This is a genomic window from Streptomyces sp. NPDC037290 (genome assembly GCF_055603245.1).
Genome location: NZ_JBVJVZ010000017.1, coordinates 95,431 through 137,534 on the forward strand (window position 1 = coordinate 95,431; position 42,104 = coordinate 137,534).

Here is a 42,104-nt window from a genome sequence, read left to right on the forward strand (position 1 = left end):
CCGCTAGGAAACAGGACGTGTGGCGAGGGGCCGCCCCCCTCCTTAACCCCGCCCCCCCTCCCCCCCCCTGCCCCCCCCCGGGGCGCCCCCCCGCCCCGGGCCCTGGTACCCGGCCAGGTTCCAGGAGTTGCCGCCGGAACTCGCGCCGTCGCGGATGCCGGCGTCCCGGGCGTCGGCGTCGGGGGCCGTCGGCTGCGGGGGGATCGTCGGGGAGACACCTGCCGGACCGGCGATGCCCGTGGCCGGCCCGACGGTGCCCGTGGCCGCACCGGCGCCGTCGCCCTTGCGCCCGGACGGGCCGCCGGTCGCCTCCGCCGCCCCGAACTCGCCGAGCGCGGCGCGCGCCTGCGAGATGTGGATCGCCTCCATGGTGCGGTCGTGCCGCATCTCCGCCCGGCTCCAGGCGCGTTCGGCCAGCTCCCACATCGTGGTCAGGTGCACGGGGTTGGTGCCGGTGACCTCGGCGAGCGCGACGACCGCGCCCTTGGGCGCGAGCAGCCGGCCGCCCAGGTACCGCTCCCAGGACGTCTTGCTGTAGCCCGTGCGGTCGGCGAGTGCCGCGACGCTCAGCCCGCTGCGGTCCACGAGCCGCCGCACCTGGCTGGTGAACTCCTTGATCTGCGGGTCCAGATCGTCGGGCAGGTCCTTCCAGCGAGGCATCGGTTCCCCCCTTGCTCTCCCCCTGCTGTCCCCGTGCTGGCTACCCACAAGGATGCGCTGCCTAAGGATTCCAGTTCCCGCAGTGGGGGCGCGCGGGAGCATGGAGGGCGCGCGCGACCGTAGCGGAACGGTCACTTCCGTGCCACAGCGCAAGGACAGCCGTTGAACAGGCGGTTCACAGGCGGAAGGCTGAACGACGACGGCGGCTCGTCCCTCCTCGGGGGAGGGGACGAGCCGCCGTCGCCCACGGCACCTACTGGTTGAGGGTGAAGTGCAGGGTGTCCTTGAGGAAGGGGATCCGCAGCCACGGGTCGGGCTGGGCCATCATCGCCAGCAGGACGATCGCGAGGCCGAGCACGCCGTAGGTGGCGATGTCCGTGAAACGGGAGCGTACGGCGAGCATGCCGACGCTGGGCAGTATCCAGCGCATGACCGCGCCGGCCAGCAGGGCGGCGCCGATCAGCAGGGTGCCGTAGCGGAACACGTCGAGCGCGGTCAGCAGCAGACCGAGCGCGACCGCTCCGAGCACCACCAGCATGGGCCACTGCCGAGCCGGCGCCGGGGCACCGCCGGGCGCGGCCCGGCCGCCGCCCTCGGGCCGCGCGGTGTCCCTGGTGATCCGCGGGAAGCGACGCGTGACGCGCCGCGGCCGCCCCTGCGCATCCGGGGCACTGATCGCGTCGCGCACGGTCGGCTCACCGCCGTGCGCCCGCTCAGCCGGCACTGCGCTCCGCCGCCTCGACCACGTTGACCAGCAGCTGCGCCCGGGTCATCGGGCCCACACCGCCGGGGTTCGGGGAGATCCAGCCGGCCACCTCGACGACGTCCGGGTGCACATCGCCGACGATCTTGCCCTCGGCGTTGCGGGAGACACCGACGTCCAGCACGGCGACACCCGGCTTGACGTCCTCGGCGCGGATCAGGTGCGGGGAGCCGGCCGCCGCGATGATGATGTCGGCCCGCTTCAGGTGGGCGGACAGATCGCGGGTGCCGGTGTGGCACTGGGTCACGGTGGCGTTCTCGCTGCGCCGGGTGAGCAGCAGCGGCATCGGCCGGCCGATGGTGACACCGCGGCCGACGACCACGACCTCGGCGCCCTTGATCTCCACGCCGTGCGCGCGCAGCAGGGAGAGGATGCCGTTGGGGGTGCAGGGCAGCGGCGCGGGCTCGTTCAGGACCAGCCGGCCGAGGTTCATCGGGTGCAGCCCGTCGGCGTCCTTGGCCGGATCCATCAGCTCCAGGATGCGGTTCTCGTCGATGCCCTTGGGCAGCGGCAGCTGGACGATGTAGCCGGTGCAGGCCGGGTCCTCGTTCAGCTCCCGTACGACCGCCTCGATCTCCTCCTGGGTCGCCGTGGCCGGCAGCTCGCGCTGGATCGAGGCGATGCCGACCTGCGCGCAGTCGCGGTGCTTGCCGGCGACGTACTTCTGGCTGCCGGGGTCGTCCCCGACCAGGATCGTGCCGAGGCCGGGCGTGATGCCCTTCTCCTTCAGCGCCGCCACGCGGGCGGTCAGATCGGACTTGATCGCGGCTGCGGTGGCCTTGCCATCGAGAATCTGGGCGGTCATGCCCCCATCCTCGCGGATGACCCGGCCCCTGTTCCAATCCGGGGGTGGCCGGGGGCCGTACCGCCTTGTCGGCAGATGATCGACGATGTTGCACTTGCACAACACCTCGGGTATCCGGCTGGACAAGGCACTATCCGGTCAAGAACGATAAGCAGCACAGTGCAGCGGGCAGCTCATCGGGGGGACGGACCGCATCTGTAGAACCCTCCTCCGTGCAGTGCCGCGCCTCGTCCCCAGCACTCGAGCAACGGAGGAAACACCGCCATGAGCTTTGGCGACCCGAACAACCCCTACGGCCCCCCGCAGGGCCAGCAGCCCGGTTACGGCTACCCGGCGGCGCCGCCGGTCCAGCAGCCGTACGGCGCCGGCGCCCCGATGACCGCCATGCCGGGCAACGTCAGCGCGGCCCGGGTGATGCTCTGGGTGATCGTCGGCCTGCAGGCCCTCGGTGTGATCGGATTCGCCGTCAGCGCGGTCCGCGTGAACAACATGAAGAACGACAGCGCCCTGCAGGACGACAGCAGCTTCCAGCGGCTCGCCGACTACTCGACCGGCATGCTGTGGGGAATCGTGGTGTTCGCACTCGCATGGGGTGTGTTCGCGGCCGTGCTGGCCACGAAGTTCAACACCGGCGGAAACGGCGTCCGCGTCACGACCCTGGTGTTCGGCATCATCACCGCGGTCCTCGGGCTGTACCCGTTCGTCATCGTGGGTCTGGTCCACCTGGTGCTCGGCATCCTGATCGCCTGCTTCGTCGGCGGCGCCAACGGCAAGGCCTGGTTCAACCGCGCCCGCTACTGAACCCGCCCGCGCGACGGAACAGTTCGCGCCATTTCAACGCCGAGGGCCGTGTCTCACCCGTCCAGGGGGAGGCACGGCCCTGGTGTCTCCCCCTAGGCTGGCTCGGGTAGCCGTACCCGGCCGGGGTGGCCGCAAGGCACGGGGAGCCGCACCTTGTACAGCATCATCGTCGTACTCCGCCGACCACGGAGGACCGGCAGGACCGCACCCACCGCACCCAGATCCGGCTCGCCCCCGGGGAGCGCCTCAGCTTCGGACGGGCGCCGGGCAACGACCTGAGGATCCCGCACGACGGGGTCTCGCGCCGGGCCGGCGAACTCGGTGCGCAGGGCGCCTTCTGGATACTGAGCAACCTGTCCGCGCGGCACACGTACGTCGTGGAGAACCCCGAGGGCGCCGGCGAGCACATCAAGGTCGGCCCGGGCAGACTCGACGCCCCCGTCCCGTTCGAGTTCTCGCGGATCGTGCTGCCCGCCGCCGGGGACCTGCTGACGATCGAGGTGTGGGCGCCGCGCCACGACTACCTGCCCGACGGCGCCGGTCCGGACGGCGACACCACCGCCCCTGCCTTCTCCGTCGACCGCACCAAGCGCTACTTCGCCGTCCTGGCCGCCCTGTGCGAACCGCGGCTGCGCGGCGACCCGCACGCCCCGCTGCCCACCGTCGACCAGGTCGTCGACCGGCTGCGCCCCGCCTGGCCGGCCGCCTCGCGCACCTCGGTGCAGTGGAACATCGACTACCTGGCGGTCAAACTGCGGCTCAAGCCCGGCCCGGAGACCGCGGACACGGGCCCCCGCCTCAACGGCAAGAAGGAGTCCCTGGTCTCCCTCGCGCTCCGCTTCGACCTCGTACGCGAGGACGACCTGGTCGTCCTGTCCCGGTCCGGGTCCGTCAGCCGGGCGGCCCGGTGACCGAGCCGTACGCCGTACCGGTGCCCAGGGGCTACCGGGTCGGCATCTGGGAGGTGCGCGAACCGATCGCGACGGGTGCCTTCGGCAGCGTGTACGCGGGCCGGCGGCTCGGCGACGGTGACGGTGACGGTGACGGTGACGGTGACGGTGACGGTGACGACAGCCTGCCGCGCACGGCCGCCCTGAAGTTCCTGCCCACCGGCACCGGAACCCCGCGCCAGCTGACCCACCTGCGCGAACTCATCGAGCGGGAGATCGAGTTGCACCGCCGGCTCAGACGGCCGCGGCTGATCCGGATGTACGAGACCGTCGTCGTGGACGACCCGGCCCGCCCCGCGCTCGACGGCGCCACCGTCCTCGTGCTGGAGCGCGCCGAGGGCTCCCTGTCCGCCCTGCTGGCCGCCTCGCCCCGCCCGGACGCCGGGCCCGCCCTGCTCGCGCAGATCTGCGAGGGGCTGGCCCAGCTGCACCGGGCCGGCTGGGTGCACGGGGATCTGAAACCGGCCAATGTGCTGCTGATGGCGGACGGTTCGGCACGGCTCGCCGACTTCAACATGGCCGCCGAACTGGAGGGCACGCACGCCTACACCCCGGCCTTCTCCACCCCCGACTACACCCCGCCCGAGCTGCTGTGGGCGGAGATCGGCGAACGCGGCCGGCGCATCCGCCCGTCCGCCGACGTCTGGGCCTTCGGGGTGCTCGCCCATCTCGTCCTCACCGACTCCTTCCCGCTGTCCGGCGCCACCCCGACGGCCCGCCGCGACGCGGCCGCCGCCTACGCCCGCGGCACCGACGAACTGCGCCTGTCGCCCGGACTCCCGGACGCCTGGCGGGAGATCGTGCGGGACTGCCTGGCCCGGACGCACGAGGCACGCATCGGCACCGAGGCGCTGCTGCGCCGCGTCGAGGCGGCCGCCGGCACGGGCCGCTCGCCGCGCCTGCCCCGGCTCCTCCCGCGCCGCACACGCCGGCGGGCGGTCATCGCGGGCGCCGCGGCCGCCACCGTCGCCGTGGCGGCCCTGGGCTACGGCATCAGCACCTGGACGGCTGCCGGCGGCACCGACGACACGGGCATGGCCGCCTACGGCGCCTCCGAACTCCGCACGGACCAGGGCGTGCCGGCGCGGTACCGGAAGCTCATCGTCGACTCCGCCCACGCCTGCCCCGAGTCCGACGTCACCCCCGCGCTCGTCGCGGCGATGCTGAAGGCCGAGAGCAATTTCGACCCCGACCTCGCCGACCCGGCCAGGCACGAGTTCGGCATCGCCCGCTGGACCCCTGCCGTCCTGCGCTGGTACATGCGCGACGACGGCGTCCCCGCCTCGGCGACGCCCACCCCGCCCCTCACGCCCTCCGTCTCCATCCCGGCCATGGGCCGCTACCTCTGCTTCATGTCGCCCCACCTGAAGTCCGGCCTGCCCGGCGACAAGCGGGTGCTGCTCGCCGCCGCCTACCGGACGTCGTACTCGAAAGTGAACGACACGGGCGGAGTTCCCCCGAAGTACCGCGACTACTGCGCCCGTGTCGCCCACTACCTCAAGGAGTACACGCCTCCCGGAAAGAAGTGACCCTGAGACGTCCGAGGTACCGGCGGACGGCCGCGGCTGGGACGGTGGAACCACCGAACCACTCGTTCACATGGGGGAACAGTGAACATCGCCAAGCCCGCCGCGCTGCTCGTCGCGGCCACCGCCCTGCTCGCCGGCTCCACGGTCGCGGCCACCGCCGCCGCGCCGGACGGCACCCGGGTCACCGGCGTCCAGCAGGTCGCCGACCAGGTCCTCGCCGGCCACCCGAAGCCCCTCTCCGCCTCCGCCGACAAGGTCCGGTACGACGGCCTGACCCTCACGAAGGCCCCGCGGGGCAAGGTCGCCGCCAAGGATCTGGACTGCGCCTACGGCCACCTGTGCATGATCGTCCGGGGCACCAGGTTCGACTTCTACAAGTGCCAGACGTGGACCGTCTCCAACTGGACCGGCGACGGCCCGTTCACCAACAACCAGACCCCGGGCACGGTCGCCAGGTTCTACAACCAGGACGGCAGCGTCCGCTGGACCTCGACGGCGTACGAGGCCGGCACCGCGACCTGGGACCCGATCTGGTCCCTGCGCCCCTGCTGACCCGGCTTAAGAGGCTCGACGGCCTCCGGCTCCCTCGGGGGAGGGCCGGAGGCCGTCGACGAACGCCGTCCAGGCGTGGCCGGGGGAAGAGGAGGACGGGGGCTGCTGCTGATCGACGCCGTGGCGCTGCGGTGGGACGTCGCACAGGGGACCGGTGGCACGACCGTGTGGTGCGAGTGCGCCGGGTGAGCCCGCGGTCATTGTTCGGCCACCAGAGCCTCGGCCGTCTCGGTCCGGGCGTACAGGATGCTGCGGCCGAGCCGGGTGGTGCGCAGCAGGCCCGCGTCGCGGAGTGCCGTGAGGTGCTGTGACGCGCCGCCGACCGTGAGCCCGGCGAGTGCGGCGAGCTGGGTGGTGGTCGCCGGTTCCCGGAGCAGGGTGAGCAGGCGCGCCTTGGGCCGGCCGACCACTCGGGTGAGCGCGTCCGAGGGAGCGGCCGGGCGTGACTCCCAGATGGTCGCGGTCCCGCGCGCCGGGTAGCGCAGGAGCGGCTGCCAGGGCGGCGTGGCGAGCAGCCACACACCGGGCCAGGCGAACGCGGACGGGCCGAGGACCAGGCCCCGTCCGCCCAGTTCGAAGGTGCCGGTGCGGTTGCTGCGCAGCCGCACCCCGAGTCTGCCGTCCTCCCAGCTCAGGCCCGGGTCCAGGTCGGCGAAGAGCCGGCGGCTGCCGCCGGTGGAGAGCAGCTGGGCCCGGTGCCGTACGTCGGCTTCGAGGACCGCGCGGATGCGCGGCCAGTACGGTGCCACCGCCAGCTCCCAGTACGCCTCGATGGTCGCCACCACCCGGTCGACGGCCGCGGCGGGATCCGGGTACCGGGGCAGACCCAGGGTGTCGAGGTCGGCGTGGATCCGTTCCACCGGGTGCGCGCGCAGCGCCGCGAGTTCGAGCCGGATGTCCGGGGCCGAGGTCAGCGGGGCCGGGGCGACGAACGCGGCGACCTTCGGCGTGAGCAGTTCGGTGACCGGCCGCAGGTCCAGCCGTGCCCGCGCCAGGCGGGGGCGTACCGCCGCGAGCCATGGGCCGTGCAGGGTGTGACCGTCGCGACCGTCGGTGTCGGAAAGGACACGCAGGCTCGCGATCGTCTCCCACAGCGGCGAGATCGCCAGCCGGGTCAGCGCGAGGTCCTCGGTGGTGAACTCCAGTTCAAGCACCCGTCGAGTTTAGGTATTTCTGAACTCATGGCGGGCGGGGCGGTCCGCCCGCCAGCCTCGGGCGCCATGACTCGCACACTCCTCGCACCCCCCGCCGCGAACCGGCGGCACCGCGGCGTCCTCGCCGACCGCGACTTCCGGCTCCTGTACACGGCGGACGCGGCCGGCCGGCTCGGCGCGCAGGTCAGTTTTCTGGCGCTCCCCGTCCTGGCGCAGACCGTGCTGCACACGGGGGCGGCCCAGGTCGGCGTGCTGTCCGCGCTCGGCACCGCGGCCTTCCTGATCGTCGGCCTGCCGGCGGGTGCGTGGGTGGACCGCGTGCCCAAGCGGACCGTGCTCGTCGCGGCCAACCTGAGCAGGGTCGCGCTGATGGGCTCGATACCCGTGGCCTGGGCCTGCGGCGTACTGGCTCTTCCGCAGCTGTACGTGGCCGTGTTCCTGACCGGGGTGGCGACGGTCTTCTTCGACGTCGCGCATCTGTCGTACGTGCCCTGTCTCGTCGGCGGGGACCGGCTCGTCGCCGCCAACTCCCGGCTCGCCGGGCTGAACCAGGCCGCCGACGTCTCCGGACGCGGCGTCGGCGGGCTGGTGGTGCAGTTGCTCGGGCCGGCGGCGGCCGTCGTCGTGGACGCGCTCGGTTTTCTGTGGTCGGCGTGGTGGATCGCGCGGATCCGGGCCGTCGAGCCGGGCCCGGCCCGGCGTACGGCCGGGCCGCGGCTCCGGGCGGAGACGGCGGCGGGGCTGCGCTTCGTGCTCGGCCATCCGGTGCTGCGCGCCCTCGCCGTCAAGGGGGCCGTGGCCAACCTGGCGATCCAGCTGTGCCAGGTGTCGTTCGTGGTGCTGTTCACGCAGGAACTGCACCTGTCGGCGGGGCTGCTGGGGCTGCTGCTGTCGGCCGGCGGCGTCGGTGGATTCCTCGGCGCACTCGCCGCGTCGGCGGCCGGCCGGCGCCTCGGGCACGGCCGGGCCTTGTGGCTCGTCGGCGCGGTCACGGGTCCGTTCGCCCTGCTCACCGCCCTGATGACCCGAGGGCCCCTGCTGTGGGTGGGCGCGGCCGGCTGGACGGTCACCCTCGTCCAGACCGGCCTTGCCAACGTCCTCGCGGTCAGCACCCGCCAGCGGGTGACCCCGGCGGCGATGCTGGGCCGGATGAACGCCACGTTCCGGTTCCTGCTCACCGGGGCGCTGTCCGTCGGCGCCCTGCTGGCCGGGCTGATCGGGACCTGCGCCGGGGTCCGCGCCGCGATCTGCACCGGTGCCGTCCTGATCGCCGGCAGCTGGGCCGTCGTCTTCTGCTCACCGCTGCGGAACGTGCGTCACCTGGATGAACTCGGCGACTGAACCGGTTCTGGGCCGACCCGGCGTCACATGGTGCCGGCCCGGCGCCGGCTCAGTGGAAGAAGTGGCGCGTCCCCGTGAAGTACATGGTCACGCCGGCCTTCTTCGCGGCCTCCACGACCTGCTCGTCACGGATCGAGCCGCCCGGCTGGACGATCGCCCGCACCCCGGCTCCGATGAGGATCTCCGGGCCGTCCGGGAACGGGAAGAAGGCGTCGGAGGCCGCATAGGCGCCCCGGGCGCGCTCCTCGCCGGCCCGCTCGACGGCCAGCTTGCAGGAGTCGACGCGGTTGACCTGGCCCATGCCGACGCCGACCGAGGCGCCGTCCTTGGCGAGCAGGATCGCGTTGGACTTCACCGCGCGGCACGCCTTCCAGGCGAACGCCAGCTCCCTCAGCTCCTCGTCGCCGAGCGCCTCCCCGCTGGCCAGCGTCCAGTTGGCCGGGTCGTCGCCGTCGGCCTGGAGCCGGTCGGTGACCTGGAGCAGCACACCGCCGTCGATCTGCTTGGCCTCGACCCGGTTGCAGGGCGCGCCCGGGGCCTTCAGCACGCGGATGTTCTTCTTCTTGGTGAGGGCCTGAAGGGCCCCCTCCTCGTAGTCCGGGGCGACGATGACCTCGGTGAAGATCTCCGCGACCTGCTCGGCCATCTCCTTGCTGACCGGACGGTTCACGGCGATCACACCGCCGTACGCGGAGACCGGGTCACAGGCGTGCGCCTTGCGGTGCGCCTCGGCGACGTCCGAACCGACCGCGATGCCGCAGGGGTTGGCGTGCTTGATGATCGCGACACAGGGCTCGTCGTGGTCGTACGCGGCACGGCGGGCGGCGTCCGTGTCCGTGTAGTTGTTGTACGACATCTCCTTGCCGTGCAGCTGCTCGGCCTCGGCGAGACCGCCCGTGCCGTCGACGTAGAGCGCGGCGTCCTGGTGCGGGTTCTCGCCGTAGCGCAGGGTGTTCTCGCGCTCGTAGGTGACGCCGAGGAAGTCCGCGAAGCCCGACTCGTCCGCCGGGGCGTAGGAGGAGGCGAACCAGGAGGCGACGGCCACGTCGTAGGCGGCGGTGTGCTGGAAGGCCTCGGCGGCCAGGCGCTTGCGGGCGGCCAGGTCGAAGCCGCCGTCCTGCACGGCCGCGAGCACGTCGGCGTACCGCTCGGGGCTGGTGACCACGGCCACGGAGGGGTGGTTCTTGGCGGCGGCGCGGACCATCGACGGCCCGCCGATGTCGATCTGCTCGACGCACTCGTCGTCGCTCGCACCCGAGGCGACGGTCTCACGGAACGGGTAGAGGTTGACCACGACGAGATCGAACGGCTCCACGCCCAGCTCGGCGAGCTGCGCACGGTGGCTGTCCAGGCGCAGGTCGGCGAGGATGCCCGCGTGCACCCTCGGGTGCAGCGTCTTGACCCGGCCGTCCAGGCACTCGGGGAAGCCGGTCAGCTCCTCGACCTTGGTGACGGGGACGCCGGCGGCGGCGATGCGGCCCGCCGTGGAGCCGGTGGAGACCAGCTCCACACCGGCCTCGTGCAGTCCGCGCGCGAGGTCTTCCAGCCCGGTCTTGTCGTAGACGCTGACGAGCGCCCGGCGAATGGGCCGCTTGTTGCTCTCGGCGATGGCGGTCACTGGATAACTACCTTTCGTCCCTCAATGCGATGGCCGTGGCGGGCGATCCGCCCCACGACCTCGACGAGCAGCCTTCGCTCGACTTCCTTGATGCGCTCGTGCAGCGCGCTCTCGTCGTCCTCGTCCCGCACCTCGACCACCCCCTGGGCGATGATCGGGCCGGTGTCGACACCGTCGTCGACGAAGTGGACGGTGCAGCCGGTGACCTTGGCGCCGTACGCGAGCGCGTCGCGGACGCCGTGGGCCCCCGGAAAACTGGGCAGCAGGGCCGGGTGGGTGTTGACGAACCGCCCGCCGAAACGCGCGAGGAACTCCTTCCCCACGATCTTCATGAACCCGGCGGAGACCACGAGGTCCGGCTCGTACGCGGCCACGGCCCCGGCGAGGGCGGCGTCCCACTCCTCGCGGCTCGCGTGGTCCTTGACCCTGCACACGAAGGTCGGCAGCCCGGCCCGCTCGGCACGGGCCAGCCCCTCGATGCCGGCGCGGTCGGCCCCCACGGCGACGATCCGCGCGCCGTACCGCTCGGCTCCGGTGCGCTCGATCTCGTCCAGGAGCGCCTGCAGGTTGGTGCCGGATCCGGAGACCAGCACGACGAGGCGCTTGACCGCGGGGCCAGCGGGGGTGGCGGCCACGATGGGGCCCTTTCTCGGGTGGCGATGTGTCCGGTCGACGGTTGTACGTTCGCACGAATGCTTCGCCCCCCTGAATACAGGGAAGTCTACGAAGCGGCCGACCGTCAGCAACGATACCGGCACTCGGGAAGGCCCCCACGGGACGGGGGAGTGGCCGGAAGGTAGCGTTCGCAGGGAATCACGAAGGGGCAGCCCCGGGAACGCGGTCGTCGTGCGGTGCGTTGTCGGGGTGGAAGCTCATGTCGGACAGTCGTATTCACCAGGGGAAGACGCTCTTTTGATGCCCGATCGCAGCCTGCGACTCCTCACGTTCCCTCCGAGCCCGGCGCAGGGAGGCGAGCGTCGCACCGTGCTGCTGCGGGAGCGGCCGGCCTCACCCCCCGAGGCTCCGCAGGGCGGTCAGGGCGACCAGGGCGGGCGCGACGGCGACGGACGCGGCGGCGGGCAGCAGGACGACAACCCGTTCGCGCCGCCGCCCGAGGGCACTCCGGACCGGCCCTGGCAGTCCCGCCACCCCGAGGGCTCGCAGGGCGGATCCCCCTGGGGCAGCCAGTGGAGCGACCGCCAGCCCGGGCGCTCCCCCGGCGGCTTCGGCGAACGGCCCGGCGGCGGCCCCCAGGGTCCCGGCGGACCGGCCGGCCCCGGCATGCGCTGGGACCCGACCGACCCCACCCAGCGCCGTGCGCGCTACGCCCTGCTGTCCGGCATGTGGGCCGTCTTCTTCGCCCTGTTCAGCTGGCCGTACGTGGCCCTGCTGCTGGGCGCGCTGGCCCTGTACTGGGGCGTCAGCGCGCTGCGCGCCAAGCCGCGCCGGCCGGGCCCGGACACCCCGGCGCCGCCGCCCGTCCCCGGCCGCCCGCAGACGACGGCGGCCGTCGGCGGCCTGGTCACGGCGTCCCTGGCCCTGGTCCTGGTCGCGTCGACCTTCACGGTCCAGCTGGTCTACCGCGACTACTACACCTGCGTCGGCGACGCCCTCACCCACGAGGCCCAACAGTCCTGCGACCGCCTGCTCCCGCAGGAGCTGCGGGGCGTCCTGGGGGTCGGCAACAGCTGAGGGCACAGGGGCCGCCAGTGGTGTCAGTGCGGTGCCGGCGGGGGTTCCGCGGGGTCCGTGGTGGGCTCGGTGACGTCCGGGGTGCGCTCGGTGTCCGTGGTGGAGGGGGCGGCGGCGGCCGGGTCGGGCAGCGGTGAGTCCGGCGCGGCCGGTGGTTCCGGAGGGAGGGGCCAGGCCGGCGGGGTCGGAGAGGAGCCCGGCTCGGGGGGTGGGACGTCCGACGGGTCGCCCGGGGACGCGGGCCGGCGGGAGGCTCGGGTGAGCTCCTCGTGCCAGTCCGGGGCGAACGGGTCGTCGGCCGGGAGGACGTCGTACGGATCCTCCTCACCGGCTCCGGTCGCCGTCTCCGGTCGGGCCTGCACCCTGCCCGTGCGCTTGTCCCCGCCCGTCTCCCCGCCCTGCCCCTCCTCCGTCGCCCTGCCCGTGTCATCGGCCTCCAGCGGCGCCTTCGCCTCGCCCTGACCCTGCCCCGTCCCGCCCTGGACCCCGGCCCCGGAGTGCGCGGCGGACCCCATGCCGTCCCTGGTCGCCCCCGTGTCCTGCGCCGGGATCTCCGCGCCCCGCGTGTGTCCACGCCACAGTCGCCACGCCCGTACGACCAGGGCCACCGGCATCCCGAACGCCGCCGTCCAGGCCCCCACCGCTCCCCCGGTCCGCCACCACACCGGCCCGAAGCGGGCCAGCGCGGACACGCCCAGCGGGCCGCCGGCCAGCTCGGCGAGCAGGGCGAAGGTCGCCGCGCAGACCGTCGCGGTCAGCAGCATCACCCCGGCGGTACGGACGGCCGGCCAGGGGGTCCTCGCCGCTTCGCCCTGCTCCGGCCGCCCCACGGCGCCCCGCGCCACGAACCACCCCGCCGTCACCCCGGCCGCCACCGGCACCAGCCCGGCCAGCCAGTTCGGCAGCGTCCCCGCGCCCGCGTCCGGCACCGCCGCGAGCAGCGGAAAGGGCGGCAGCAGCGGGGCCGGATCGGAGACGAACGGGTCCACCGGGTGCCCGGTGCCGAGGAGGAAGCCGGGGCCGAGGGAGTAGGAGGCGGCCCACACCGCCGCGTTGGGGATCAGCGCGATACCGAGCAGCAGCACCGCGAACCGTCCCGTCCAGCCCTCGGTCAGCTGCAGGAACGACGCCTGCGCCGCCCCGCCGTGCCACACCAGCGACACCCCGAGCACCAGCGCCCCACCGCCGAACAGCACCGCGGTGGCGGCGCCGGTGGCCCGTACGGCCGTACCGACCCGGGCGCGCGCGTCCGCCCCGAACACCACCCGCCGCACCGGCCCCGGCAACACCGTCAGCACACTCAGCACCGGTTCGCGCGGACAGCCGTACGCCGACCACACCCCGGCCGCCGCCGAGCCGGCCGCGACCAGCGGCAGACAGGCCGTCACCCAGGGCCACGCGGGGCGCAGTTCGCCGCCCGAGCAGTACAGCGCGATCGCCCCGCCGACCCCCAGATAGCCGAGGACGACCCCGGTCCACACCGTGCGGGCGGGCACGGGCGGCGGGCCGTCGGCGTCGGCGGGCGCGTCCACCGCGTCCCGGGCCGCCCGGTACACCCGCCACACGGGCAGCGCCAGCAGCAGCAGCGGGGTCACGCCCACCGGCATCGGCACACCGGTGAGCGTGTCGGTGCGGGCCAGTTCGACGCCGTGCGCCAGCAGCCACAGCGCCGCGGCGACGTGCAGCGCGCCACCGGGGCCGCTGTCGGGGTACGGCGAGCTGACCCACATGACCATCAGCAGCGCGGCGAACGAGGCGAATCCGAGCCCGGCCGCGACGGCACCGGCCAGCAGGCTGGCGGCCAGCCCGGGCTCACGGTCCCGCATCCGGGCCAGCAGGAGCGACAGCGACGGTCGGCGAGCGGTCAGCAGAGTCACCCCGCCATGCTCCCAATGCCACCCGCTTTCCCCATGCAACAGGCGAACTCCCGATGTGTCGCCCAATATATGTTTATGTTCTTTTTCGCACGGAAGGGCGCATGGTGACGACGACTCAGAACACCGACGGGCCGCTGCCACCGCCGAAGGAACGCCGACGGCTGCGCGAGTCCCGGTCGCTGACGAAGGCTCAGATCGCCGCACAGGTCGGGGTCAGCCGCTCGACGCTCCGCGCGTGGGAGTCCGGCCGCCGCGTTCCGCAGGGACGCCAGGGCGAGGCGTACGCCAGGCTGCTGACGGCGCTCGCCGCACCGGCCGCGGCCGAGGAGACGACAGCGGCGAAGGAGAGCCCCGGGAAACGAACCGTGGCCGCCCCCGCCGGACACACGACACCCGCCGCCCTCGAACCCCTGACGCCGGATCAGGCCTTCGACGCCCTGTACGCCTTCTGCGCACCGGCCCTCGTACGCCAGGCGTATCTGCTGACCGGACGCCGGGAACTGGCCCGCGAATCCGTGGAGCGGGCCTTCCAGCTGGCCTGGCAGCGCTGGCCCGAGGTGGCCCAGGACCGGGATCCGGGCGGCTGGGTGCGGGCGGTGGCGTACGACTGCGCGCTCTCGCCCTGGCACCGCTTCCGGCCCCGGTACCGCAACCCCGAGCCGCCGCCCGCCGACCCGGCCGACCGTGCGCTGCTGAGCGCCCTGCTGCAGCTCCCGCCGGCCTACCGGCGCACGCTCGTCCTCTACGACGGTGTGGGCCTCGACCTGCCGGAGACGGCGGCGGAGACGGAGGCCAGCACGCCGGCCGCCGCGAGCCGGCTGACCCACGCGCGGGAGGCGGTGGCCGCGCGGCTGCCGGAACTCTCCGACCCCGCGGAGCTGCATCGCCGGCTGCTCGAACTGGCCTCGACGGCGCGGTTGGGCACGGCGAAGCCGACGGTGGTGCGGACCGGCACCGAACGGCGGAACGTGTTCTGGGCCCGGGCCGCGATCGCGTCCACCGTGTCGATCGTCGGCGCGACGACGCTCACGCTACGGACGGCTCCGACGCACTACGAGGCCCCGATCGCGCCGGCTCAGGCGGTGCAGGGAGTGCCGGCTGTGGGGGTCATGGGCCCGCTGTCGCGGGAGGAACAGCAGTTGCGGGCGAAGCTGCGGGGCGCCGCGAGGCCCGAGAGGCTGGCACCGGATCTGCGGTGAGCCTCCACGGCGCAAAAACGCCGGCAGGCCCGCCCCGGCGAACGGGACGGGCCTGCCGGCGCTCGGTCGAGCCGCTCAGGCCGAGAGGATCTCGCGGGCGAGCTTCGCCGTCTCGGTCGGGGTCTTGCCGACCTTGACGCCCGCGGCCTCCAGGGCCTCCTTCTTGGCCTGTGCGGTGCCGGAGGAGCCGGAGACGATGGCGCCGGCGTGACCCATGGTCTTGCCCTCGGGCGCCGTGAAGCCCGCGACGTAGCCGACGACCGGCTTGGTCACGTTCTCCTTGATGAACGCGGCGGCACGCTCCTCCGCGTCACCACCGATCTCACCGATCATCACGATGAGCTCGGTCTCCGGGTCGTCCTGGAACGCGGCCAGGGCGTCGATGTGGGTCGAGCCGATGATCGGGTCGCCACCGATACCGACGGCGGTCGAGAAGCCGATGTCACGCAGCTCGTACATCATCTGGTACGTCAGCGTGCCGGACTTCGACACCAGGCCGATACGGCCCGGCTTCGTGATGTCGCCCGGGATGATGCCGACGTTCGACTGGCCCGGGGTGATGATGCCGGGGCAGTTCGGGCCGATGATGCGGGTCTTGTTGCCCTTCTTGCCGGCGTACGCCCAGAAGGACGCCGTGTCGTGCACGGCGATGCCCTCGGTGATGACGACGGCCAGCGGGATCTCGGCGTCGATGGCCTCGACGACCGCGTCCTTGGTGAACTTCTCCGGCACGAAGATGACGGAGACGTTGGCGCCGGTGGCCTTGATGGCCTCCTCGACGGTGCCGAAGACGGGTACCTCGGTGCCGTCGAAGTCCACGGTGGTGCCGGCCTTGCGCGGGTTCACGCCGCCCACGACGTTGGTGCCGTCACCGAGCATGAGCTTGGTGTGCTTCATGCCCGTGGCGCCGGTCATGCCCTGGACGATGACCTTGCTGTCCTTGTTGAGCCAGATAGCCATGGTGTGTTGTGTCCTCGTCCTGAGTGCTTACTTGGCGGCGTGGGCCAGCTCGGCGGCCTTGTCGGCCGCGCCGTCCATGGTGTCGACGCGCTGCACCAGCGGGTGGTTGGCGTCGGTGAGGATCTGTCGGCCCAGCTCGGCGTTGTTGCCGTCGAGGCGGACGACGAGCGGCTTCGAGACGTTCTCGCCGCGGTCCTCCAGGAGCTTCAGGGCCTGCACGATGCCGTTGGCGACCTCGTCGCAGGCGGTGATGCCACCGAAAACGTTCACGAAGACGGACTTGACGTCCGGGTCGCCCAGGATGATCTCCAGGCCGTTCGCCATGACCTGGGCGGAGGCGCCACCGCCGATGTCCAGGAAGTTGGCGGGCTTGACGCCACCGTGGTTCTCACCGGCGTACGCGACGACGTCCAGGGTGCTCATGACGAGACCCGCGCCGTTGCCGATGATGCCGACCTCACCGTCGAGCTTGACGTAGTTGAGGTTCTTCTCCTTGGCGGCGGCCTCGAGCGGGTTGGCCGCGGCCTTGTCGTGGAGCTCCTCGTACTCGGGGTGACGGAACTCGGCGTTGTCGTCGAGCGACACCTTGCCGTCCAGGGCGATGACCTCGCCGGAGGCGACCTTCGCCAGCGGGTTGACCTCGACGAGGAGGGCGTCCGACTTGATAAAGGTGTCCCACAGCTTGACGAGGACGTTCGCGACCTTGTCCGCGACCTCGGCCGGGAACTTGGCGGCGGCGACGATCTCGCGGGCCTTGGCCTCGTCCACACCGTCGATCGGGTCGATCGGCGTCTTGGCGACGGCCTCCGGACGGGTGGCCGCCACCTCCTCGATCTCCATGCCGCCCTCGACGGAGGCGATGGACAGGAAGGTGCGGTTCGCACGGTCGAGGAGGAAGGAGACGTAGTACTCCTCGAGGATCTCCGGAGCGGTCTCGGCGATCATGACCTTGTGGACCGTGTGGCCCTTGATGTCCATGCCGAGGATGTCCGTCGCCCGGGCGACGGCCTCGTCCGCGGAGGCGGCCAGCTTGACGCCACCGGCCTTGCCGCGGCCACCGACCTTCACCTGCGCCTTGACGACGGACTTGCCGCCCAGACGCTCGGTGATCGCGCGCGCCGCCTCAGGCGTGTCGATGACTTCACCGGCCAGCACCGGTACATCGTGCTTGGCGAAGAGGTCCCTCGCCTGGTACTCGAACAGGTCCACGCGCTTCCGTCCCTATCAGTGATCTCGCGGTTCGTTGGATGCGTGGGCGTGCCGCGAAGGGCAACGTGACGTCCGCTTGTCACAAGGGAGGCGCACACGGTGTCCGAGCGCGCGGCATGTCCGTCTCGCAGGTTATCGCCGCTTCCCGGGGCTCCCTAAATCGAGGGTCACACCTGAGCGGTGATACCTGTCACATGATGCCGGTTTTCGTGACACGCCGTGCCGCGGTATCGGGGGCTCGGGAGTGATGTGCGAGGCCTCACCGGGCTGGGGTTGACCCGGTGAGGCCTCTGGACGGCCCCGGTGGTTCCGGGGCCGGGGCGGTTGATCCCCACCCCAATGGGGACCACCCGCCCGGCCGCGGGGCCCCGGCCGGACGAGCCGACGGAATTCGGCCGCCCGTCTCCGGGCACCCCGCGGAGCGGTGGGGGCCACTCAGCTCTCGTACCGGACACCCCGCACACGGTCCAGGGCCCGGACACCCTGGACACGCCGGATGCCCCGGCCCCACGCCGGTACGGCCGTACGGAGGACTTCCGCGGTCCCGCCGACGGCATGCCCGGCGCTGCCCGGGGCCGTGCCGCCGAGCTCGTCCGCGAAGACCCCGGCGGCCGCGAAGGGCGGCACCTGGGCGGCCACGCCCTCGGCGAAGGCTCCAGTCTGCGCGGTCACCCCGTGCCCGAGCGGCGGTACGGCACCGGCCGCGAAGACCTGGACGTCCCCGGCCACGCCGTGGCCGAGGGCGCCCGCGTCCGCGACGGCATGCCCGGCGGACCGGCAAGGTCCCGTGGAACGGCCGCGGACACCGCCTCCGCACACGGGAGGCGGCACCACGGCGGCCTGCGCGGCCGCATGGGCGGCATGGCCGGCACGGGCGACGTGGCGGTCGACGTGTGTGCCGTCGGCGGGTGTGCGGTCGGCGTCGGCGTGGCGGCGTGCCTGGGTGGCGGTGCCGGTGACGGTGGACGCCGTCGAGGTGAGCGAGGTGGAGGGGGCGGCCGGGGTGGCCGTGCCGGCGGCTACCACGATCGAACGTCGTGTTTTCTTGTTCATCGCGTGCGTCAAGTCCTTCGAAAACCGCCGGAACGGCTGGAAAGGCTGGGACGGCTGGAAAGGCGGAAGCGGCCGGGAATTCCGTGCAACGACCGCTGAGGGCGGAACGCGCGACCACGCGAATCCACGAACGCGGACCAGGCCGGTGCGCTTGGGGGTGGCCGGCCGCGCCGCCTAGCCGGGGAAGACGGGGATGTCCCGGTGCCTTTCGCGGATGCGGGGCGCGTCGCCGTACGCGGTGGTGCCGGGCGTGAGCCGCAGCGGGGCCCGGTGGCCGAGGGTGACCGCATGCGCGTCGTCGTGGCGCGAGACGGTGCCGTCGGCCACCTGCTTGCCGGGCACACCGGCGGGCTCTCCGCTCGGCGAGGGGCAGCCCGGGGCTCCCACGGCGGCGGTGCCGTGACGCGCGGTGATGCGCGCCGTGCGCCGGGACGCGGCGGCGGCCTCCGGGCCGTAGGAGGCGACCGGCGCCGGTGCTCCGACGGAGGTACGGGCCCGGGCGGAAGCGTGCCGCTGCTTCTGCTCCGCCAGAACAGCCACCACCGCGCCGCCGCGCCCCTGAGGGCGGGGCACCGTGGACTTGGGCTCCGGTGCCCGGGGCAGGTCCGGCACGGGCAGCGGTGAGGACCGGGGCTTCTCGACGGCTTCGCCGGTGACCCCGGCCCCGAGGGACCGGGAAACGGCAGCCACCACATCACGGACCGGAGTGACGGCCTGCGCGCCGATCCCCTGGACAGGGGTGACGGCCCGCACGCCGATCCGCCGCACAGGGGTGACGGCCCGTTCGCCGGCCCTGTGCACGGGTGCGGCGATCCATTCGGACACCGTCCGCACCGCGCCCGTCGGGCGCTGCTGTCCCGTCACCACGGACCGCGCCGAAGTCACCATGCCCGGCACCGGGGTTCCGTCGGCCGCGTGCGCCTGTTCGCCACAGAGGAAACCCAGCGTGAACAGTCCGCCCACCAGCAGCACCAGTTGGAGTACGCGCCGCGCACCCGCCGTACGCAGCACACGTACGGCGGCACCAAGGAGGGCTGCGGGGAAGGTCAAGGAGCTGAACATCCTGGGCTCGGCACAACACGGGCTCCGCCGATCCTCGCACGGCACGCCCGAGGCCGCGCAACCCCCTGTTACCGATGAGTAGTCATGTCCCTTTTCCCTCCTCTTTACTGCCCGGCGTCACGCGTTGTCCGGTATCGGCAGCGGCCGCTTCTCCAGCGCCGCTGCCATGACCTCGGGGAACAGGTCCGGCGTACAGGCGAAGGCCGGGGCACCGAGGGCGGCGAGGGCCGCCGCGTGTTCGCGGTCGTACGCGGGTGCGCCCTCGTCCGACAGCGCGAGCAGCGCCACGAACTGCACCCCGGACGCCTTCATCGCCGCCACCCGCTTGAGCATCTCGTCACGGATGCCGCCCTCGTAGAGGTCGCTGATCAGTACGACCACGGTCTCGGCCGGCCGGCTGATCTGTGACTGGCAGTAGGCGAGCGCGCGGTTGATGTCCGTGCCACCGCCGAGCTGCGTGCCGAACAGGACGTCGACCGGGTCGTCCAGCTGGTCGGTGAGGTCGACCACCGCCGTGTCGAAGACGACCAGCCGGGTGCTGATCGACCGCATGGAAGCGAGGACCGCGCCGAACACCGACGCGTACACCACGGACGCGGCCATCGACCCGGACTGGTCGATGCAGAGGACGACCTCCTTCTTCACCGACCGTGCGGCGCGCCCGTATCCGACGAGCCGTTCGGGCACCACCGTGCGGTACTCGGGCAGGTAGTGCTTGAGGTTGGCCGCGAGGGTGCGGTTCCAGTCGATGTCGTGGTGGCGCGGACGGCTGATCCGCGCGCTGCGGTCGAGGGCGCCGGTGAGAGTGGCCCGGGTACGGTTCGCGAGCCGCTTCTCCAGGTCCTCGACGACTCTGCGCACGACCGCGCGTGCCGTCTCCTTCGTCGTCTCCGGCATCGCCTTGTTCAGCGAGAGCAGCGTGCCGACCAGGTGTACGTCCGCCTCCACCGCCTCCAGCATCTCCGGCTCCAGCAGCAGGGAGGCGAGGCCGAGGCGGTCGATGGCGTCGCGCTGCATGACCTGGACGACGGAGGACGGGAAGTACGTGCGGATGTCCCCGAGCCAGCGGGCCACGGACGGGGCCGAGGCACCGAGTCCCGCCGAACGGTCGCGTCCCGCCTGCGGCTTGTCCCTCTTTCCGTACAACGCCGTGAGCGTGCCGTCCATGGCCGCGTCCCGGCCGGACAGCGCGCACCCCGTGCCGTCGGCCTGGTCACCGCCGAGCACCAGCCGCCACCGCCGCAGCCGCTCCCGCGCCGGATCGCCGACATCCACCGGCATCGGCTCGGTCGTCATGCACCCACCCCCGCACAGCTGTTGTCCCCGGCCGTTTCCCGCCCGTCCGGCGCAGGCGTCTCACACGCACCCGGTTGGCGCCGGGCCGACTCACCCTGCGCCGACTCACCCTGCGCCGGGTCACCACGGGTCGGCTCACGCCGAGCCTGCTCCCGCTGGACCGGGCCGCCACCGCCCGGCTCACGCTGTATCAGGTCGTGCCCGCCCGGGTCGCGGCCTGCCAGGTCGTCCAGGCCGAGCAGCAGCCGCAACACCGGCAGCACGGCGTCGGCGCGCTCGGTGTCCGGCTCGGTGGCGAAACCGGGCGTCACGGCTCCGTGGGCCGCCCGCCCGGCCGCCCGGTCTCCGGGTCCGCGTCGGACCAGCTCGCCGAGCGTTCTGCGCACCCCCGGCTCATACGCCGCGAACGTGCGCCGCAGCAGCGGCAGCACATCGGTGAACGCCTCCGCCGGCACCCCGGTCAGCCAGCCGTCCACCAGGCCGAGCAGCCGCTCGTCGTGCACCAGCAGCAGCCCGCCCCCGCCGCCGACGAAGCCCTCGATCCAGGCGGCCGCGTCGGCGGGCGGGGTCCCCGGTGACAGCGCGAGCCCCATCAGCCGTGCCGCCTCCTCGGGCCTGAACGCGCCGTCGTCCAGCAACAACCGCACCGCCCGGCCCCGCAGCACACCAGGCACGGTGTCCCGCGACGACAGGGTCCGCAGTACGGCCCGCCATCGGTGCCGCAGACCTCCGCGGCCGGCTTCGAAGAGGGCACCGCCGCCCCCGTCCGGGCCGCCGTCGTGGCTGTGGGGGGTCGAGGCGCCCTCCCCCGTGCTCGCACCGCCACGACCGCCGACACCCGCGCCCCCGCCGGTATCGGCACCCGCACCGGTCAGCGTCTCCGTCAGCAACCCCACCGCCGTGTGCACGGCATCCACATGGCCGCGCATCTCGTCCGCGGCGTCGCTGTCGAGCGCGGCGCAGGCCGGGGGCAGGCCGACGAAGACGCGCTCGGCGAGACCCGCGGCGACACCGGCCAGCGCTCCGGTGTCGGTGCCGCGTACGTCGCCGTAGCGCAGCGAGCGGACCAGGGCGGGCAGGGCCTGGGCGAGATGGCCGACGTCCGCGTCGAGCGCCGCCCGGTCGGCGAGCACCCGCATGACCTCGGGCAGGGCGTCCGGCAGACCGGCGAGCAGGCACTGCTCGGCGAGCGCGGTGACGTCGGCCAGAGTGCGTGCGGCCGTCGCGTCGGCCTCGGCCTTGGCCTGCGCCGCCGCCAGTACGGTCGTCCCCCACACGCCCGCCTCCGCGACCCGCACCGACAGCTCCGGCTCCCAGCGCAGCCGCCAGGTCTCCCGGAACGTGCCCGTGCTCCCCCGCGCCCGCGCCGGCTCGCCCCAGCCGACGCCGAGAAGCCGCAGCCGGTGCAGCAGCCTGCTCCGGCCGGCGTCGGTGTCGCCCCGCAGATCCAGCTCCAGTTCACGCTCCAGCGCCTCCGGTTTGAGCCGCAGCGAACGCTGCTGCCGGGTCAGGTCGCGCTGCAGCGGCACCGCAGGCGCCGACTCCGGGACCTCGCCGAGGACGTCCCCGACCACCAGCCGGTCGTGCACCAGCGCCAGCGGCACGTCCGAGCCGTCACCCATCACCGCGCGCACGGCGTCGGTGGTCTCGCTCAGCCCGGGCAGCGGACGGCCGCGCAGCGCCGCCAGGGTCTCGGCGAGCCGGACGGCCTCGATGACGTGCGCGGAGGACACGATCCGGTCCTCCTCGCGCAGCAGCCGCGCCACCTTGGTCAGCCAGCGCTCGACAGGCCGGTCAAGGGCGTGGAACAGATGGCCGTACCAGCCGGGCGAGTCGATGCCCGCGCCGTACCCGCTGGACCGGGCGAGTCTGCGGTGTGTCCAGGGCACCCAGGTCAGGTCGGTCCTGACCTTGGGCAGCCCCTTCAGCAGGGACCGGTCGGCGGCGACGGTGGTCTTCGCGCGCAGCGCGGGCACGTGCCAGGCCCCGCAGACCACGGCCGGCCGGTCCCCGAACTCCTTGCGCGCCGCGCGCAGCCGGAGCCGCATGTGTGCCTCGCGGACGAGGTCCCGGGAGTGCCCGCCGGCGCCGTACCTCTCACGGAGTGCGCCCATGGCCTCCTCCAGTGCGGCGAACGGGGCGAAGGGGTCGCGCTCCCCCGGGCCCCGGTGCTCGACGACGTCCTCCCACCAGCGTTCGGGGTCGTCGTATCCGGCGGCCCCGGCGAGCGCGGCGAGCGGGTCGACACGGACCTGCTCGTGGCCGTCCCGACCGTCGTGGCCCTCGGGGGCGTCCTGGCTCTCCTTGTCGTCCCACGCGAGTGCGTGTGCGGCCGGCAGGTCGATGAAGTGGGCGGGGACGCCGTGTTCGAGGGACCAGCGGATCGCCACCCATTCGGGGCTGAACTCGGCGAACGGCCAGAACGCCGAGCGGCCTGGCTCGTCCACGGCATGGGCGAGCAGGGCGACCGGAGGCCGCAGGTCCGGGTCGGCGGCCAGCGGGATCAGTACGTCGGCCTCGGGCGGACCCTCGATCAGGACGGCGGCGGGCCGGGCGGCGTCCAGGGCGGTGCGCACCGCACGGGCGGAACCGGGGCCGTGGTGCCGCACGCCGAGCAGGAGCGGCCCGGAGTCGTGAGCCTCGGGCCGCCGCGTGTCGTTCACGCGCTCACCTCCCGGCACGCGCGGTAGAAGTCCGTCCAGCCCTCGCGCTCACGGACCACGGTCTCCAGGTACTCCTGCCAGACGACCTTGTCGGCCGCAGGGTCGCGGACCACGGCGCCGAGGATGCCGGCGGCGACATCGCCCGGGCGCAGCACACCGTCGCCGAAGTGCGTGGACAGGGCCAGGCCGTTCGTGACGACCGAGATCGCCTCGGCCGTGGACAGCGTGCCGCTGGGCGACTTCAACTTGGTGCGGCCGTCGGCGGTGATGCCGTCGCGCAGCTCCCGGAAGACCGTCACGACCCGGCGGATCTCCTCGATGCCGTCGGGCGCGGCCGGCAGGTCGAGGGAACGCCCGAGCTGCTCGACCCGGCGGGTGACGATGTCGACCTCGGCGTCGGCGCTCTCCGGCAGCGGCAGCACCACGGTGTTGAAGCGGCGGCGCAGTGCACTGGAGAGGTCGTTGACGCCCCGGTCCCGGTCGTTGGCGGTGGCGATGAGATTGAACCCGCGGACCGCCTGGACCTCTTGGCCCAGCTCCGGAACGGGCAGGGTCTTCTCGGACAGGATCGTGATCAGCGTGTCCTGCACATCGGCGGGGATACGGGTCAGCTCCTCCACGCGGGCCGTCATGCCCTCGGCCATCGCCCGCATGACGGGGCTGGGCACCAGGGCGTCGCGGCTCGGTCCGTGCGCGAGCAGCTGCGCGTAGTTCCAGCCGTACCGGATCGCCTCCTCCGGGGTGCCGGCCGTGCCCTGCACCAGCAGGGTGGAGTCACCGCTGACGGCGGCCGCCAGATGCTCCGCCACCCAGGTCTTGGCGGTGCCGGGCACACCCAGCAGGAGCAGGGCGCGGTCGGTGGCGAGCGTGGTGACGGCCACCTCGACGATCCGGCGCGGGCCCACGTACTTGGGTGTGATCACCGTGCCGTCCGGCAGGGTGCCGCCGAGCAGGTACGTCGCCACCGCCCACGGCGACAGCTTCCAGCGGGCCGGGCGCGGACGGTCGTCCTGCGCGGCCAGCGCGGAGAGTTCGGCGGCGAAGGCGTGTTCGGCGTGTGGGCGCAGCGCCTCGGCGCTCTCGCCGTGGTTCGGTTCCGCGGTGGTCGGGCGCACGGACGCAGACGTGGCAGACGTGGCAGGCATGGCTGAGGCCCCCTCCAGCTCGGCCGGTTCGGATCTGGCATCCACCGTGCACCACGCCACTGACAATCGCCCTGACCTGCACAAACACCCGCTCTCGTCCAATTGTCAGTGGCGGGACCTACCGTCGGAGGCATGACTGAGCAGGGGGTGCGCTGGACCGCGGAACAGGTGCTGTCGCTGGCGCCTGACGCCGCGTCACGCAAAGCGGGAGGCAAGCTCGGCACGGCCGGTCCGTGGTCCGAGGCGGGAAGCGGAGAGGGGACGGTGTGGGGGCTGTGCAAGGGCAGTGGCAGCAGGCCGTATCAGACGGTGGTCGACCTCGCGGACGTGACCGGCCCGGCGTACAAGTGCAGTTGCCCGAGCCGTAAGTTCCCGTGCAAGCACGCGATCGGACTGCTCCTGCTGTGGGCGGGCGAAGACGGTTCGGTGCCGGCGTCCACCGCGCCGCCGGGCTGGGCCGAGCAGTGGCTCGCGGGCAGACGCAGGCGTGCCGAGAGCAAGCAGGTGCCGGACGAGGGGAGTTCCCCGAGCAGGTCCGCCGATCCCGAGGCGGCACAGCGGCGGGCCGAGCGCCGGGCCGAGCGGGTCACCGCGGGCGCGACGGAACTGGAGCAGCGCCTCGCGGACCTGCTGCGCGGCGGCCTGGCCACGGCCGAGCAGGCGGGGTACGGCCTGTGGGACGAGACGGCGGCCCGTATGGTCGACGCACAGGCGCCCGGACTCGCCGCACGCGTAAGGGAGTTGGGCGCGATACCGGCATCCGGCGCGGGCTGGCCGGCCCGGTTGCTGGAGGAGTGCGCGCTGCTCCACCTGCTCGACCAGGGCTGGCTGCGCCGCGACCGGTTGCCGGACGCCCTCGCGGCCACGGTCCGCTCCCGGCTGGGCCTGCCCGCCACGGCGGACGGCGCGCCGGTACGCGACCGCTGGCTGGTCCTCGCCCAGTACGACGCGGTGGACCCGAAACTGACGACCCGCCGGATATGGCTGCACGGCGCCGCCTCGGGCCACACCCGGCTGCTGCTGTCGTACGGCGCCGCCGGCCGGGCCCCGGAGCTGTCACTGCCGGTCGGCCTGGCCCTGGACGCGGAGCTGTCCGCCTATCCGGGCACCGGGCAGTCCCGGTCCGCCCTGGGCGAGCGGTACGCCCCGCCCGCACCGGCCGCGTTCCGCCCGCCGGGCACGACCACGGCCGAAGCGGCGGCGCGGTACGGCGAGGCGTTGCGGGACGACCCCTGGCTGGAGTCGGTCCCGGTGACGCTGGACCGGGTGATACCGGTCCCGGACGGCGACCTGTGGCAGCTGGCCGACGCCGACACGGACTCCGCTCTGCCGCTGACCCGGGCCGCCCGTTCCCGTCCCGGTCTGTGGCGGCTGGTCGCCCTGTCCGGCGGCGGCCCCGTCAGGGTCTTCGGCGAGTGCGGCCACCGCGGCTTCACCCCGCTCACGGCCTGGCCGGAGGGCCCGGGCGAGGCGGTGCCGCTGTGCTGACGGCTCCACCGGGACGGCACCGGCACACCCAGGAGGAACGGACACGCGCAGGGAAGGGAACGCGATGAACGGGACGACCTCGGCCTCGGCCGACGTGGCTGCCACGACCCCGGCAGGCGACGGGGAAAACACCCCCGCGAACCCCGCCGGCTCCTGGGAAGACCTGGTCACCACCGCTCTCCTCGGGACCGACCGGCGCGCCTGGGCGCACACCGGATCCGGCCGTCAGGCCCCCGTGGCACTGCTCGACGAGGCCGCCGTGGCGACCGTACGGCGGCGGGCCGGGCTGCGGCCCGCCCGGGCGGCGAGCCGACCGGAGGCGGCACCCGAGGACCCGCGTCCGGCCCTGCCCGCCGCGGCGGGCCGCAGACTCGCCACGCTGCTGGCCGACCGCTCCGGCGGCGGGACCGGTGGCCGGCGGGGCAGTTCCCCGGACCTCATGGAGCTGCTCCCCCAGTGGCTCGCGGCGGCCAACGCGCACGGTTACGCGGCGCCTCCTCAGACGCTGCCCGCCCTGCTGGACGCGGCCCGGGGCCGTACGGACCTGCGCCCGGCGGCGCTGGCGTTCGCCGGCCCGCGGGGGCTGTGGCTGGCCCGGCTGAACGCGGACTGGCGCTTCGCCCTGCGCGCGGCCCCCGGTGTCGGTGCCGCACTGCCCGGCCCGGCGGACGCCGAGGCGGTGCGGCGGCTGTGGCAGGAGGGCCTGTTCGCCGAGCGGGTGGCCCTGCTGGGCGCGCTGCGCGCAGACACGCCCGCGCTCGCGCGTGGGCTGCTGGCGTCGACCTGGCCGACGGAGCGGGCGGAGGACCGGCTGATGTTCCTCGACTCGCTGCGCACCGGCCTGTCCGCGGCGGACGAGCCCTTCCTGGAACAGGCGTTGGGCGACCGCAGCCGCAATGTGCGGGCCACGGCGGCGGAGCTGCTGTCGGCGCTGCCCGCTTCGGCGCTCGCCGCACGCATGGCTGCACGGGCCGTGGCGTGTGTGGCCCTCGACCGCACGGAGAACTCACCGGCGATCGTGGTGGAGCCGCCGCTCGAGTGCGACTCCGGGATGGAGCGTGACGGTGTGGTGGCCGCGGCCCCCGCGGGCAGAGGGGAACGGTCATGGTGGCTGGGACAGTTGGTGGAGGCGGCCCCGCTCGGCGCCTGGCGGGAGCGGCTCGGCGGCCGGACGGCGCGGGAGATCGTCGCGCTGCCGGTGACGGACGGCTGGCAGGGCGAACTGCACGCGGCCTGGTGCCGGGCCGCGGTGCGGCAGCGGGACGCCGAGTGGTCGAGGGCGCTGCTCGGCTCACCGTCGGCGCCGGAGGCGGGCGGGCCGGGCGCGGTGTCGCTGGCCGAGCGCGCCAAGCTGCTGGCCACCCTGGAGCCGGCGGAGCGGGCCGCGTGGGTGGCCGGGTTCATCGCGACACACGGTCTGTCGGAGGCGTTCCAGCTGCTCGGTGTGTGCGCGGTGCCCTGGGCGGCGCCGCTGGGCCGGGCGGTCGTGGACGCGCTCAACATCGCGCGGGACGCGGGCAGTTACCCGTGGAGCTTCAGCGGGGTGATGGGCCTGGCGGAACGCTGCCTGGATCCGGCGGAGGCCGGCCGGCTGGAGGCGCTGCTGGCGATACCCGACGAGAGGGAGGACGCCGCGCCGGGAGCCGGGGGTTACTGGGCCGAGGCGTTCCAGCGACTGGTCACCACGCTGCGGCTGCGGGCACGGATGGCCGAGGAGTTGGCCCCGGCCGTCAGAACCGGTGCGCCTCGGGGTGCAGCCCCCGAAGACACCGGCTCCCCCGCACCGCAGCCGTCGGCTCAGCCCCCCGACGCGGCCGGCTGACGGACGTTCTCGCGCACCCACTCCACGATCGACGCGGTGGTCGCTCCCGGGGTGAAGATCTCCGCGACGCCCTTCTCCTTCAGCGGCGCGATGTCCTCGTCCGGGATGATGCCGCCGCCGAAGACGAGGATGTCCTCGGCCTCGCGCTCCTTGAGCAGGTCGATCACCGCGGCGAACAGCGTGTTGTGCGCGCCGGAGAGGATGGACAGGCCGATCGCGTCGGCGTCCTCCTGGATGGCGGTGTCGACGACCTGCTCCGGTGTCTGGTGGAGCCCGGTGTAGATGACCTCCATACCGGCGTCGCGCAGAGCACGCGCGATGACCTTGGCCCCGCGATCGTGGCCGTCGAGCCCCGGCTTGGCGACGACCACGCGGATCGGACCGGCTGCCACACCCATCACTGCCTCCATCAAACGACCACGGAAGCGATCGCTTCCGTCCGTAAGGACAAGTACCGCACTTTTGGCGCGTTCCGCCACCCGTCGCGAAGTGAACGAACGTTATCTCCAGCATCCCGCAACCGGCAGTTTCACGGTGCGCAGCGAGGGGGAAATCACATGGTGGGACATGAGGGCACACGGGGGATCGAGCCGTCCTCCGGTGTGCCGACAGGAGGTCGGCCATGAAGGTCACCGGGGTACTGCCGCTCTTCCTCCCGTTCTGCCGCCGACTGTGGCCGGGCAGACTGGCCGGACTCTCGGTGGCGCTGCTGAAGGCGACCGCTCTCGAGGCCGCGATCCTGGCCGGCCACCTCCTGCTGTATCCGACCGGCCTCACGCAGGAACGCCGCTCCCCCGCCCTGCCCGTCCAGGACGGCACCGCTGCGCTTCCGGTGCGGTCCGGTCCGCCGGTGGTGCTGCTGCACGGATTCATCGACAACCGCTCAGTGTTCGTGCTGCTGCGCCGCAACCTCGCCCAGCACGGCAGGCAGCGCGTCATATCACTCAACTACTCCCCGCTGACCTGCGACATCCGCGCGGCGGCCGAGCTGCTGGGCCGGCACGTCGAGGAGATCTGCGAGCGCACCGGCAGCGACCGGGTCGACATCGTGGGGCACAGCCTCGGCGGGCTGATCGCCCGCTATTACGCACAGCGCCTCGGCGGGGACCTGCGGGTGCGCACACTCGTCACGCTGGGTACGCCGCACTCGGGGACCCGCGCGGCGCCGCTGGCCGACGCCCATCCGATCGTGCGCCAGATGCGGCCCGGTTCGGGGGTCATCGAGGAGCTGACCCGGCCCGCGCCCGGCTGCCGTACACGGTTCGTCTGCTTCTGGAGCGATCTGGACTCCGTGATGATCCCGCTGGAGACGGCCTGTCTCGAGCACCCCGACCTCGACGCGCAGAACGTCCGGGTGACGGGCATCGGGCATCTCGCCCTGCCCGTGCACCCCGCCGTCGCGGCCGGGATACGCGCGGCCCTCGACGCCCCGCACCCGGGGGACCGGGTCGCGGACGGTCTGACGGTGGCGTGACGCCGACATACGGGCGACAAACAGTCACCAAACATCGAACACCAATCGAACCCTCGGCCAAACTCGCGTCCGGCACCCCCCGAAACACCGCCGAATGCCCGTTTACCGCCAACGCGAAACCACCCGAAGATTGTCGCGCCCAGGTACCGGCGGGTACAGTCACCGCACTGCTCTGGCAGCCCCTGTTGTCGAGGCGAAAGAGAAGTTGGTGAACGACCGTCACCCGTCGGGGACCATGACCACCCCGGCTCCGGCTTCCGACGCCTCCGCCGCTCACTACGCGGCGTACGGGACGCATGAAGCCCCCTACGGCGACTTCACCACGTACGGCGGCTACGGCTCCACCGGTTTCCCGGACGGCACCGGCTCCTTCCCCACCGACCCGCTCTTCGGCAGCCTGCCCGGCCAGCAGACCACCAGCGCGTACGAGACCACGCAGTGGCAGACCGGCCAGACCCTCAACTACGACGCCTACGCGGCCCAGCACCACGCCTCCTACGACTCCGGCACCTACGACACCACCGCCTGGACGGTCCCCGCCCAGGCGACCGGCAACGACGTGAGTGGCCACTGGGACACGAGCGCCTGGCTGCAGCCCGATCAGTCCGGCGGTGCCGACCCGACCCAGCAGTGGGAGTGGGGCACCCAGACCTTCGAGACGGGCGCGTACGACGCCACCCAGTGGAACTCCGCCGCGCAGGGTGTGACGGCGCAGCCGACTGGCGAACCGTTCGATCAGCAGGCCACGGCCGCCTTCGGCCAGGTCGGCGACCCGCAGATGACCGCGGCTTTCCCACAGGCGCCGTACCAGCACGAGGCGCCGTACGAGGAGACCGCCTTCCCCGAACAGCGTTCCGGGGACGACGGGTCGGGCGGCACGGGCGAAATGCCCGCCGTGACCGGTCTCCTGGACGACCAGGAAGAGATCGCTCCGGCTCCGGTGACCCGTGCCGGAGCACGCAGCGCCGCGCGCTCCCGCCGTCGTCCTCCCGCCAAGCGCTCGGCCCTGCTCACCGTCGCTGTGCCCTCGGCCTGTGTGCTGGGGGTCGCCGGAATCGCCGCCGCCTCGGTCGGCGCCCTGACCGACGACGGTGGCAGGGACACCACGGCCTCCGCCCCGGACGCGCACGCGGTCAAGCCGTCGGTCGCCAACAGCAAGCTGGACTCCCAGCTCAGGACCCTGTCCGCCGGCGCGGACGACTTCGCCGACCGGGCGAGCCGGACGCAGGAGCGGATCGACCTCAAGAACCAGCAGGAGCTGGAGAAGAAGAAGGCCGCCGCGGAGGCCGCGCTCAAGGAGCGGCTGCGCCCGAAGTTCGTCCTGCCGGTCACGCAGAAGGGGCTCAGCGCCTACTTCGGCCAGGCGGGCGTGAACTGGATGTCGGTGCACACGGGCATCGACTTCCCCGTCGCCTACGGCACCACGGTGATGGCCGCCACCGACGGCACCGTCACCACCAAGTGGAACAGCGCCTACGGCAACATGCTGATCGTGACGGCGAAGGACGGCACGCAGACCTGGTACTGCCACCTGTCCAGCTACCGCGTCGCCTCCGGGACGGTCGTCAAGGCCGGCCAGTCGATCGCCTACTCCGGCAACTCCGGCAACTCCACCGGCCCGCACCTGCACTTCGAGGTCCGGCCCGCGGGTGGGGCGGCCATAGACCCGCTGCCGTGGCTGAGGAGCCACGGACTCGACCCCACGTAGGGACCGGGGGCCTGCGCCCCCAGTCCTCTTACAGCTTCTCCACCGGCGCGTACCGCAGCAGCAGCCGCTTCGGCTTGGCGTCGCCGAAGTCGATCGTGGCCTCCGCGTTCCCGCCCGTGCCCTTCACGGCGACGACCGTGCCGAGCCCGAACTGGTCGTGGGTGACCCGGTCCCCGACGGCCAGCGCCACCACCGGCTGCTCCGCCGTGCGCCGCGTGGCGAAGCCGGACGCGCCCGACGCCGAGGAACGCGAGCGGGTCGAGGACAGTGAGGCCGCGATCCCGGAAGCCGGGCCGGACGAGACCGGGGCCGACGCTCCCGTCCGCTTCCACTCCACGTGGGCGGGCGGGATCTCCTCCAGGAAGCGGGAGGGCGGGTTGTACGACGGCTGGCCCCAGGCGCTGCGCATCGCGGACCGCGTGAGGTAGAGCCGCTCCCGCGCGCGCGTGATCCCGACGTACGCCAGGCGCCGCTCCTCCTCCAGCTCCTTGGTCTGGCCGAGGGCGCGCATGTGCGGGAAGACGCCGTCCTCCATGCCGGTCAGGAACACGACCGGGAACTCCAGGCCCTTGGCGGTGTGCAGGGTCATCAGCGTGATGACGCCGTCGCCCTCCTCGCCGTCCGGGATCTGGTCGGAGTCGGCGACCAGGGCGACCTGCTCCAGGAAGTCGGCCAGTCCCACCGACTCACCCTCGCCGCGCTCCTGCTCGAACTCGAGGGCCACCGCCGCGAGCTCCTGGAGGTTCTCGATGCGGGTCTCGTCCTGCGGGTCGGTGGAGGCCTGCAACTCGGCGAGGTACCCGGTGCGTTCGAGCACCGCCTCCAGGACGGTGGCCGGTCCGGCGCCGGACTCGACGATCGTGCGCAGGTCCTCCATCAGCGTGTTGAACCGCTTGACCGCGTTGGTGGAGCGTGCGGCCATGCCGTACGCCTCGTCGACCCGCTTGAGGGCCTGCGGGAAGCTGATCTTCTCGCGCTGGGAGAGGGCGTCGATCATCGCCTCGGCGCGGTCGCCGATGCCGCGCTTGGGGACGTTCAGGATGCGGCGCAACGGCACCGAGTCCTCGGGGTTGGCGAGGACGCGCAGGTAGGCGAGGACGTCGCGGACCTCCTTGCGCTCGTAGAAGCGGACGCCGCCGACGACCTTGTAGGGCAGGCCGACGCGGATGAAGACCTCTTCGAAGACACGGGACTGGGCGTTGGTGCGGTAGAAGACGGCGACGTCGCCGGCCTTCGCGTCGCCCGCGTCGACCAGGCGGTCTATCTCGTCGGCGACGAACTGCGCCTCGTCGTGCTCCGTGTCGGCGACGTAGCCGGCGATCCGGGCGCCCTGGCCGGCGTTGGTCCACAGGTTCTTCGGGCGGCGGGACTCGTTGCGCTCGATGACCGCGTTGGCGGCGGACAGGATGGTCTGCGTGGAACGGTAGTTCTGCTCCAGCAGGATCGTCGTCGCGTCCGGGTAGTCCTCCTCGAACTGGAGGATGTTGCGGATCGTCGCGCCCCGGAAGGCGTAGATCGACTGGTCCGCGTCACCCACGACGCACAGCTCGGCGGGCGGGAGGTCGTCCACGCCGGGCGGGGTGCCGGCGTCTTCGGCGGCGCGCTCCACGGTGCCGACGAGTTCCCTGACCAGGGCGTACTGGGCGTGGTTGGTGTCCTGGTACTCGTCGACCAGGACGTGCCGGAAGCGGCGGCGGTAGTGCTCGGCGACGTCCGGGAAGGCGCGCAGCAGGTTGACCGTCGTCATGATCAGGTCGTCGAAGTCGAGGGCGTTGGCCTCGCGCAGCCGTGACTGGTACAGGGCGTAGGCCTGGGCGAGGGTCTTCTCGAAGCCGTCGGTGGCCTGGGCGGCGAAGTCCTCCTCGTCGATCAGCTCGTTCTTCAGGTTGCTGATCTTGGCGCTGAAGGACTTCGGCGGGAAGCGCTTGGGGTCGAGGTCCAGGTCGCGGCAGACCAGGGCCATCAGGCGCTTGGAGTCCGCGGCGTCGTAGATGGAGAACGACGACGTGAAGCCGAGCTTCTTGCTCTCCCGGCGCAGGATGCGCACGCACGCGCTGTGGAAGGTCATCACCCACATCGCGTTCGCGCGCGGGCCGACGAGCTGCTCGACGCGCTCCTTCATCTCGCCCGCGGCCTTGTTGGTGAAGGTGATCGCGAGGATCTGGCCCGGGTGCACGTGCCGCTCGGCGAGGAGGTGGGCGATGCGGTGGGTGAGCACACGGGTCTTGCCGGAGCCGGCGCCGGCGACGATGAGCAGCGGGGAGCCGGCGTGCACGACAGCGGCGCGCTGGTTGTCGTTCAGCCCCTCGAGGAGGGCCGCCGGGTCGAGCGCGGGGCGGGGGGCGCCGTCGCGGTAGTAGGCGTCCCGGTCCGGCGGCACGTCGAACTTCCCGCCGAACAGATCGTCCGGAACCGGCTCCGGAGTGTGATCGTCCTCGGGCGGCGGCGGGGGCTCCTCCCCGTGCCCGCGAGGGGGCTGGAGGTCCGCCAGGAAGCTGTCGTCAAAGAGGCTGCTCATCGCTCTACGAGTCTAGGGCGCCCCACCGACAACCGGTCGCCGTCCCGGGAAGACGGCCCCGCAGCCGAAGCGGCGAACGCCCGGCACATGGCCCTTACGCTGCGGAATCATCCGATGACGAGGATGTGAAACCGGGCTCAGATCACGAAAATGTATCGGACATATCTCGCACCAACCTTCACACTAGTCACACCAGTTGGCTAGGTTGCCTTCAGGCCGCGTGCGCGGCCTCCGCCGAGTCCGGCGCGCCCAGCACGGCGCCCGGAGCCGGGGACCCACCGATCCTGGGGTGAATCGGCCGACTCCCACCCGGGACGACGCCGTAGGGCAACCCTTCCTAACCACCGCCCGAACCCGACAGCTAACCCGGTAGGCGGCCCATTGGAAGGAGTCGCCTCCCTTGGCGTCGCACCGCAAGCCGCGCCCCGGCGGGACCACCGGAGCCGGTATCCGCACCCCCGCCCTCGCCACCGCCGCCCTCACCTCCATGGCCGTGTTCTCACAGACCGCCGAGGCCGCCCCGAGGACCGATCACGCCAAGCCGAGCCTGGAAGAGGTCGAGAAGAAGGTCGACGACCTCTACCGCCAGGCGGAGTCGGCGACCGAGAAGTACAACGGGGCCAAGGAGCGCACCGGAAAGCAGCGGAGTCGTGTCGACGCCCTGCGCGAGGAGGTCGCCCGGCGCACCGACCGCCTCAACAAGGCCCGCGAGGAACTGGGCTCCTTCGCCGCGGCCCAGTACCGCACCGGCGCCGCCGCTCCCGAAACGGCCACCTTCCTGCTGGCGAACGACCCGCAGGACTACTTCGACCAGAGCCAGCTGATGAACCGGCTGACCTCGCGGCAGAAGAGCGCGGTCGACGACTACATCGGCGAGCAGGCCGCGACCATGAAGAAGCGGCGGGAGGCCGCGGAGAGCCTGCGGACGCTGGACGCTTCGCAGCACGACCTGCAGGCCGCCAAGGCCACCGTCCAGAAGAAGCTCGCCTCCGCACGCGAGCTGTTGTCGCAGCTGACGGCCCAGGAGAAGGCGCGGCTGGCCGCCATCGAGCGGGAGAAGCAGCAGGAGGCGGCGCGCGAGGCGGTCGAGCTGGCGAAGCGGCAGGCCCAGCAGCGGTCCGACTCGCCGTCCTCCCCGTCGCCCGGCCCGTCGTCGTCCCCGTCCACGTCGTCCGGGTCCGGATCGTCCGGCTCCACGGCGTCCGGCGCGTACGACACGAAGGCCGAGAAGGCGATCGCCTTCGCCCGCGCGCAGATCGGCAAGCCGTATGTGTGGGGCGCCACCGGGCCGGACTCCTACGACTGCTCGGGCCTCACCCAGGCCGCCTGGAGGACGGCCGGCGTCACCCTTCCACGCACCACGTACGACCAGGTCGACGCGGGCACCACGGTGTCGCTGGCCGACGCGCGGCCGGGCGACCTGATCTTCTTCTACGACGACATCAGTCACGTCGGCCTCTACATAGGCAACGGCATGATGATCCACGCCCCGAAGCCGGGCGCGTACGTCCGTGAGGAGTCGGTGTACTACGGCGGAGAGTCGATCATCCACAGCGTGGTCCGCCCGGGCTGACCGAACCGGCTCTCCTCGCGCCGGCTCCCTTCGCTCCACGCGCGCGTACCGGCGTTTTCGCTCTCCACGCGCGCGTGCCCATACCGGGCACGGCCGTGCCGCTCCCTAGCATCGGGCGCATGCCCGGCATCCCAGGTCTGCGTACGTGGTGGGCGGAGCGGCCCCCCGCGGCCGGATCCGCCGTGATGGCGACCGGCATCCTGTCGGTGGGGCTGCACCTCATCGGCGCCGAGACGGTGTCCCGGGTGGCGCTCGTCCTGACCGTCGTCGGCTGGGTGGCGCTGGCCGCCGACTTCACAGTACGGCTGCTCGGCCGACCGCAGCGCTGGGTGGCCGAGGCCCGAAGTCCCGGCGCGCTCACCGCCGTCGCCGCGACCGCGGTGCTCGGCACCCGGATCTCGGGGCTGGGCGGGCAGGCCCTGGCCGAGGCCTTACTGGCGCTCGCGGCCCTGCTCTGGCCGGTGCTGCTGGTCCTGGTCGTACGGCAGTGGGGGCGGCGCATGCGGGGAGCGGTGTTCCTGTGTTGTGTGGCCACACAGGGGCTCGCCGTACTGGCCGCGACGCTCGCCGCGGCCGAGCACACGGCGTGGCTCGCACACACCGCGCTGGTGCTGTTCTGGCTGGGTCTTGTCCTCTACGGCCTCGCGCTGGCCCGCTTCGACGCACGGCAGGTGCTGGAGGGGACCGGCGACCACTGGATCGCGGGCGGGGCGCTCGCGATCTCGGCGCTGGCGGGAGCGAAACTGCTCGACGCCGGGGACGCGGGCCTGTACCTGTGGGCCGACGACGACCGCGGCGTGCTGCGCACCGTGACGGTAGCGCTGCTCGTCCTGGATCTTGCCTGGTACCTCGTGCTGCTGGTCGCGGAGGCGGTGCGGCCCCGGCGCGGCTACGACATGCTGCGGTGGGCGACGGTGTTCCCGATGGGGATGGCGGCGGCGGCGACGCTGTCGGTCGCGACCGCCGTCGGGCTCCCGTGGCTCAGCCGGCCGGGGCAGGTACTGGTGTGGGTCGCGGTGGCGGTGTGGCTGGTGGTCGCCGCCGGTGCGGTGCTCGCGGCCCGGGCCGGCGGCAGGGACGGCTGACCGTCAGGTCCACAGCACCGCGATGAAGATGTTCGCCATGGTCAGCAGGCCGACCAGCCCGAAGGCGCCCTTGTCGATCTTCTCCTCGTCGCGCTTCACGTAGACCAGTCCGAGGATCACGATCAGCAGCGCCAGCTTGACGCCGATCTTGATGGTGTTGACGTGGTGGTCGCCGGCCTGGTTGAGGCCGACCAGGACCACGCCGGTGACCAGCATGGTCAGCGCGCCGTGCAGCATCCCGGGCACGAAACGGGCCGTGCCCTGGCCCATCGCCTTCATCTGGGTGAGGAAACCGCCGAGCAGCGCGGCGATGCCGATGATGTGCAGGCCGACGAAGAGATGGATGAGTACGTCCATGGGCCCGGAGCCTAACCAGCGTGTACGGGCGCCCCGTCACCGGGCCCCGGCCACAGCGGGGGACGGAAGGCCGACGATCTTGCGAGGATGATCTTGCATATATGCGCCATAGCAGCCCGCGGTCCCACGCGCCCCGCTTTTCCTGGTTCGGTCACCACGCTGCGAGAAGGCGACGACTCCGAGCGGGCGACACGGTCGCATACGGTCGCGTCCCGATCCGTCGAGGCCAGTTCCGTACACCGCGTTACCTGCTCGTCACAGTCGGGCCTAGCGTCCTCCCCCAGGTGACCGGCTCCCTACCGCCGCCCGGGCCAGGGGCGGCCGTCGGCCACCACCGCCGAGAAGGTCCGGCGGTGACCCGCTCCCCCCTGTGCGGGCCGCCGCCGGACGTCGTACGGACCACTCGGTCGGGCCGCCCGGCTCAGACCCCTCGGTCGTACGAGTCGTACGGAAGGACGTGACGGCCAGGTGGCAGCGCACCGCAAGCCCCGACAACGTTCGATCGGGGGTCCCACGGCCCGCACGGCCGCCACACTCGCCCTCGCGGGAGCGGCCACCGCGGCGGGGTTCGACGGGACGGGCCACGCCGAGCCACAGCTGACGCCGGCACAGGTGAAGGCCAAGGTGGACGAGCTGTACCAGGAGGCCGAGGCCGCCACCGAGAAGTACGACGGCGCCAAGGAGGAGGCGGACACGGCGCAGCGGCGGCTGAACGCGCTGCGGGACGAGACCGCCCGTAAGCAGGAGAAGCTCAACTCGGCCCGGGGGGTGCTCGGTTCGTTCGCGGCGGCGCAGTACCGCGACGGCGGGTTCGCCCCGGCCTGGCAGCTGGCCCTGTCCAGCACCCCCGACCGGTACCTGGACTCCGCCGCGTTCGCGGAACGGGCCGGCGACCGGCAGGCCGCCGCCGTGTCCCGGGTGCGCGAACAGCTGCGGGAGATCCAGCAGTTGCGCGGCGCCGCACGCGTCGAGCTGACGTCACTGCGGTCCCGGCAGGCACAGCTGAAGCAGCAGAAGAGGACCATCACCGGCAAGCTGGACGCGGCCCGGCGGCTGCTGGCACGGCTCACCCCGCAGCAGCGGAGCGAGGTCACCGGCGACGGCGTCGCTCCGGGACGTGCCTCCCGCTCGGCGTCCGGCACCCGTGAGACGCTGGAGCAGGCCGGGTCGGCCCCTGCCCCTGCCCCGGCCCCGAACACACGTGCCGCGGTGGCCCTCTCCTACGCCTACGCCAAGCTCGGCAGCCCCTACGTGTGGGGCGCGTCCGGCCCGAACGCCTTCGACTGCTCGGGCCTGGTCCAGGCCGCCTACCGCTTTGCCGGCATCTCCCTGCCCCGCACCACCTACGCCCAGATCAACGCGGGCCGGCGCGTCTCCCGCGCCGAACTCCAGCCCGGGGACCTGGTCTTCTTCTACTCCGGGATCAGCCACGTCGGCATCTACGTGGGCAACGGGCAGATGATCCACGCCCCGAACCCCTCGGCCCCCGTCCGGCTGGCCCCGGTCGACCTGATGCCGTTCGCGGGGGCGACTCGGGTGGCGTAGGTCGGCGCCGCAGGGGTCAGACCAGCCGGCGGGCCGTCGCCCAGCGGGTCAGTTCGTGGCGGTTGGACAGCTGGAGCTTGCGCAGCACCGCCGAGACATGGGACTCGACCGTCTTCACCGAGATGAACAGCTGCTTGGCGATCTCCTTGTAGGCGTAGCCACGGGCGATCAGCCGCAGCACCTCGCGCTCGCGCTGGGTGAGCCGGTCCAGGTCCTCGTCCACGGGCGGGGCGTCGGTGGAGGCGAAGGCGTCGAGGACGAACCCGGCCAGCCGCGGCGAGAAGACGGCGTCGCCCTCCTGGACGCGGAAGATCGAGTCGACCAGGTCGGTGCCGGTGATGGTCTTGGTGACATAGCCGCGGGCTCCCCCGCGGATCACACCGATCACATCCTCCGCAGCGTCCGACACGGAGAGCGCGAGGAAGCGGACGGGCCGCTCGGTGTCCGCCATCAACGCCGCGCACCGGCGCAGCACTTCGACACCGCCGCCGCCCGGCAGGTGGACGTCGAGGAGGACCACCTCGGGCCGGGTCGCGGTGATGACCGTGACCGCCTGGTCGACGTCCGCGGCCTCCCCGACCACCTCGACGCCGGTCTCCGCGGTCTGCCCGATCTCGGCCTGCACGCCGGTGCGGAACATCCGGTGGTCGTCCACGAGCACCACCTGTACGTGCCGTCCGGCACCGCCGTCGGCCGCCCCGGACCCGGCCGCCCCGGGCGCTCCCGCCGTGCCGTTCGCCTCGGTCGCGTCGCTCATGACGTCTTCTCCGCCCTCTCCATCTCCAGCTCGACCTCCGTGCCGCCGCCCGGCACCGGCCGCAGCCGGGCCGTTCCTCCGTGACGCTCCATGCGGCCGATGATCGATTCTCTGACACCCATGCGGTCGGCGGGTATCGAGTCGAAGTCGAAGCCCGGGCCACGGTCACGCACGGACACGAAGACCGTCTCTCCCTCGACCTCGGCATAGACCTGCACGGCGCCGCCCTCGCCACCGTACTTGGCGGCGTTCACCATCGCCTCGCGCGCGGCCTGCATCTGCGCGCCGGTTCTCTCGTCCAACGGGCAGTCGCCGACGATGACGACCTCGATGGGCACCCCGTGCTTGTCCTCCACCTCGGCGGCGTTGCGCCGCACCGCTTCGGCGACCGTGTCCGGCTCGTCGGCCTCGTCCTTGCCGGTGCCCTCCGGTTTGTACAGCCAGGTGCGCAGGTCGCGCTCCTGGGCGCGGGCGAGGCGGCGCACCTCGCTCGCGTTGTCGGCGTTGCGCTGGATCAGGGTGAGGGTGTGCAGCACCGAGTCGTGCACATGCGCGGCGACCTCCGCGCGCTCCTGGGCGCGGATACGCATCAGGCGTTCCTCGGACAGGTCCTGGGTCATACGGACCAGGTACGGACCGGCGAGGAGCGTGATGCCGACGAGAACAGCGAGGGCCGCCTGGAGGACCGCGCCGAGGTGGGCGGTCGAGCCCTGCAGCACGAAGACGGCCGAGACACCGGCCGTGACGAGCAGGACACCGCCGGCCGCGCGCAGCAGAGTGAGGGTGCGGCGCCGGCGGCCGACCTCCACCCAGCGGGCCCGGCGGGCGTTGTCCGCCTGGCGCCATACGAGGGCGACACCGGCCGCCACGAGCACGGCGGGCACCAGGTACACCTTGGCGCCACTGCCCAGATTGACGTTGCTGACGAAGACCACGGACACGATGACCATGAGGAGCAGCGCGACGATCTGGCCCTTGTCCGGCTTGCGGGCCACGAGTCTGCGGCGGCCGTCCGGGGCGGTCTCGCTGCCGAGGAGCGACTGCTTCTGCTCCACGACACCGCCGACGCCGAGCGGGACCCAGAACCAGAACGCCGCATACAGCAGCGCTCCGAATCCATGGGCCATGAACAGGCCGACGAAGGCGAGCCGCACCCAGATCACGGGCAGCCCGAGATGCCCTGCGAGGCCCCGCGCCACTCCGCCGAGCCAGCGTCCGTCACTGCTGCGGTAGAGCTTGCGCGGCGGCCGCGGGTCGTCGACTGGCAGGCTTGCGGCTTCCGGCATGCCAACGATGGTCACACGGCCGGCGGGGCCAGGCATCAGGGTCGGCCCCCGAGACGCCCCTGATCTTCGGCGGGAACGGGCCGGGGAGCACCGGGCGGTGGTGCTTCCGGGCCGTTCGAACGGTTCCCCGCACCGTCTCAGGGCCGATTTCAGGGTTCGCCCAGGGTCGTCCCGACTGCCGCGGCGGTGGCCGGGCCGTCACCATGGACGCATGACGGATCACGAGCACGCCGCGACGGGTCCGGGACCCGGCCCCGGCCCGCGCCCGGCCCCGGGCACCGGACCGACGGATGCCGCGCCCGCCGCGACGGACAGGACGGGAGCAGCCGGCACCGACGCATACGCCGACGCACGGCGGCAGGACGAGGAGCAGTCGGCCGCCGGAGCCCCCGAGCCGTTCCGGCGCGACCGCCGGCACAAGATGATCGCGGGCGTGTGCGCGGGCCTCGGCCGGCACACCGACATGGACCCGGTCATCTTCCGGATCACACTGGCCGTGCTGTCCGCGACCGGCGGCATCGGCCTGATCTTCTACGGCTTCGCCTGGCTCCTCGTGCCGTACGAGGACGAGGAGGAGAACGAGGTCCGCAAGCTGCTGACGGGCAGGGTAGACGGACAGGCGCTCGCCGCCGTGCTGTTCGCCCTGGTCGGCTGCGGGATCCTCCTGACCATGCTGAGAAACGGCGGGGTGCTGACCTTCGCCGTGGTGCTCTCCCTGCTGCTGGCGGGCGCCGGGTACTGGTCACGTCGCCGTGGCGCCCCCGACCCCGATCCGCTCGCCGCGCAGGCCGCCGCCGACGCCCCGCCGGAGGCCCAGGCCCCGCCGGTCGTCACGACCTACCCGTCCTGGTGGCGGGACCCGATCGTCAAAGACGGCACGCATGTCGGCGGCACCGGCTATCTGTGGGGGCCCGGCGACGCCCGCGACCGGGACCTCACCTCGGTGGTCGACGTCGGCATCGCCACCCCCTGGACCCACCACGGCTCCATACAGCCGCGGCCCGCCCCGCCCCCGACGCCCCGCGGTCCCCGCTGGATCGGCGGCTGGGTGTTCCTGCTCGCCCTGGTCGCGGGCGGCCTGGGCACCGGGCTGACCTGGGACACGCATCCGCTCGGCACCAGTCTGCAGACCGGTCTGGCCTGCGCGCTGGCGGTCTTCGGCCTGGGCCTCGTGGTCAGTTCCTTCCTGGGCCGTACGGGAGCCGGGACGGTGTTCCTGGCGATCGTCACGGCGGCCCTGCTCGCCGGAGCGGCGGCCCTGCCCAAGGACATCACCACGCACTGGCGGGACACCTCCTGGAGACCCGCCGCGACGGCGCAGGTGCGGCCGGCCTACGACCTCGGCACCGGGCGCGGAACCCTGGACCTGAGCCGGGTGCGACCGGGCAGCGGCAGGACGGTCGTGACGGACGCCCATGTGGGCGCGGGGCAGTTGAAGGTGATCGTGCCGGCGGACGTGACCGTGCGCATGAGGATCAAGGTGGGAGTGGGCGACATCCGGTTGCCCGGGGACAGCAGGAAGGACGTGGACGTGCAGCCCGACAGGCACGAAGGCATGACGCTGGCTCCGGCCGGGGGCACCAAGGACGCGGGCACGCTGGACCTCACACTCGGGGTCGGCCTGGGACAGGTGGAGGTCAGTCGTGCTGCGTCATGAGTTCCAGCCGGGGCGGCTGGTCGCCGGGCTCTTCCTCACCGCCACGGGCGCGCTCTTCGCGGGAGACGCGGACGGCCTGTGGGAGACGCCGTGGGTCGCGGTCGTCCCGCTGGTCGTGGGCGGCCTCTGGCTGGCCGGTGTCACGGCGGCCGTGGCCCGGGGCATCCGCAGACGGGGCGGCGCCGAGGGCGGGTGAGGCGGCCCGCCGGAAGCGCGGCGACATGGCGCTGGGCTGCCGGCTCGTCATCCGGCCCGCGGCTCCTCGTCCCGCCGCCGGCTCGTCGTCCGGCCCGCCGGCTCGTCGTCCGGCCCGCCGGCTCGTCGTCCGGCAATCGCTGTCGGTTCGTCGTTCGGCCGTCGACCCTTCGGCTCCTCGGCCCGTCGTCCCTTCGGCCCGTCGGACGGTCCTCGGGCGCGTATCGAGTCGTGATCAGTGAGTGGTGCTGGTGAGGTCTTTGATCCAGATCATCGAGGCGCGCAGGTGGAGGCCGGCGAGGTAGGTGTC

Annotated in this window: 33 protein-coding genes, 2 pseudogenes and 1 riboswitch; of the genes and pseudogenes, 16 read left to right on the top strand and 19 right to left on the bottom strand. The window is 72.9% G+C overall.

Translation table 11 applies throughout. From position 1 onward, the window contains the following. The 3 genes and pseudogenes from ACZ7HQ_RS36340 to ACZ7HQ_RS36350 form a co-directional block, all read right to left on the bottom strand. Nucleotides 1-642 (bottom strand): annotated as a pseudogene (locus ACZ7HQ_RS36340) (helix-turn-helix domain-containing protein); the annotation flags it as partial. A 271-nt stretch (nt 643-913) separates the two neighbouring features. Next, on the bottom strand, nt 914-1,384 hold the full coding sequence (locus ACZ7HQ_RS36345; protein ID WP_470999353.1) for a DUF3017 domain-containing protein: 471 nt from the start codon (nt 1,382-1,384) through the stop codon (nt 914-916). After that, nucleotides 1,374-2,228 (bottom strand): bifunctional methylenetetrahydrofolate dehydrogenase/methenyltetrahydrofolate cyclohydrolase, encoded by an 855-nt coding sequence (locus ACZ7HQ_RS36350; RefSeq protein WP_470999355.1) that lies wholly within the window; start codon nt 2,226-2,228, stop codon nt 1,374-1,376. The genes ACZ7HQ_RS36345 and ACZ7HQ_RS36350 overlap by 11 nt, the downstream gene beginning before the upstream one ends. A 264-nt stretch (nt 2,229-2,492) precedes the next feature. Here ACZ7HQ_RS36350 and ACZ7HQ_RS36355 point away from each other — a divergent pair, with 264 nt between their 5' ends. The 4 genes and pseudogenes from ACZ7HQ_RS36355 to ACZ7HQ_RS36370 all read left to right on the top strand — a co-directional run bounded on the left by ACZ7HQ_RS36355 (nt 2,493) and on the right by ACZ7HQ_RS36370 (nt 6,060). Beyond that, nucleotides 2,493-3,029, top strand: a complete 537-nt coding sequence (locus ACZ7HQ_RS36355; protein ID WP_470999357.1) for a hypothetical protein — start codon at nt 2,493-2,495, stop codon at nt 3,027-3,029. A 153-nt stretch (nt 3,030-3,182) separates the two neighbouring features. Continuing rightward, a pseudogene (locus tag ACZ7HQ_RS36360) lies at nt 3,183-3,940 on the top strand (FHA domain-containing protein). Continuing rightward, the gene (locus ACZ7HQ_RS36365; protein WP_470999358.1) at nt 3,937-5,508 is read left to right on the top strand and encodes a serine/threonine protein kinase; all 1,572 of its coding nucleotides are present in this window, start codon (nt 3,937-3,939) and stop codon (nt 5,506-5,508) included. Before ACZ7HQ_RS36360 ends, ACZ7HQ_RS36365 begins: the two are co-directional and overlap by 4 nt. Before the next feature lie 81 nt (nt 5,509-5,589). Then, a complete protein-coding gene (locus ACZ7HQ_RS36370; protein WP_470999360.1) occupies nt 5,590-6,060 on the top strand; it encodes a hypothetical protein in 471 nt (156 codons plus the stop codon). Between the two features lie 197 nt (nt 6,061-6,257). Here ACZ7HQ_RS36370 and ACZ7HQ_RS36375 read toward each other — a convergent pair whose 3' ends face one another. Further along, complete coding sequence (locus ACZ7HQ_RS36375) at nt 6,258-7,214, bottom strand: ArsR/SmtB family transcription factor (protein ID WP_470999362.1); 957 nt, start codon at nt 7,212-7,214, stop codon at nt 6,258-6,260. A 66-nt stretch (nt 7,215-7,280) separates the two neighbouring features. On the opposite strand from ACZ7HQ_RS36375, the gene ACZ7HQ_RS36380 reads away from it, so the two are divergent. Beyond that, nucleotides 7,281-8,555, top strand: coding sequence for an MFS transporter (locus ACZ7HQ_RS36380; RefSeq protein ID WP_470999364.1), 1,275 nt, complete (start codon nt 7,281-7,283; stop codon nt 8,553-8,555). Nucleotides 8,556-8,604: 49 nt separating this feature from the next. Here ACZ7HQ_RS36380 and purH read toward each other — a convergent pair whose 3' ends face one another. Together purH and purN are read right to left on the bottom strand one after the other, a co-directional pair. Next, a complete protein-coding gene (purH, locus tag ACZ7HQ_RS36385; RefSeq protein ID WP_470999427.1) occupies nt 8,605-10,164 on the bottom strand; it encodes a bifunctional phosphoribosylaminoimidazolecarboxamide formyltransferase/IMP cyclohydrolase in 1,560 nt (519 codons plus the stop codon). Nucleotides 10,165-10,169: 5 nt separating this feature from the next. Further along, complete coding sequence (purN, locus tag ACZ7HQ_RS36390) at nt 10,170-10,808, bottom strand: phosphoribosylglycinamide formyltransferase (protein ID WP_470999366.1); 639 nt, start codon at nt 10,806-10,808, stop codon at nt 10,170-10,172. Nucleotides 10,809-11,088: 280 nt separating this feature from the next. Between purN and ACZ7HQ_RS36395 the strand changes: the two genes are divergently transcribed. Continuing rightward, nucleotides 11,089-11,865, top strand: a complete 777-nt coding sequence (locus tag ACZ7HQ_RS36395) for a hypothetical protein (RefSeq protein ID WP_470999368.1) — start codon at nt 11,089-11,091, stop codon at nt 11,863-11,865. A gap of 23 nt (nt 11,866-11,888) precedes the next feature. On the opposite strand, the gene ACZ7HQ_RS36400 is transcribed toward ACZ7HQ_RS36395, so the two are convergent. Next, entirely contained in the window at nt 11,889-13,742 is a 1,854-nt protein-coding gene (locus ACZ7HQ_RS36400) for a cell division protein PerM (protein ID WP_470999370.1), read from the bottom strand. A gap of 101 nt (nt 13,743-13,843) precedes the next feature. Here ACZ7HQ_RS36400 and ACZ7HQ_RS36405 point away from each other — a divergent pair, with 101 nt between their 5' ends. Beyond that, nucleotides 13,844-14,941 (top strand): sigma factor-like helix-turn-helix DNA-binding protein, encoded by a 1,098-nt coding sequence (locus tag ACZ7HQ_RS36405; protein WP_470999372.1) that lies wholly within the window; start codon nt 13,844-13,846, stop codon nt 14,939-14,941. A gap of 75 nt (nt 14,942-15,016) precedes the next feature. Here the strand turns inward: ACZ7HQ_RS36405 and sucD are convergent, their stop codons facing one another. From sucD to ACZ7HQ_RS36440, 7 genes are all read right to left on the bottom strand, one after another. After that, on the bottom strand, nt 15,017-15,901 hold the full coding sequence (gene sucD, locus ACZ7HQ_RS36410; RefSeq protein WP_470999374.1) for a succinate--CoA ligase subunit alpha: 885 nt from the start codon (nt 15,899-15,901) through the stop codon (nt 15,017-15,019). Between the two features lie 27 nt (nt 15,902-15,928). After that, nucleotides 15,929-17,110: an ADP-forming succinate--CoA ligase subunit beta gene (gene sucC, locus ACZ7HQ_RS36415; protein WP_470999376.1), complete on the bottom strand. Its 1,182-nt coding sequence runs from the start codon at nt 17,108-17,110 to the stop codon at nt 15,929-15,931. A 435-nt stretch (nt 17,111-17,545) separates the two neighbouring features. Further along, the gene (locus ACZ7HQ_RS36420) at nt 17,546-18,163 is read right to left on the bottom strand and encodes a hypothetical protein (RefSeq protein ID WP_470999378.1); all 618 of its coding nucleotides are present in this window, start codon (nt 18,161-18,163) and stop codon (nt 17,546-17,548) included. Nucleotides 18,164-18,337: 174 nt separating this feature from the next. Next, nucleotides 18,338-19,213, bottom strand: a complete 876-nt coding sequence (locus ACZ7HQ_RS36425) for a hypothetical protein (protein ID WP_470999380.1) — start codon at nt 19,211-19,213, stop codon at nt 18,338-18,340. Between the two features lie 129 nt (nt 19,214-19,342). Then, nucleotides 19,343-20,506: a VWA domain-containing protein gene (locus tag ACZ7HQ_RS36430; protein ID WP_470999429.1), complete on the bottom strand. Its 1,164-nt coding sequence runs from the start codon at nt 20,504-20,506 to the stop codon at nt 19,343-19,345. Nucleotides 20,507-20,517: 11 nt separating this feature from the next. Further along, entirely contained in the window at nt 20,518-23,184 is a 2,667-nt protein-coding gene (locus ACZ7HQ_RS36435) for a DUF5682 family protein (protein ID WP_470999382.1), read from the bottom strand. Further along, nucleotides 23,181-24,329 (bottom strand): ATP-binding protein, encoded by a 1,149-nt coding sequence (locus tag ACZ7HQ_RS36440; protein ID WP_470999383.1) that lies wholly within the window; start codon nt 24,327-24,329, stop codon nt 23,181-23,183. The genes ACZ7HQ_RS36435 and ACZ7HQ_RS36440 overlap by 4 nt, the downstream gene beginning before the upstream one ends. A 132-nt stretch (nt 24,330-24,461) precedes the next feature. Between ACZ7HQ_RS36440 and ACZ7HQ_RS36445 the strand changes: the two genes are divergently transcribed. Both ACZ7HQ_RS36445 and ACZ7HQ_RS36450 read left to right on the top strand, forming a co-directional pair. Then, a complete protein-coding gene (locus tag ACZ7HQ_RS36445; RefSeq protein WP_470999385.1) occupies nt 24,462-25,817 on the top strand; it encodes an SWIM zinc finger family protein in 1,356 nt (451 codons plus the stop codon). A 64-nt stretch (nt 25,818-25,881) separates the two neighbouring features. Then, the gene (locus ACZ7HQ_RS36450; RefSeq protein WP_470999387.1) at nt 25,882-27,639 is read left to right on the top strand and encodes a DUF5691 domain-containing protein; all 1,758 of its coding nucleotides are present in this window, start codon (nt 25,882-25,884) and stop codon (nt 27,637-27,639) included. Here ACZ7HQ_RS36450 and ACZ7HQ_RS36455 read toward each other — a convergent pair. Then, entirely contained in the window at nt 27,615-28,037 is a 423-nt protein-coding gene (locus ACZ7HQ_RS36455) for a cobalamin B12-binding domain-containing protein (RefSeq protein ID WP_470999389.1), read from the bottom strand. The genes ACZ7HQ_RS36450 and ACZ7HQ_RS36455 overlap by 25 nt on opposite strands. Before the next feature lie 224 nt (nt 28,038-28,261). Here ACZ7HQ_RS36455 and ACZ7HQ_RS36460 point away from each other — a divergent pair, with 224 nt between their 5' ends. After that, nucleotides 28,262-29,113: an esterase/lipase family protein gene (locus ACZ7HQ_RS36460; RefSeq protein ID WP_470999391.1), complete on the top strand. Its 852-nt coding sequence runs from the start codon at nt 28,262-28,264 to the stop codon at nt 29,111-29,113. Between the two features lie 208 nt (nt 29,114-29,321). Continuing rightward, nucleotides 29,322-30,821 (top strand): M23 family metallopeptidase, encoded by a 1,500-nt coding sequence (locus tag ACZ7HQ_RS36465; protein ID WP_470999393.1) that lies wholly within the window; start codon nt 29,322-29,324, stop codon nt 30,819-30,821. 28 nt (nt 30,822-30,849) lie between these two features. On the opposite strand, the gene pcrA is transcribed toward ACZ7HQ_RS36465, so the two are convergent. Beyond that, nucleotides 30,850-33,339: a DNA helicase PcrA gene (pcrA, locus tag ACZ7HQ_RS36470; protein WP_470999395.1), complete on the bottom strand. Its 2,490-nt coding sequence runs from the start codon at nt 33,337-33,339 to the stop codon at nt 30,850-30,852. Nucleotides 33,340-33,575: 236 nt separating this feature from the next. Beyond that, nucleotides 33,576-33,732: riboswitch (cyclic di-AMP (ydaO/yuaA leader) on the top strand. 7 nt (nt 33,733-33,739) lie between these two features. Between pcrA and ACZ7HQ_RS36475 the strand changes: the two genes are divergently transcribed. Both ACZ7HQ_RS36475 and ACZ7HQ_RS36480 read left to right on the top strand, forming a co-directional pair. After that, entirely contained in the window at nt 33,740-34,912 is a 1,173-nt protein-coding gene (locus tag ACZ7HQ_RS36475) for a C40 family peptidase (RefSeq protein WP_470999397.1), read from the top strand. A 119-nt stretch (nt 34,913-35,031) separates the two neighbouring features. After that, entirely contained in the window at nt 35,032-35,997 is a 966-nt protein-coding gene (locus ACZ7HQ_RS36480) for a tellurite resistance/C4-dicarboxylate transporter family protein (protein ID WP_470999399.1), read from the top strand. Between the two features lie 3 nt (nt 35,998-36,000). Here the strand turns inward: ACZ7HQ_RS36480 and ACZ7HQ_RS36485 are convergent, their stop codons facing one another. After that, nucleotides 36,001-36,354 (bottom strand): hypothetical protein, encoded by a 354-nt coding sequence (locus tag ACZ7HQ_RS36485; protein ID WP_470999401.1) that lies wholly within the window; start codon nt 36,352-36,354, stop codon nt 36,001-36,003. Between the two features lie 468 nt (nt 36,355-36,822). Here ACZ7HQ_RS36485 and ACZ7HQ_RS36490 point away from each other — a divergent pair, with 468 nt between their 5' ends. After that, on the top strand, nt 36,823-37,899 hold the full coding sequence (locus ACZ7HQ_RS36490; RefSeq protein ID WP_470999403.1) for a C40 family peptidase: 1,077 nt from the start codon (nt 36,823-36,825) through the stop codon (nt 37,897-37,899). 16 nt (nt 37,900-37,915) lie between these two features. On the opposite strand, the gene ACZ7HQ_RS36495 is transcribed toward ACZ7HQ_RS36490, so the two are convergent. Both ACZ7HQ_RS36495 and ACZ7HQ_RS36500 read right to left on the bottom strand, forming a co-directional pair. Continuing rightward, nucleotides 37,916-38,656, bottom strand: a complete 741-nt coding sequence (locus tag ACZ7HQ_RS36495; protein ID WP_470999405.1) for a LuxR C-terminal-related transcriptional regulator — start codon at nt 38,654-38,656, stop codon at nt 37,916-37,918. Then, nucleotides 38,653-39,978, bottom strand: a complete 1,326-nt coding sequence (locus ACZ7HQ_RS36500) for an ATP-binding protein (protein ID WP_470999407.1) — start codon at nt 39,976-39,978, stop codon at nt 38,653-38,655. The genes ACZ7HQ_RS36495 and ACZ7HQ_RS36500 overlap by 4 nt, the downstream gene beginning before the upstream one ends. A 175-nt stretch (nt 39,979-40,153) precedes the next feature. On the opposite strand from ACZ7HQ_RS36500, the gene ACZ7HQ_RS36505 reads away from it, so the two are divergent. Then, nucleotides 40,154-41,599 carry a PspC domain-containing protein gene (locus ACZ7HQ_RS36505; RefSeq protein ID WP_470999409.1) on the top strand — a complete coding sequence of 482 codons (1,446 nt, stop codon included), beginning with the start codon at nt 40,154-40,156 and terminating at the stop codon, nt 41,597-41,599. Beyond that, nucleotides 41,586-41,795, top strand: coding sequence for a hypothetical protein (locus tag ACZ7HQ_RS36510; RefSeq protein ID WP_470999411.1), 210 nt, complete (start codon nt 41,586-41,588; stop codon nt 41,793-41,795). The genes ACZ7HQ_RS36505 and ACZ7HQ_RS36510 overlap by 14 nt, the downstream gene beginning before the upstream one ends. The last annotated feature ends 309 nt before the right edge of the window (nt 41,796-42,104 follow it).

Coding starts and splice junctions, on each gene's coding strand:
- ACZ7HQ_RS36505 (WP_470999409.1), top strand. CDS start 40,154: ATGACGGATCACGAGCACGCCGCGACGGGTCCGGGACCCGGCCCCGGC.
- ACZ7HQ_RS36420 (WP_470999378.1), bottom strand. CDS start 18,163: ATGAACAAGAAAACACGACGTTCGATCGTGGTAGCCGCCGGCACGGCC.
- ACZ7HQ_RS36485 (WP_470999401.1), bottom strand. CDS start 36,354: ATGGACGTACTCATCCATCTCTTCGTCGGCCTGCACATCATCGGCATC.
- ACZ7HQ_RS36440 (WP_470999383.1), bottom strand. CDS start 24,329: ATGCCTGCCACGTCTGCCACGTCTGCGTCCGTGCGCCCGACCACCGCG.
- ACZ7HQ_RS36445 (WP_470999385.1), top strand. CDS start 24,462: ATGACTGAGCAGGGGGTGCGCTGGACCGCGGAACAGGTGCTGTCGCTG.
- ACZ7HQ_RS36495 (WP_470999405.1), bottom strand. CDS start 38,656: ATGAGCGACGCGACCGAGGCGAACGGCACGGCGGGAGCGCCCGGGGCG.
- ACZ7HQ_RS36450 (WP_470999387.1), top strand. CDS start 25,882: ATGAACGGGACGACCTCGGCCTCGGCCGACGTGGCTGCCACGACCCCG.
- ACZ7HQ_RS36395 (WP_470999368.1), top strand. CDS start 11,089: ATGCCCGATCGCAGCCTGCGACTCCTCACGTTCCCTCCGAGCCCGGCG.
- ACZ7HQ_RS36405 (WP_470999372.1), top strand. CDS start 13,844: ATGGTGACGACGACTCAGAACACCGACGGGCCGCTGCCACCGCCGAAG.
- ACZ7HQ_RS36430 (WP_470999429.1), bottom strand. CDS start 20,506: ATGCCGGTGGATGTCGGCGATCCGGCGCGGGAGCGGCTGCGGCGGTGG.
- ACZ7HQ_RS36350 (WP_470999355.1), bottom strand. CDS start 2,228: ATGACCGCCCAGATTCTCGATGGCAAGGCCACCGCAGCCGCGATCAAG.
- ACZ7HQ_RS36500 (WP_470999407.1), bottom strand. CDS start 39,978: ATGCCTGGCCCCGCCGGCCGTGTGACCATCGTTGGCATGCCGGAAGCC.
- ACZ7HQ_RS36460 (WP_470999391.1), top strand. CDS start 28,262: ATGAAGGTCACCGGGGTACTGCCGCTCTTCCTCCCGTTCTGCCGCCGA.
- ACZ7HQ_RS36380 (WP_470999364.1), top strand. CDS start 7,281: ATGACTCGCACACTCCTCGCACCCCCCGCCGCGAACCGGCGGCACCGC.
- ACZ7HQ_RS36355 (WP_470999357.1), top strand. CDS start 2,493: ATGAGCTTTGGCGACCCGAACAACCCCTACGGCCCCCCGCAGGGCCAG.
- ACZ7HQ_RS36455 (WP_470999389.1), bottom strand. CDS start 28,037: ATGGGTGTGGCAGCCGGTCCGATCCGCGTGGTCGTCGCCAAGCCGGGG.
- sucD (WP_470999374.1), bottom strand. CDS start 15,901: ATGGCTATCTGGCTCAACAAGGACAGCAAGGTCATCGTCCAGGGCATG.
- pcrA (WP_470999395.1), bottom strand. CDS start 33,339: ATGAGCAGCCTCTTTGACGACAGCTTCCTGGCGGACCTCCAGCCCCCT.
- ACZ7HQ_RS36480 (WP_470999399.1), top strand. CDS start 35,032: ATGCCCGGCATCCCAGGTCTGCGTACGTGGTGGGCGGAGCGGCCCCCC.